This is a genomic window from Bacillus sp. AFS002410 (genome assembly GCF_002556365.1).
In the GTDB taxonomy this organism is placed as follows: Bacteria; Bacillota; Bacilli; order Bacillales; family Bacillaceae_G; genus Gottfriedia.
This window is the reverse complement of the sequence record NZ_NUEU01000007.1, coordinates 230686-288356: the sequence shown is the minus strand read 5'-3', so window position 1 is coordinate 288356 and position 57671 is coordinate 230686. Positions and strand designations below refer to the sequence as shown.

Genomic DNA, 57671 nt, shown 5'->3' with positions numbered 1-57671 from the left:
TGAACTATTTAATTAGTACGATTAATGATGGTGAAGGAAGCTTTAAAAATGTCTATATCGGGACAATCTATTCGCTTGCTCCGTATTTAGTGTTTAGTATTCCAGTTACACTACTATCAAGAATGATAACAATAAATGAATCTTTCCTTTTTACATTTACAACTCAAATTATGATTTGTTGGTCACTTTTAATCTTGTTTATCATGATCAAAGAAATCCATAATTTTACAATAGGAGAAACAATAAAAAATATCCTACTCACATTATTTAGTTGTGTTATTACAATTGTTGTTCTATTTGTTCTTTATATTTTATTAAATCAAGTGATCGATTTCGTTTATTCAGTAATCCAGGAGGTAATGATTCGTGTATAAGAAAATTATACTGTGTGGTTCATTGTTACTGTTATCAATACAACCAAATGCATATGCCGAAAAAGATAATGACCAAAATAAATCTGCCAACGAAAATACGCAGAAGTTTACCTCCAATCAGTTTACACAAATGGAAGTACATAAAAATAATATTAAAAGTTTAAATGGTTCATTAACTGGTTTTGAAAAGATAGCGGAAAATGAAAAACTAGCATTATATGTGAATAGTGAATCTTTAGCGATTAAAGTTAAGAATAAATCGAACGGTTATGTATGGAGTTCTACACTCGATCACATGGAAAATTACAAGTTAAATAGTACTTGGAAGCAATTCGTAGAATCTGCCATAACGATTGAATACTTAAACATGCAAGGCAAGCTAAGAAAAGAAAGTATTACAACGAATTCTGCAAATATAAACCTTAAAAAGAAAGCAGACGGGTTTGATGCAAATATATCTTTTAGACAAGCAAAAATAAAAATGAAACTTTCAGTACAGTTAACTGAGAATGATATTGTAGTTACTATACCTGAAACAAATATTATCGAAATGGGTAAAGTGAAAATTGTTTCAGCAAATGTTTATCCTTTTTTGGGAGCTTCAAAAGAAGATGACATTCCTGGTTATATGTTTATACCAGATGGATCCGGAGCGTTAATACGATATGAAAAGAGCGGCGTAAAAATGGAGTCACCTTATAGTGCAACTATATACGGTGAAGACAAAGGAATCACTTCAACGATTCCATCTGAAGATACAAATGAAAGTTATAAAGCAAGCATACCGGTATTTGGAGTTGTTCATGGAGATAATCAAAATGCTCTACTCGGAATTATCGAAAAAGGAGATAACTATGCGAGAATTGATGCGTATAAAGCAGGTCTATCTACTGAGTTTAATTGGGTTACTTCCCATTTCACATACCGTTATGCTTATAAACAACCGACTAGTAAAAATCAAAAAAGTGGTAAAGCAATGGATTTAATCCAAAAGAAGCGGAACAAATTCGATATTAAATTACATTATAAAATACTAGTTTATAAAAATGCTAATTATGTAGGAATGGCTAAAAGTTATCAATCTTACCTAATAAAAACAGGGATTTTAAAAGACAAGTCATCTAATCATCCAATGCTACGCTTAGAATTTTTGGGTGGTGAGAAAAAAGAAGGATTATTTTGGGATTCAGTTGTATCAATGACTCCAATTAGCAAGCTTCCAAAATACGTAAATGAGCTAGAGAAAAAGGGAGTAGATGATTTTTTTATCGTCTATAAAGGCTGGAATAAAAACGGACTGACTGGTACATTTCCAAAAAAGTTTCCATTTGAACGAAAACTTGGTAGTAAAGGCGAAGTAAAAGATACTGTTAAAGAGCTAAAGAAAAAGGATATACCTTTATACTTTTATACAGATTACACGAAAGCATATGAAGGCTCATCAAGTCTGTTTGGTGGTAGTAATATAGCTAAACAAGTAAATACAAAAGCAATCATGGGCGTCGAGAATGGATATAACTACTATTATTTACATCCTGAAAAATCGATTGACTATGCAAAAAAAGATAAAAAGAAATACAAGAAATATGAGATGGAAAACTTGGCTGTTGATGGGGTAGGAAACGAACTATATTCAGCGTTTAATGATCGACACACATCAACAAGAGAAAAAAGTAAAAAATCGATAAAAAAGGTCCTTAATGTTCTAAATAGTGGTGATGTAGATAAGACGGCACTTTATGAACCAAATGCTTATGCATGGGGTATGACAGATAAATATTTGGATATTCCAATGGGCTCATCAAACTACTTGTACGTTTCAGATACAGTTCCATTTTTGCAAATCGCATTAAAAGGATATGTTGACTACTATGCTCCGTTTTCTAATTTTTGGTCAAATCAAGAAGAAGAGCTTTTGAAATTAATCGATTATGGTGCATATCCATCTTTTTACTTAACTGAAAAAAAATCGTATTTACTTTCTGAAACACCTTCACGAGATTTATATACTTCAGAATTTAAAGCTTGGAAAAAAGAAGTTATTAAACAATATGATGTTATTCAAAAAAGTTTGAAGCTAGTAAAAGACGATTCAATTGTAAGTAGAGATGTTTTGAGTGAAGGTGTCGTAAAAGTTACTTATTCAAATAATATAAGTTTTATCATTAATTATACAAATACTCCTTATAAAAATGGTGGCCTTACAGTTGCAGCAAAGGATTTTGCTGTAATGAAGGGGGAATTTAGCAATGAATAACATTTTCTCAAAATTTAACAACAAAAAGACAGTAGGCTACGTCTTTATTTTGCCATGGGTGATTGGATTTGCTGTTTTTACAGCCTATCCAATTTTCTATTCACTCTATTTAAGTTTCTTTCATGTCATTATTACAACTGATGGTATTCAAACAAAATTTGCTAAATGGTCAAACTACCAGGATGCATTTACAACTGACGTAGAGTTTTTAAAGCAAATAGGGGATTTTGCAGCACATGTTGTTGTGTCAGTTCCAATCATAGTAATTATAGCTTTAATAATCGCGATTCTATTAAATCAACAGATTAAATTTCGGGGATTCTTTCGAACAATCTTTTTCTTGCCAGTTATTATTAGTAGTGGTCCTGTATTGACTAAGTTAACAGAGCAAGGAGTAACAGCAATTCCTGAAATAAAACAATATGCTTTTTATAAAATAGCTGCTGCAAATCCTAATTTTTTTAGTAATTTATTTTTATACATTATGGATAATATGGTTTTGTTATTGTGGTTTACCGGCGTTCAAATTTTAATTTTTATAGCAGCCCTCCAAAAAGTTGATACGCAAATATATGAAGCTGCAAAAATTGATGGTGCATCAACATGGGAAATCTTTTGGAAAATTACGTTGCCAACTTTATTTCCTATGATTCTAGTAAATATTATCTATACGACCGTTATGTATTCTATTTCCACAATGAATCCGATTATAGACCTTATTAAGAAAAACATGTTTAAAATTGAAACTGGATTTGGATATGCTTCAGCACTTTCTTGGGTTTATTTCGTGATCATCACTATTATTCTATTAATTATGGTATGGACTGTGGTTTTACTTGAAAGAAAAAAATAATATAGGGGGGAGTAAAGTGAGTCAACGACTTAAAAAGGACATTGCACCGAAAGTAAGAAGAATCTTACTAGGCATGCAGGGGAATGATGGATTACTTGTAAAAATTCTAATGTATGCTTTGTTGATCGGAATAGGTTTTGTATTCTTATACCCTATATTATATATGCTTTCGTATAGCTTTAAGGATATTAATGATCTACTAAATTCGCTAGTGAACTGGATCCCAACAAAGTTGTATACAGATAACTATAAGCGAGCATTAGATGTATTAGATTATTGGCCAATATTACTACAAACTATCTATGTAACTGTATTGCCGTCAATTTTACAAGCATTTGTTGCTTCAATAATCGGTTATGGATTTGCTAGATTTCAATTTAAAGGTAAAAATATTTTATTTATTTTAGTTCTTGCAACTTTTGTAATTCCGCCACAGGTTACCGTCATACCAAGATATATTTTGTTTAATAAAATTCATATTTTAGATAGTATTTCTGCCTATGTATTACCAGCAATATTTGGTCAAGGTTTAAATAGCGCGATTTTTATTTTGATTTTTTATCAAATATTTAGATCGATTCCTACATCATTAGAAGAAGCTGCTCAACTTGATGGAGCGGGACATTTCAAGATTTTCTTTAAGATTGCTGTACCAATGGCATCCGCTGGCTATATTATTTCGTTTTTATTTTCACTTGTATGGTATTGGAACGAAACTTACTTAGCATCAATCTATTTCGGTGAAAATTTATCAACTTTACCACTTCAGCTACAAAAGTTCGTAGCGACTTACAGCAAATTATTCCCTGCTCAAGGTGGAGCAAGTGGCACAAGTATTAATGAAGGAATTGAATTAGCAGGTACATTGCTTACTATAATTCCTTTACTAGTTATCTACTTTATTACACAAAGATGGTTTGTTGAAAGTGTTGATCGCTCAGGTATAACAGGTGAATAAGAATTTAAACAGCTTAATTGGATTTAACACTATTTTAGTGTTTTAATAAAAAATCAGATTTAGAGGTGTAGAAAATGGATAAAAGAATTTTAGACTTGGAAGCTAAAGGATGTTTTGATTTTTTCTGGAACGAAGCTAATACTGATAAAAACAGTCCAGGATATGGTTTAGTTCGTGATAACACAGCTGAATCAAATAGAGATATGGCTAGCATCGCCTCCGTTGGTTTTGGGCTAAGTGCCATCATTATCGGGATTGAAAAGAAGTGGATTTCATACGAAGAAGGGTATGAAAGAACGTTAGGTACATTAAATACATTTTTAAATAACGTAGAGGAATCTGAAGGATTTTTCTTTCACTTCCTTCATATGGAAACGGCAAAAAAGTTTGAAGCATTTTATGATTGTGCATCAATTATTGATACATCTCTTTTTCTGAATGGTGCAGTAACATCTGCAGAATACTTTGGTGGAGAAATTAAAATTGTTTTTGAATTAATCTTTAAACGTGTCAATTGGCAAAAGTATTACGATCAAGAACATAATATGTATTTTATGGGGTATCATCCTGAAACAGGTGGATTTGGTCACTGGGATATGTATGCGGAGCAGTTAATGCAATACATATTTGGAGTTGCTTCTCCGACTCACCCAGTTCCAAAGGAAATCTACAAAGGATTTAGAAGAGATTTAGTAAAATATGGTGAGAATGAATTTTATCATTCACCTGGAGGAGCGTTATTTACACATCAATATTCACATGCTTGGTTTAATTTTGAAAATATTGTTGATGAAGATGGGATCAATTGGTTTGATAACTCTGTAAAAGCATCTTTAGCGGCAAAACAATATTGTAATGATAATGCCCAAGGTTTTAAAACCTTTGCAGACAGTGAACATGCATGGGGATTAACGGCATGTGATGGTCCACACGGATATAAAGCATATGGAGCTGGACCATTTCATCCAAACTGTGACGAATTTATGAATGATGGTACGATTGCACCTGCAGCCGCTGCTGGATCTATTGTCTTTACACCTAAAGAATCAATTAATGCTTTAAATTATTTCTATGAAAATGTACCTGAATTATGGAGTAAATATGGTTTTCTAGATTCATATAATCGCGATGTCGCTTCAAATTGGGTGTCGGACAGAGTAATTGGTATTGATAAAGGTGCAACATTACTAATGATTGAAAACTATGAAACCGGATTAATTTGGGATTTATACTTAAAAAACGAATACATAAAAAAAGGATCAAAAATGTTGGGCTGGAAAAATAGCAAATTAGTTACTTCATAATAACTAAATAGACAAGCTAAAGTGAATTAAAAGGTGGGCAAAAGAAGTCAAAAATACTTCTGTGCTCACCTTTTGTGAGTAAAAATAACCCATTCAAAGGATAGGTAAAAAGAATGAAAAAAAAGTAGGAAAAGTTTACTTAATTTTGATAATATTAATTTAAGCATTATAATTTAAACAATATTTAAATGAATCGTAATAAACGAAACAATAAAGACGAAATTTGCTTTTTGGTATCAATAGAATGGAGGATATGGGATGGCAGGAATAAAAGATATTGCCAAAGAAGCTGGAGTTTCCATTTCAACAGTATCATATGCGTTAAATGGTAGCCCAAAGGTAACTGAAGAAACACGAAGCAGAATTTTAAAGATTGCAAATAGATTAGGATATGTTCCAAATGCAGCTGCAAGAATGTTAAAGGTTAAAGAAACAAAAATTATTGGGGTATTTTTAGCTGATTATGGTGGATATTTTTACGGGCCATTATTAAGAGGAATGAGACAAGCATTAAACGATAAAGGCTATGAATTAATAGCATGTTCTGGCGTACAATCACATCGATTATTACTTGAAAAAGTAATAGATGGTGGAATTATATTAGATCAGGCGTTTTCAGATAAAGAGCTTTTAGATTATGCAGAAAAAAATTATAAAATGGTCGTGATGGATCGAGAATTACAACACAAAAATATTAAAGGTGTCTTAATAAATAATAAAAGTGGTGCACAATTAGCTATAAAAGAACTTCTTAAAAACGATGTAAAAAAAGTATATGCATTAACAGGTCCAGAAGGTTCATACGATTCAACAAAACGTATGGAAGGTGTAAGAGAAGAATTATCTAACTATCAAGATATTGAGTTTATTGAAATCGCTGGAAATTTCATGAAGGATTCTGGTGAACAAGCAGCGAAACAAATTTTTACAAATTATAACGAGCCAAGTGCAATCTTTTGTTTAAATGATGAGATGGCAGTAGGAATCTATAACTATCTTCAAGATACAGATTACCAAGTAGGCAAAGATGTATTTATCGTAGGATTTGATAATATTGAATTAGCGCAATATGTATCACCAAGATTAAGTACCATATCATATTCAACTTTTGACTGGGGTTCATTAGCCGCTACAAATTTATTGAAGTTAATTTCTAATGAAGTAGTTGAGAATGAGATAATTGAGGTTTCATTGACTGTTGGTGGATCTTCGTAAATATTAAAATTAGAGTTTTAAGTATCTTTTTAATAAAAGAGGTATTTAAGCTCTTTTTTTATTTTTCTTTTTAATAGAAAATTAATTTTGATATTCCATTAAAGTAGCAGCAATATGTCATTTTAGTTTAAAAAGAAAGTATAAAATATTAATCAATTGATTATCATTTTTAGTTCTCCTTATTCTATGTGTGAGGGACATACATTAGATTGTTTACTCAATTATTTTAAGCTTGGACTGTAATTGTTATTAAAATAAGATTTGTTTGGTAAAAGGAGAGCATTATGAAAAAAATGAAACCGATTACAATATTCATGAGCATGATCTTTATTCTATCTGCGATTCCAACCTTTAACATTGTGCGTGAAACAGTCATTGGGAATCAGATGGAAAAACGATATCAAATAAATGATGTTTATCCGCTTGAAGAAAATGGGAAAGCAATAAATCCCACAATTACTGTCCAAGGAAACAAAATATCATTTAAGGAAGATAATACTGGGAAAACCGAACCATTAAGCGATTCGGATATTATTAGTGACATCAAACGAAAAGAAGTGGTAAAATTGCATCTTTTTGTAAATGGGCATGAAATCACGAAACCAGATGCAATCAATGTTGATACATACCGAAATAAAGAATCAGAAGAGGTGCGATACAATTCCTGGATTGGCATTATGACGGTCAAAGATCGAGAGACGAAAACGAATAGCATCAAAATCGTCCAACGCTTGTCAAAAGATGAGGTACTAGATGGTGACCGAAAATGGAAAATTATCACGATTGATCAGCATCAGCAGATTAAAGAAGAAACATTTGAAGCGAATGATCGCGGGGAATCCTCTTATAATGTAGAAATGATCAATAATTCAGGTACGAGTTTGATGGGCATGGGGTATCATTCGGATATTTTAGAAGGTTGGCCGTCGATATTTTTTCCAATAGTTTTTCCGTTTGGATCACTTTTAGTCTCCACGATTGCACTAGTCATTATCTTTTTTAGAAGGAATGTAAAAGGAGAGGAGACCAGTATTACATAAGAACTATGAAATCATAAGGTTCGTTCCATTGCGGGAGTATTTCAACAAATGAATTTCATTTGGGCATCTCATCAATTGCGATCGGTAGCTAACAAAAGCATGGCAAAATTATGTCGATAGGATATTTTAAAGGTGGGTATTTTCATGTTTGGATATATAATATTTTACGGTATTCCTGCAATTTTCATTTTAAGTGGGGTTAATCTTTTTAGAAAAGCAGAAAAAATAGAAAAGAAAAATAAAAAATTATACTTTTTTTTCATTAGTTTAGCGATAAATGTATTCGCCATTCCTTTGTCCCTATTTATTGGTGGGATGGCAACAGATGCACCTGATAGTACTATTTTAGACTTTTGCAAAGGTTTTTTAGTTGTACAGGGAATTCCGTTGCTCTTACTAGTGATTTCGATCGTCTTATATTTATTAAATAAAAAAGAAATAAAAACTGTTAGTTAGGATGACAATGAACAAAAAAATCGGCTAAATAGTCGATTTTTTTTATGGAGCAAAACATTAGTTAAATAAAAATATAATAAAATTCTAGATTAAAAGGTAAAATTACCCCAAATTACAGAAAATAAAATTTTTGCTAAAATTAACTGCACCAATGAAATGTCATCATCTAATTTGTCATTTATATAACTTTCATATTTTTGGTTCTAATTTATATTTCATGATATTGGGGGGAGTGTTCTTGGAGAAAATTCTATATCAATACCATTATGAATTTTTATGGTTGTTACCTTGTTTCGTAACGTTAATATTTGGTTTGTGTTCTTTCTTTTTCTGGAAAATTAATCTGAAAATGCATCCAGGCTGTGAGTTCAAAGGAAATCCAGGATTTAGGAGTTATAATTTTGCAAGGTTATTCGGTCGGATTGGTGGTACTTTCTGCCTATTAATGTTCATTTTTCTAACGATCAATCAAGTATATATTTTTTATCATGTGAAACATTTGATTGATACTAACAATGTTAAAGTTGTAGAGGGGTATGTTGAAAAATATCATCCAGATTCCGAATATAAGGGTGGGAATATGGAGAATTTTACTATAAATGGTGTTTATTTTGAATATTCAGAAGGTGTGATATCAGTTGGTGGATATAATAATGCTGCTTCACACGGTGGGGTGATTAGACATAATGGACAATATTTAAAGATTAAATACTATAAAGATCGTTTAGATAAAAACGAGATTGTTTATATTTCGCAACCTTCTCCTACCAAATAGCGTTTATAGAAAAAAATTTATGAAGTAATTAACAAAAAAGAATGAGAGATTAGTAGTACAACGAATGATATAATTAGTCTAATAGATATTCTGGAGTTAGTTATAAATGAGGTGTTCTCAACGCTAAAAGAGGAGAAATTTGTTAAGTTAGTTTGGAAAGAAAACAAAATAGAAGATGTTCTAATTGAATTATTTGAAGAAGCACCAAATGATGAAGAGATGGTTATGCTGAAAATTAATTTTGAACAACAGGAAAGAAGTTATATTGGCGATAGCTTTTTTGAGGCATTAGAAAATCTCAGACTGTATTTGGAAGAAAAGAGCATCCAAATTCTTTGCAATGGATCCGCTTTAAATGTATACCCATCTCCAATGACACGATCAATGGGGAGTGGACGTTTAGCATATAAATTAAGTTTTGGAAAACAAGCCTTATCTTGGGATTTAGTTGATATTTTTGATTGTGATGATACTTTAAAGTTTGTTACCATTCTTGAACAACGAAATTACTATAAGAACTGGCTTAAAAGCTTAAGATAGTCAATTAGATTAAATTTAAATTATTTAATGTTAGCAACTAATGCCCTAATGTTACAAATTAATAGTATTATTATTTTAGTGAATAAATTATATAAATGCGTATTAAATGGAAAAAAGAGAATGATAGAATTGTATTTTACATTTAAAGATGCTTTTCATCCTTCGTTTACATTAAAAATGATCACTTAACTAAGGGAAAGTGGTTTGTTTCAATATGTAATTCAGAGTTATCTTTTGTCATTATATTTTAAATTTTCTCTTCTTTTTCTCTTTTTTTCATAGTATGACAAATTTCTATAATTACATAACGGTATAATGAAATTAAACATAGATTTTAGCTTCTTTTCTATAAAATACTATTTCATCTTTTTACCTTTTTTAGAATGATTATTCTACCAATCTATTAAAAAAACAGAAATGAGGATTCTTCTTGAAAAAAATAATGAAATTTAGCGCAGTTTTTTCTTTAGCAGCAAGTATGCTAACACATACCCCAACTGACGCTGCAGTAAAGAATACTAGTAAACCAAAATTTTTGAATCAACATGCTCCACTGCCTTTCCTTACAAATAAAGAGCAAATTAGCGATTCTACATATGTTGTAAAATATAATAGCTTTGTTTCTAATTCGATACATGATCGTGCTGGAATGAGTGTTGTAAAGTCTTTTCCGTCTCTAGGGTATGATATCGTTAAATTAAAAAATGGTAAAAAATTATCAACTGCTCTTAGTGTTTATAATCAATACGGAACGATTAAATCAGTTTCTCCAAGTGTTCAATATAAATTAATGTCAAGTGTAGCAAATCCTAAAGAAGATGAGGCGTATCATTTAAGTCAGCTAAACATTTCAGCTGCACAAAAACTTGTTGCTAAAAAAGCAATTACTGTTGCTGTAATTGATCAAGGCGTAGATAGAAGTCATCCTGATTTGTCAGGTCAACTGCTTAGTTCATATAATGTAGTTGATCCAGCAACACAAGCTGTAAGAGACTTCCACGGAACCCATGTTGCGGGTATTATTGCTGCAAAAAAGGATAATAAAATAGGCGCATATGGTATTAATCCTAATGCTAAAATTCTTTCTGTAGATGTTTTTAATGGGAATGAATACACTTCAGACTATTCGATTTCAGAAGGGATTCTTTATGCTGTTTCTAAAGGTGCGAAAGTAATAAATATGAGCCTTGGTGGCACAATGTATAGTCAGTTACTTGATGATACAATTCAATATGCAATCAGCAAAGGCGTTGTTGTTGTTGCAGCTGCAGGAAATAGTGGCACAAATGAATATAGCTACCCAGCATCTTACGATGGAGTTATTTCCGTTGGTGCAACAGATAGTGAAAAACATCTTGCTTCATTTTCAACATACGGTCCTGGTGTGGATGTAGTTGCACCTGGAGAGTTCATTTATAGTACGATTTATGCTCCAGCGATTGGTAGTACATACTATTATTTAAGTGGTACATCAATGGCAACACCGATTGTATCGGGAATCGCATCACTATTAAAAACTAAGTATCCGAATCTTTCATCTTATGATATAGAACAAATTCTTGAAGAAACTGCCACTGATAAAGGATCATCTGGATATGATATATATTATGGTTATGGTCTTGTCGATCCAGTAAAAGCTTTAAAATATGATATGAAAAAACTAGTTTCATATAAAAAGCCATCTGCTTCAGCGATTATAGATGGTGCAGCTGCTGTTCAACTTTCTGAAAATGGAGAGGCTTCATATAAAGGAACAATTACAAAACCACATCAAATTAATCGATATAAATTAAAATTAAAGGCTGGAGAAGATGTAGGTCTTACGTTAAAAATGGCTAAAAATTATGATGATAAGCTTTCACTTCGGTTCTATGAAGGAACTAGTAAAGCATCTTCTAAGCCACTAATTATTGATGATGTACTTGCTGGAATTGCTGAAGGGACCATTTACACTGCTCCAAAGGATGGAACACTTGTCATTGAAGTTATGGATAAAAACTCAAGATATAGTTCAAAAGGTAGCTCTACTTTTAGTTTATCAATTAAAAAGAAACTAAACATTAATGAAGAAACAGGGTCAAAAAGCAATTCAATTGAAGTTACGTCCTTACCTTTTGATGCAACTAGTCTAAATGATGATTCATTCCTTCTATTTAATAAGGGAAAAACTGGAGCTAGATATATTTCATACAGACCAACTGAGGATGAAAAAATCTTATTATCAATGGGTTCAATTCCCGGACTAAATACTTCAATCACTGTATATACAAAAGATAAATGGGATGAATATATAAACACATCTAATGCAAAACAACCACTACCACTCGTTTCAATCGATCATAACGGGAAAAGTGAAGGAGAAAAAGGTGCGGTTACACTAAAGAAGGACACAGATTATATTATCGAACTATCAAGTGCTCCAATTACAGTCTTTTCATTACCTTTATACGATGAACAACCGGATGCTCCATATATTATTCCAGGCTCATTTGAAAAAGTAGCATTTAAGATGTCAAAACTAGACTTACCAGCTGATGAAGACGGATTGGTCAATACATTTAAGCAGATTGATTTATCAAACGGCTTAATAAATCAATTAGATGATTCAACACCAATTGATGATGTGACGACTGGAATGGATCCAGAGGATGTTCAACAAGTGCTAAAAAACGCAATTCCAATCACAGGATATGGAAAAAGGCCATTGGCTTATATGCAAGATAACAATGATGTAGATTGGTATAAGTACACTCCAAGTAAAAATGAGTTTATTCATTTAAATATTAATGGTAATAAAAATCAACAGTTTGATGCTCAAGCGTATGTTTACAATTCGAACTCAGGTGCTTTTGAATATGTAACAAAATCATTTAATTATTACACGACCTTCCAAGATCGTGATTATACAGATAAAAATAAAGATCTGTTTGCTTTACTTGATAGTAACAAAACGTATTATTTCCGTGTTTCATCAGTAGGTGGTGCATCAGATGAACCTTATCAATTAACATTTCAAGGTGGAGAAGGTATAGCAAAAGACAAATATGAACCGAATAATTCGTTCACTGCTGCTAAAACACTTAAAAGTTATGATGAGATACAATATGGTAATTTCTCAAGTTCTTCTGATGAAGACTATTTCTACTTTAAAAATACTAGTAAATCTACAGTTCTAAAAGGATTCGAATTTATGGCTTTACCAGTAGATCCAACCCAATCAGGGGGGATGTACTCAAGTCTATTTAATGACCTACCAGTAAACATTACAGTCTATGAAGATACAAATGGAAATAAAAAATTAGATGGAACAGAACGTGAGAAAGCAAGCTATTATCAAAATTACGGCGACATCACAAAGAGTTCATTCCAAGCTAAACCGAATCATGGATATTTCTTTGAAATAGCTAATTCTTATCCAGATATTGCAAATCTTCATGAATATATATTCCGTTTTTATTCACTGAACCGTACTGACGAAGATGCTAAAGCGAAATATACAAATGGTATTCCTTCAATCAGACTACCATTAAGATATATTGGTAAAAACACATATATCGGTTTAGGCTATTTAAACGCAAATGTCGCAAATGGTGATAAAGATTATTTTAAATTTGTAAATGATAAAGACCGATATGTTTCATACAACCTTGAAATGCCTATGTCTGGAATGAATGGTAAGATAACTTTCTACGACTCTAAAGGTAAAAATTTAGGCACATTCAACCGCTACACATATGACGATCCCGAAGTCGGCCAAATTAGGCTGAAAAAAGGAACCTACTATATACGCGTAGAAGAAGCTAATGGTATTTCTGACTATGATCAGTATCAATTAACAATTACGAAAAATTGATGTTTTATGAAAAGAGAAGGAATTGATTTGTTCCTTCTCTTTTTTGTGCTTTTTTGATGATTTGCTAGTTCTCTTTTTCTTTTACTGGGTGGTAGTAAGGAAATCTATTATTTAAAAAATGGGCAGGTTAGTTTCATAAGAATTTGGAATTTTGTGGTAAAATATTTTTAATAGTAGATTTGAGGGAGAACCGGCGTCAGCACTAAACAAATATCCTTCTTTATACAGAAGGATATTTGTTTTTCTTGTTCAACTATCACATCTATTTGATGAACAACTCGATCGTCTATATGGTCGATATTTTTTAGAAATGTATAAGTCGTTTAGTAAGTTCATTAATCAAGTATATCGCTGAATAAATTATTAAAGAGCAGATTAATTATTATTACTAAGTTAAACTATAATAAAATTCTATAATGAAATGGGGTCATTAAATGAATCAGAGAATAAACGAATACAATCAACCTGTTGGTGAAGAGTTAACCAATTGGGAGAAAAGAAAACTTCCAACTGATATGTGTTATGTCGGAAAGTATACGATTGTCAAAAGATTATCGATTACTCACATGAAAGAGCTCTATAACGTTTATAAAAATTCCAGCCCAAGTAATTGGACATATTTATCCGACGAATCACCTCAAAATTACGAGACTTTTGAACAAACATTACTAAAAAAAATAGAAAGTAACATAAACATCTTTTATGTCGTAATAAATAAAGAGACAAACAAACCACTGGGAATCTTTAGTTTAATGAGGATCGATCAGGAAAATGGGGTAATCGAAGTAGGAAATGTTAATTTTTCCGATGCGCTAAAAAGAACAAGAATGTCTACCGAAGCACATCAATTATTAGCTAAGTATGTATTTGATGAATTAAAGTACCGACGCTATGAATGGAAATGTGATTCTCTTAACGCTCCATCAATTCAAACAGCAAAACGTTTAGGCTTTACGTATGAAGGTACTTTTAGAAATGCTATTATTTATAAAAACCGTTCACGAAACACTAGCTGGTTCTCAATGCTTATAGAAGAATGGCCAAAACATAATGAGGCATTAACTCAATGGTTGGCAGAGGAAAACTTTGATGACAAGGGAGTACAGCTTCAGAGATTAGAAGAATTTAAAAAATAAGAATAAAATTGATTGAACTATATTTTTTCAACAAGCTTACGAGTAGTTTTTCCGTTTTCTTATTGAATTAACAGAAAAGATGCATTTGTCAGGTTCTAGAGTTTGTCTAAGAAGAAAATAAATATGATATAATTGAGAACTAGTTGTAAATGAATAGGTAAAACTTGCGTAATTAATTCAAGTTTAATGATTCACTTTCATTAAAAATATTGAATGTTGGCAGCGGGATTTTTAGTAAGAGGAATAGGAAGGATCTAAATAATTATGACAATCGTAAGCTTTTTAATAATTGCTTGGATTTTAAGCTGGTTTAAATTTGAACAAATATTTGTTCAAGCTATTAAAGAACTTTTCAATAAAGAAATTACAAAAGCAAGCTATTATTTTATATTTTTTTGCATTGGGGCAATAGGTGACATCGTTTTACTAATAAATGGCACTTTTAATGATAATCTTTGACACCTTCATAAAGGGCTATTTTTTTATATTTTTTTAGTATGGTAGATGGATAGAGAGAAAGAACATACTTCAAAAAGAGTTGCCATTATACCATTGCTTTAGAGGTAAGATAGCGAATTGAATTTAGATTTAAACCCAATTGAACTTTCAATCAATTAGGGCTCTTTTTTTTAATAAAAGCGTTTAACCTCGTGTCTCGGTGATTAAGTAGGTAAATTATAATGGATGAAAAAAATTTCTGCTTGTTCTCTAGCAAGCAAAAATTTTTTCACCCTTATGTAGTTTATCTACCATTTGTAATTTGAGCCAAAGTAAGTAGCTTTCATTTCTCATAATTCTAATTTATTTTTGGAACTAAATATTTGATAATTAATTATTGAGCAAAGCGAAAATTAATAAAACCATCATTAAGAATATCTTAATAGCATTCATTGGTTAACATAAAAAGTAAGTTTTCTTTATATATGTTTAATAATTAACTTGTATAATTAATGGTTAATTTTAAGTAATTTAACTAACATTTATATAATTCTAGAAAGATCCAGGGCTAATAATAAACCATAAATTAAGTTTGTAAGACAAAATTGCATAATTCATCCAAAAAAGTTCAAGAACTTAAATGTTTTTGAACTTTTTTTGTGTTTACATAAACATTCAAAAACTATTCTACCTTAAGGATATGAATATAGTTTTATCTTACTTTTGTATTACATATTTGTTTTACTTTTTGAATGAAATTACTCAAACGTAAAAGTGAAAAATATTGTTATTTAAGTGAATGGTCCCGATTATCATTACGGATTACTTAACACAATGATTTCGAGAATTTTAGTTTAATATAAAATTCATATTTAATTTACATAGTGAAAATATAATTGTCCGTGTAATACTTTGCATCTTCAAATTGAAAAAGTGAAATCAAGATTCTAAAGAGTAATATTTGAATTCACTAGAAGAAGTAGTCGTAAGGCAATGTAAGGATCATTTAAAAAAAGGAGGTACATTATTTTATTGATATATAAATAATTTCATAGTTTATTAATTGTTGTAATCTGTTTTTTCATTGAATTTATTTAGCATTCGGATTGCGAGAGGGAGATTTTTTATGGTTACTAAAACGAGGTTTTATAAATTATTACTTTCATTTATTTTAATCATTTCATACATACTCGGAAATTTTGTTGGCTATCTACCAGTAAATGCAGCTACTAATGGATATAGTCAGATTGAAGCAGAGAACTTTAGTTCCAAGTCAGGTTCATTTCTTAAAGTTGAATCATGTCCAGATGGCGGACAAAGCGTTGGAGGAACTAATGATAACCAGTATTTAGAATACACAAATATGGATTTTGGCAGCGGTAACAATGGCGCTACAAATTTCAGTGCAAGAATCGCAGTAAAGGGATCGAATGCAGGTGGGGATATTGAAATATGGATTGATGGTCCTAATAGTACAAATGGAAACAAAGTAGGGACACTTTCAACTACTGCTACTGCACCAGATAACTGGAATGTTTATAAAACAATGACAACCGAAATTACTCAGGTTACTGGAGTTCATAAAGTATATCTTGTATTAAAAGTTAATCCTGGAAAAACATATGTAGCCAATATAAATTGGTTTCAATTCTCGAAATCGTTGAACAGCATCACTCTTACTAAACTACCAACGAAAACTACTTACCGAATTGGTGAAAGTCTTGATCTCGCAGGTATGGCAGTCACTGGAAATTACATTGACGGTACAACCCGTGTAGAGGAAATTAGAGAATCTGATGTGAGCGGCTTTAATAGTTCTTCGCCAACACAAAACCAAACTTTAACGGTGACAGTACGTGGTAAGAAAGCCACTTTTGTAGTAGAAATTAAGCCCAAAATTCTAGTAAATATTATTGCACCTAAATCGATAACAGGTGTGGGAAACGGGACAGCACCAAATATGGTTGCCTTAGGCTTGACTAGTAATATAGTTCTAGTAACGGATGGCGGAAATGTAAATGCACCAGTGAAATGGAATATTGAATCTTCAGGTTATGACCCATTCATAAAATCTGAGCAGAGTGTTACGATAACAGGAATAGCCATTCCTCCTGTAGAAGTTACAAATCCAAATAATGTAGCCTTAACTACACAAATCAATGTAACAGTACTTGCTTCGAATACACCAGAGAAGGATACTAGCTATAAATTCAGTTTTATGGCAATATCTGATACACATTCTAATGCAAAAGGTGATACGAATGATATTATCTTAAATGAGGCAATGCAAGATGCGGTAAATGATAATGTGAAATCAGTGAGTGTGGTGGGAGATCTTACTGATAGTGGAACGGATACCCAATATGATACTTTTATGACAACTATGAATAAATATCCCCAGTTAGACCGCAACTATGTATTTGGGAACCATGATGTAAGATGGATGACTGGATTTGAAACTGCAAAAAATCGATTTCTATCTCATACTAGCATGCCAGCAGTATACTTTGATAAGTGGATCAGTGGATATCATTTTATCTATTTAGCAACTGAGACAGATGATAAGGACAGTGCCTATCTTTCGGAAACACAACTTAACTGGTTAAAATTAAAATTGGCCGAGAGCGCAGATAAATCTAAACCAATCTTTTTATTCATTCATCAGCCATTGGGGAATACAGTGTCAATGTCAAAGTCGGAGGACGGCTATCAAAGTGATGAGGTACAGGATCAAAAGTTTAAGGATATTGTCGGTGAATTTCCTCAAACCGTGTTAGTAACAGGCCATCTGCATGATGATATAAGATTGCCTGGAACTCTATATAATAAACAGTATTTTTCAATGATAAGAGATGGAGCAATAAAATATAACCCTTCGTATACAAAAGAGCCTGGTGCGCAAGGTTTAATTTTTGATATTTATGCCGATCGGGTAGTAATTAATGGAAGAGACTTTGCAACAAAAAGTACGATCGCAACTTGGACTATAAATAATTATACACATGATGCACTTCTTGCAGACAAACAAGCACCTACTGCACCAGAAAATGTTACCACAAATTTAGTAACAGACAAGATGGGAATTCTATCGTGGGATGCATCATCAGATAATTTCAAGGGTAATGTTGGGGTTACTGGTTATGAAATATATAACGGTGATACTTTGATTGGCTCTACAACAGGGAGAACTAACTTTAAAGTAACTGGATTGAACCCTAAAACTACCTACCAGTTCTCAGTTAAAGCAAAGGATGCAGCGGGTAATATTTCAGAGGAAAGTAGGGCTCTTAAGGTTACAACTTTAGCATTTGATCCAGCTCCAATCAATTTGACTTTGAACAAAACAGCTACTGCAAATGGAAGTTTAATAGGGTATGAACCTTCAAAAGCAGTAGATGGTTCCACTGATATTGGTAGAAAGTGGTCTTCAGATACGGCTGGGGACAAATGGTTGATGGTTGATCTTGGACAAAACTATGAAGTTAGCAGATGGATTGTGAAGCATTCTGGAGAAGGTGGAGAGAGCCTATCACTAAATACAAAAAATTATAAGCTTCAGGGTAGTTTAGATGGGACTATTTGGTCGGATCTTGACTTAGTTTCAGGCAACGTTTCAAATAGTACGGACAGGTATTTTAATAAAACAAAAGTCAGGTATGTAAGACTATATATTGCGACACCACAAAACTATAATGAGACTGGGACTGCAAATATTTATGAGTTTGAAGTATATGGGCGAAGCATCGATATTGAGCCACCTTTCACTACTGCACTAACAGATGGTTTTATCGGTAATGAGGGATGGAATAAGCAGAATGTGAATATAAAGTTCAGTGCAATGGACAATTCAACTGGTACTGGAGTCGATCATATCGAGACTAGAATAGACGATGGGGAATGGGTAAAACAAAGCGAATTAACTTTGACATCTGAAGGTGTACACACTATCGATTATCGTGCTATTGATAATGTAGGAAATGTGGAATCTTCGAAACAACTTACTATTAAAATCGATAAGACTGGACCAACAATTTCAGGGGTTGTTCCAGTGAATGGAAGTGTTTATGAAAATGACAGCGAAATGACACCTGAGTTTACATTAGCAGACAACTTTTCAGGTGTTGATCACAATAAAACGATGGTAACACTTGATATGAATCCATATAAAATTGGTGCATCAATTCCATTATATACGTTACCACTTGGCAGTCATTCCATAGTCATAAACTCAGTTGATAAAGCTGGTAATTTTGAGACCAAAACAATCCAGTTTAAAACGGTCGTAAGCAATGAATCTTTAAATGGATTAGTTAGACAGTTTGTTGATACTAAATGGATTGACAATGCTGGAATATCAAATAGCCTTCAAGTAAAAATAGCACAAAACAATTTGAAAAGTTTTATAAACGAAGTTAATGCACAAAGGGGTAAACACATTACAAATGAGGCCGCAGAGTATTTACTACGAGACGCTCAATATTTGTTAACGCAACATTAATTTGTTTAAAAGATAGAGTGATTTAATTGTTTAGACACAACAATTCAATCACTCGAATTCTCAAAATCTTAATTGTGACATGTTCTAAAAAACCTCATTTTAATAACATGAGGTTTTTTAAAATTGAAATTGTAATTGAAGAATAGAAAGAATAAGGCAAAACCTAATTTTCTCTAATTTTTTATTTTTAAATCTTTATTGTTTTTTTAGTTGTATCTCAATTCTTTTTGCCAAGTCAGATGATACCTTATTTATATACTCCAGAACTTTATTTCTAATATCATCGGATACGACAATTAAATCACTAACTAAATTTTCAACAAGATGCTCTTTTTCGATAGGAGTTAACATCATATAGAAATCACTAGCCTGCACGAAATCATCATACTTTGTTATGGAAGCTCTTTCTAGTTGTCCTTGAACAAATATTCCATCACCACTTGTAATTTGATTAGCCGGAGTCCAGTCTTGCTGTTGATTAATTGGTACTTTACGAAATTCTGGACCAATTCTTCTTCTATGAGAATCAGTATAAATATTAGCTCGACCTTGCAGTATTTTATCAAAAGATAATTCTACACCGTCAAGTAAATTTGAAGGGGAGAAAGCGACTTTTTCTACTTGTTCCATATAATTATCAGGATTAGTAGTTAATACCATTTTCCCTACTGGTATAAAAGGATATTCTTTCTCATCCCATAATTTTGTATCGTCTAATGGATCATAAGAAAGATGCACTCCATCTGCAGGATCCATGAGCTGAACGTATAAGCCATATTCTACTGATTTACCACTTGTAATAGTATCATATAGATCTTTACCAGCATAATCAGGGTTTTCAACAGCAAGTCTATTTGCTTCCTCGCGATCAATGTATTGTACACCTTCCAATGGATACCAAAGGTATTTAACATACTTTCTAATACCTTGAGCATTTCTCCAAACATATGTACTAACACTATGTCCTAGAATGTGACGAAGACTTTTTACTGTACCTGCGTCAGAGTAGAGTCGTAAAACAAAATGAATTGACTCGGGTGTTCTTGAAACGAAGCTCCAAAATCGATTAGGGTCAATTAAGTTATTTTGGGGTGAAGGTGAGAGTGATTTAATAAATTCTGGGAAACGCATCGCATCACGAACAGAAAAGATAGGGATATGATTACATAAAAGGTCAAAAATACCTTCTTCTGTATAAAATTTTGTAGCGAAACCACGTACATTCCTGGAAGTATCAGGTGTTCCTTTCGTACCGACAGCTAATGAAAAACGAACCATAACTGGTACCTTGTGACCAGGATTTTGTAAAAAGTTTAGTTTTGTGTATTCGGACATTGAATGGATCGTTTGAAAATAACCAAATGCACCAAATCCTTTCACATGGAGCGGTCTTTCTAATATTTTCTCTTGAATTAACTCTTGTAAGGATTCATGAAGTACACTATCTTGCTCCAGAACAGGACCACTAGAGCCAACTGTTTGTGAATGAAGTTTAGCTGACTGATCATTAGTCCATTCGGAGTGGACTCTGTCTAACTTTTTTCTTTCATAATAGTCTTCTTTTGATAAAGCTCGCCGCTGTTTTGATTCGTTCTCATTCATATTAATGGCCTCCAAAATTCAATTGTATCAATTAATACTAAATATGATTTTTAAGCCATGAATATGTTTTATATTCAATTTTCATAATGTGTCTAGGTGGGCTATTTTCTTTACTAATAAAATCAAGTACTGCTACTTATGTAAGTAATTCAGATAGAAATAATCTGTTCATTTCATCTATTAAATATAACAATGTGTGCAATGGAGCTAGTTCAATAAGAAAATAAAAGCCAGCATTTTTTTAGCTTAAAAATTAACAATTAAATCAACCAATGATAAATGAATATTCATGAGAAATTTCACATACCGTAATTAACTTTTAAAAAATTAAAAAACTTAGTAATTAATACTCAAGATTCTACGATAAAGCTTTTTTATAGAAAGCAAAAATCTTTATTAAATAAAGATTTTGATCAATTTTTGAAAAAGAACATTAGCAAACAATTGAATATGTAAAACCTAAACTTTTACATATTCAAAGGAATTCAAATTCATTTTGTAGAAGTATTCTATTATATAAAACTTACCAAAGGACTGAGAGCACTTGAATACATTATTGTTAACAGGTTTTGAACCTTTTTTGAACTTTTCAATTAATCCTACAGAAGAAATAGTGAAAGAATTAGATGGTCAAGTCATTGGATCATTTAAAATAATCGGTAAAGTTTTACCTGTTGATTTTAAAAATGCAGGTAATGAGTTACTTAATTTATTCGATACTTATAATCCATCCGCAGTGGTTTCACTAGGACTGGCCGGAGGAAGATCTAAAATAACGCCTGAGCGAATTGCTATAAATTGCAATGATGGTGCTGCAGATAATAAAGGGAATAAATTTGTTGGCGCAAAAATTGATTTGGAAGGTCCTGATGGATTATTTTCAACACTTCCAATTCAGAAAATTGTTGATGTATTAAATGAACACCATTTACCTGCAGAAATTTCAAATTCTGCCGGGGCTTATTTGTGTAATAACGTTATGTATCAAATGCTAAATGAACTTCAGAAATTAAGAAAACAAATTCCAAGTGGATTTATTCACATTCCTGCTTCACATGAGCTTGCGGTCATCGACCAAAAGCTGCCAAGTTGGTCACAGAGAGATTTGACGGATGCAATTAAGCTTGCAATAGAAGTAATAAGTCATAATGACTAAACCAAAATTGACTATTTTTCCAGTAGGATGCTCTGGAATTGTATGTTATCTAGGTGATTCGATTTCAAATGAAATAAATAATTTAGTCCATACTTTTTCAGGTTATCTAAATAGTCATATAAAAACTAAAATATCAGGTGTATTACCATCCTATCATTCAATTACGATTTACTATGATTCTCTTAATTTTTCTTTTTCAGAAATAAAAAATGAAATTGAGTTCCTTTTTAAAAACTTCAATGATTCTCCGCAAAATAAAGAACGGACAATCTATGAAGTTCCTGTATGTTTTCATTCTGCTTTTGGCACAGAACTCCAAAAAGTTGCAGAGCAAAATAATCTAACAACTGATCACGTAATTCGTCTTTATTTAGAAGAAATATATCCAATCTATATGATTGGTTTTATCCCGGGGTTTCCATATTTAGGTGGATTAAATCCTGCTCTAGCAACTCCAAGATTGATCAAACCAAAAAACGTATTGAAAGGTTCAGTTGGCATTGCTGGAAATCAAACTGGAATTTATCCATTTGAATCTCCAGGTGGTTGGAATATTATTGGCCGTACTCCGATTGAAGTGTTTTCAACGAAAAATAATGGTTCAGAAAATTTTAAAGCTGGGGATATGATAAAATTTTTTGAGATTACTGATGAAGAGTTTAGTCAAATTGAACAAATGGTAGAAAAGGACAACTATTCGATTAAAAAGGAAGTGCATTATTTTGATTCAAATTGATTTAAACTGTGATTTGGGCGAAAGCTTTGGAAATTACAAAATAAATGATGAGCAAATTATGCCGCATATTACATCAGCTAATATTGCGTGTGGGCTTCATGCAGGTGATCCTTTCGTTATATATGAAACAGTAAAAATAGCCAAGCAATATAATTTAGCAATCGGTGCGCATCCAGGTTTTCCAGATTTACTCGGATTTGGTAGACGAGAAATGAAGTTTACTGAAGACGAAATATATAAAATAGTACTATATCAGATAGGAGCACTTTATTCAGTTTGCAAAGTAAATCAAATTGAACTCAGTCATTTAAAACCGCATGGGGCACTTTATAATATGGCTGCTACAAATTTAAATCTAGCTTTAGCAATTACGAAAGCAATGAAGGAATTTGATCCTTCATTAGTCTTATACGGATTAGCAAATAGTAAATTAATTGAAGCAGCAGTTGAAATGAATATTCCTTTTGCCTCAGAAGTATTTGCCGATCGAACTTATACTGATGAAGGTTTATTAGTACCTCGTAATCAAGCAAACTCAGTTCATCATAATACTAGAGATGCGATTGATCAAGCTCTTCAAATTGTAACAAGCAAAACTGTCACTACAATTTCTGGAAAGGTTATTCCAATTCAAGCAGATACAATTTGTATCCATAGTGATTCTGACATCTCGATTAAATTAGCATTGGAATTACAAACTGTATTTAATGACAATCAAATTATAGTTAAACCAATAGGAGCGTAGTGTCCTTTGAAAGAGCTATTTGAAGTTTTAAATAGAGGTGTGTCGATTTCGATTCAAGATATGGGGAGGGAAAAATATAGACATCTTGGTATTCCCGTATCTGGCGCTATGGACCAGTTAGCATTTCAAATTGGAAATCTATTATTAGGAAATAAGTTTAATGCTGCGAGTATTGAAATTGCATTTGGAGGTACTGTTCTAAAAGCATTAAATCAAATTTCAATAGTGATTACTGGTGGGAATTTAAAGCCCAGTTTAAACGGTAAAGCGGTTGAAATGTATAAAGTTATAGACTTAGAAAAAGATGATATTCTAGTTTTTAACGGTGCAGTTCATGGTGTTTATTCATACATATCAGTACCGGGGGGAATTAAAAGTGAATTTCATTTTGAAAGTCAGTCAACATATGCACCTGCTTCCCTTGGATTAATAATAAAAAAAGGTACATTAATTTATGGCTCAAGTACTACATACAAGCTGATGAAACGTGGACTTCAGCATAGGTTTATTCTAAAATATCCTAAGCATAATTCGATTAAATTTATTAGAAGTAGTCATTTTGACAAAATACCAAATCATATAAAATTTGAAATTTTATCTAAACCTCTTACAATCGACACATTTAATAAAATGGGCATGTATTTAAGTACGAATAAGACTAATTTAGAACCTTTTAATTCAAATATCCTATCGGAAGGAACTACTTTTGGAACGATTCAAGTATTGCCAACTGGACAACCAATAATCCTTCTAGCAGACTCACAAACTACTGGTGGCTATGCAACATTAGGTACCGTAATCGTTTCAGACCTTTGGAAACTTGTACAAATGCAAAAAGGAAATACAATTCAATTAGTACCGATTAAACTAGATGAGGCGAGAATTTTAAATAAAAAGCATCATTTATTTTTAAAATGTTTGCAAAGTGAATGTAGAAATAAGGAGGTATAGTAATGGAAGATTTACTTAGTAAATTATTTAATGCAGCAGAAAAAGGAGAAGTATCAGAGGTTTATGAAATATTACGGCATCATCAAGATTTAATTCATATGGAAAATGAGCATGGATTAACACTTCTTGGAATTGCGGCACACTATGGCCAGTTTGAAGTCGTGAAAACTTTAGTAAAAAATGGTGCGGAAATTAACGCAATTTCAAACTCTAAGCTATCATTTATACCGAAAAATACTGCTCTTCATGCAGCAATTGCAGGTGCCAAGTCGAAAGAAGTTATTGATTTTCTATTAATAAATGGAGCAGATCCTAATATTTGTGATAGTGAAGGACATACGCCATTACATATTGCAGCATTTGAAGGGAATACTGCTATTGCTGAGCTTTTGTTAAAAAACGGAGCTAAACTTTCACATAACAATTCTGGTAAAACGCCGATTGAAATTGCTGAAGAACGCGGCAATTTAGAATTTATTAAATTCATTAAAGAAGTGACGATTTAAGTACTAAAAAGTGTTGTGAATCTGTTCTCTCACAACACTTTTTGTTATGATAAAGAAAAAAGTCTAGAAAATGAGGAATAAGGATTGAGAATCAATGTATTTATAAGCGCTTCAGGATATTGTTCTAGAAGAGCGGCAGAACGATTAGTTGCTTCAGGAGAAGTGAAAATTAATGGATTAATTGCAGAAAAAAACAGTTTAGTTGAAGAAAATGATATTGTACAAGTAAATGATGAAGTAATTCGATTAACAAATGATAAAGACTATATTATTCTAAATAAACCTGTAGGGATTACTTGTACTGGCTTACGCACCGTGGAAGCGAATATTATCGATTTTGTAAATTATCCAAAGAGACTTTTTCCAATTGGAAGGCTAGATAAAGATTCTGAAGGACTCATCATTCTTACAAATGATGGACCGATTGCACATAAAATTTTACATAGTGAACATGGTCATGAAAAAGAGTATATTGTTACAGTGGATCATCCAATTGACGAGGATTTTATCAATGGTATGTCAAATGGTGTAATCATTGGAAATGTACTGACAAAAAAGTGTAAAGTTTCAAAGATAGATGATTTTACATTTCGAATTATTTTAACACAAGGATTAAATCGACAAATTCGAAAAATGGCAAAAAGCTTAGGTTATAAAGTCGTTAAATTGAGACGAATTCGTATTATGAATATTCATTTGGAAAATCTTGAAATAGGCAAATGGCGTGATTTATCTGATTCAGAGTTAGAACAATTAAAAGAACAATTGAAAGAGGAAGAAGAAAATGAAAATTTTAATTGATGCAGATGGCTGTCCAGTCGTTACAGAAACGATAAACATTGCAGCTGAATTTAAAATAAATGTCCTTTTATTATGTGATACTGCTCATATTATGCAAAGAGAAGGTGCTGAAACAATTGTCATCTCTCAAGGGGCGGACGCCGTTGACTTTGCATTAGTCAACCGAGTTTCTAAAGGAGATGTTATCATTACACAAGACTATGGTCTTGCTGCAATGGTCTTATCAAAACAGGCATATGTTTTAAATCAGAATGGCTTTCAATATACAAATGAAAATATCGATTCACTTCTACATACTAGATACGTTTCTAAGAAAATTCGAAATGCAGGTGGTAGGGTGAAAGGACCTAAAAAACGTCAAAAAGAAGATAATGCAAATTTTGAAAATGGGTTAAGAAGTCTACTTACATCAATTACTTTATAGTAAAATAGAGTTGTAATTAGAAAATATAAAAAGGAGGTTTACATGTTAACAGTTGCAAGAGAAAACTTAAAAAAGTATTTTGGGTATGAAAATTTTAGAGCGGGACAAGAACAAATTATTGAACGGGTTTTATCAGGCAAACATACAGCGGGTATTATGCCAACCGGTGGTGGAAAGTCGATTTGTTATCAAATTCCAGCGACTATTCTCCAAGGAGTTACCCTCGTCATTTCTCCTTTAATCTCATTAATGAAAGACCAGGTAGATGCATTGCATCAAGTAGGTATACCTTCCACATTTATTAATAGTTCTCTTTCTTATAATGAAGTAGATGAAAGAATGATGGATTTAAGCTATGGTGAGTATAAAATTTTATATGTTGCTCCAGAACGATTGGAATCAGAAAGTTTTATAAACCAGCTCAAAAAATTGCCAATTTTACTTGTAGCAGTAGATGAAGCTCACTGTATCTCTTCATGGGGACATGATTTTAGGCCAAGCTATTTACGCATAAAAAACTTAATTCAAGAGCTTCCTACAAAACCTACAATATTAGCTCTGACTGCAACCGCAACCCCTCAAGTTAAATCTGATATTTGTGCTCAGCTAGGTATAATAGAGGAAACCGCTATTATTACTGGATTTGAAAGAGAAAATTTGTCATTTAAAGTGATTAGAGGTCAAAATCGATTAGATTATATAAATAATTACATAAAACAAAATAAAAACGAATCTGGTATTATTTACGCTGCAACTAGAAAAGAAGTAGATAATATTACAATTAAGTTAAAGAATCTCGGTATTTCTGTTGGAAAATATCATGCAGGTTTAAGCGATGTTGAACGTTCAAAACAACAAGACGCATTTTTACAAGATAATATTAATGTGATGGTTGCTACAAATGCATTTGGAATGGGAATTGACAAAAGTAATGTACGATACGTAATCCATTACCAAATGCCCAAAAACATGGAAAGTTACTATCAAGAAGCAGGAAGAGCAGGGCGAGATGGCTTAGAAAGTGAATGCATATTACTTTTTAGTGCACAAGATGTACAAATTCAAAGATTTTTAATTGAGCAATCTACTTTTGATCCAAATAGACTAAAACAAGAAATTTCCAAGCTACAATCAATGAAAGATTACAGCTATTGCGAAACATGTTTACAAGCTTTTATTTTAAAATACTTTGGTGATGAAAGTGAACATTTTTGCGGGAAATGTAGTAATTGCATAGATCAACGTACTGCAATTGATATTACGATTGATGCTCAAATTGTTTTATCCTGTATCATTCGAATGGGAGAAAGATTCGGTAAAACGATGGTAGCTTCAGTTTTAACCGGTTCTACGAATAAAAAATTGCTAGATTTTAATTTTCATACATTAACGACCTACGGATTATTCAAAGGTCGAACGCTTAAAAGTGTTGGAGATTTAATCGATTATTTAACATCTGAACAATATATTGGTGTTACTAGTGGCAAATTTCCATTATTAACGGTTTCCAATAGCGGAAGAGAAGTTTTATTAAATAAAATAAATGTAATGAAAAAAGAAGACATCCAAGTAGTTGAAACAACTAATGTTGATAATGATTTATTTAATCAATTACGTAGTTTACGAAAAGAAATTGCTAGCGAACTTGGTGTACCACCGTTTGTTGTTTTTTCTGATAGTACATTACGAGATTTATGTAACTTATTACCTACTACTGAAGAGGAATTTCTACAAGCAAAAGGTGTCGGATTACAAAAACAACAAAAATTTGGTAAGCAATTTATAGAAGAAATCCAGAAATATAAGGAAGAAAATCAAATTGAAGAACAAATAGCGAAACCAAAAACTCAAAGTATAAAAAAAGTGCCTTCTCATACGATTTCATTTGAATCTTATCAAAATGGACTCACGATTTCTGAAATTGCAAAAGAGAGAGGGTTAAACACAACTACTGTTGAAAATCATATTCTACAAGGTGCAATGGAAGATGATCAATTTGATTGGGATGAAGTAGTTCCAGGTGATTTTGAAAACCAAATTAAGGAAGTAATTAAAACAGTTGGAAGCGAGAAGCTAAGACCAATTAAAGATGAATTGCCTGCTGAAATTAGTTATTTTATGATAAAAGCTGTGATTATGAAGTCTGCAACTGTATAAAATGTTTGTATTAATAAGAGCTTCCACAAAATTGGAAGCTCTTTTAATTTCTGATTATTTCTTTCCAGTTTTCACTTTTATTTGATTGCTTACTTTACTTTCATTATGAAGTCGATCTACCGCAGTTATTTCATATGTGTAGTCTTCATCTATATTTGCTGTTGTATCAAGATAAGTTGTTTTACCATTGTCTAATTTACGAACTGTCGTTAAAATGTTTCTTGGATCATCTGTACTGTCTTTATGTGTTCCATCAAATCGATAGACAACATAATAGGAAACATCTTTATCGTTCGGATGAGTATTTAAAGTAAGCTGAATTCCATCTTTTGTACGAACAGCATTTTCAAATTTTGGTTTCTTTGGTGCTTGGTCATCTAACCAAGGCATCGATGGGATTAATGCTTTTGTTTTATATACATCTTGGCTTAATCGATCTTTAATACCAAGTGGATTACGATTTAAGTCTTTAATTGAAAAATGCATACTACCTTTAATTTCAGGAATTGTGCGATTTAGGGCAATTTGATTTGGTAATTCATCCGGTTGTGCCCACGCTTCATTGTTAGCATTAATTTTGTAATCAGCTTGTCCAATATATAAATCAATATTTTTACCTTTTACTTCATTAGACCACCAATTTGCTAGAGTATCGTAAGCGGCGGCATCAAAACCGATATTCCAGTATATTTGAGGAGTTATATAATCTAAGTAATCTTTATTAATCCAATCTCTAGTATCTGCAAATAGATCATCGTAATTCGTTTGACCGGCAGTTGTATTTGAACCAGTAGGGTCTTTAGCGATATTTCTCCAAACTCCGAACGGACTAATACCAAATTTGACATAGGATTTTTCTTTTTTAATAGAATTGTGAAGTAGTTTTACGAATTGATCAACATTGTCACGACGCCAATCGTCTATATTAGCAAATTTTTCTTTACCATACTTTTCATATGAAGCCTGATCAGGAAATTCTTGCCCTGCAATACGATACGGATAAAAATAATCGTCCAAATGCACTGCATCGATATCATATTTTTTTACAACTTCCATAATTCCATCAATAATAAATTGACGAGCATCTGGATTACCTGGATCAAAATATAATTGCTTTCCATATGGGATTACCCAATCAGGATGCTTTCTTGCAGGATGATTTTCGGCTAAAGTATTTAAATCAGCTAAAGTAGCATCACCTGGTTCCGTACGTGGCATTGTAATACGATATGGATTAAACCATGCATGAAATTCAATATTACGTTTATGTGCTTCTTCAACCATAAATGCAAGTGGATCATAGCCTGGGTCTTTACCTTGCGTACCAGTTAAATATTTAGACCATGGACCGTAATTTGAAGGATAAAAGGCATCAGCTGTCGGCTTAATTTGAACAACCACTGAATTCATTCCCATCTTTTCTACGTCATCTAATAGTTTAATAAACTCCGATTTTTGTTGCATTTCAGACAATCCAGTTGCTGATGGCCAATCAATGTTTGTTACTGATGCTATCCATGCTGCTCGTAGTTCATGCTTAGGCGGGACTGAGTACTGTGAAGTAGTTTCTGCGTTAACATTTTGGATTTGTTGCAATAAGAGTGATGCGCCTACAGTAGCAGCAATCGCATATTTTCCAAGTTTTCTTTTCTTCATAAGTATTCCACCATACTTTCTATTAAAATAGTAGCGTTTACATAATATAAAACTACCAAAAATGGAAAGTAATGTCTATAAAAAATGAAACAAAATTTCAAAATAATCTTAAAAATCAAGAAATTAAATTTCGTTTTATTGAATTTTTAGTGAAAAGCCACTTTTAAAGATAATTTAATTATTTGCAGAATATAGATTGAATGGTCTTAAATTGTTAAAATAAATAATGTAAGTATATTTGTATTAATTAAAGGTCATATAAGGAATGAACATACATAATTAAATAAAATATTATGAGACAAGAGAGGATATGAATTTGAAAATAAGTCATTTAATTGCAAATAATATTAATAAATTAGATGCAATTTTACCTGAGAATCAGTCGTTAGGAATTGCAGGATTATCTGGTTCTGGTAAAACAACTTTTTGTCAAACAATTGGTGAGGAATCAAAGAAGAGATTGGTTTCATTATTACCTAAGGCAGAATATCAATATTTATTTCCAAACATAATGGAAACAAACTTTAGTGCGATTAATATGGAAGATATGCCATTAGTACTATTCCTAGGTAAATCATCTATTTCTACTAATCCACGTTCTACGCTTGGAACACATACTGGTGTTTTTAAAGACATTCGTGTAAGACTTGGAGAACTGTTTCATCAATCACCTGAGGTTTTTTCGTTTAACAATGAGTTAGGCTGGTGTCCTGATTGTAAAGGCCGTGGCATTACGAAAAATATTGAATGTAAAAAATGTAAAGGAAATCGTTTTAATCAAAAGGTTGAAGAATTTAAGATAGAGTTATTCGATAAACCACATTCTATTTCCGATATTAATAACTTAAGTGTTGAAACAATCTTATCTCTTGCAGATGAATTACATATTAGTGAAGCAAAACAACATTTACTTAAAAATATTATTAAAATGAATATTGGCTATTTATCATTAAATCGAATTACTGGTACTTTATCTGGTGGAGAATTAACGCGACTTTACTTAGGCGAATTTATGGCGACTAGTGAAAATACAATCATTATCATTGATGAAATTTCAGTCGGCCTTGATCATGAAACTTTAATTAGAATTTTAGATGAGATAAAAGAATTAGGAGTTAAAAACCAAATTTGGTTAATTGACCATTCCGATACAGTGCTAGATGCGACAGATGATCAAGTATTTTTCGGACCTGGAAGTGGTAAATATGGTGGGAAAATCGTAGAAGAATCTCCGCGACCAAAGCCAATTTATTGGGAACGAAATCAGGCTATGCCAAGTGAGTATTATGAATTTAAAGAACTACATTGTCGTAATATCCAAATTGCTGAAATTCAAATCCCTAAAAATAGACTGATAACATTTACAGGCGAGTCTGGATGCGGGAAATCAACTCTAGTAAATGAGTGTATGTCTAAAGATTTTTTAAAGCGATATCCAAAAGATAAGTTAGTTATGGTTGGACAAGATCGCAACCAATCAATTACGAGCCGATCAACAGTTGCTACATTTTTAGATATTAAAAGAAAATTAACAAAATATAGTGATGACATTGATGATATTTTCCAACGCTCAATTGAAGATATACTTCCGGAACTACCGAATGAAGACATCGCACATAAGCGATTAAGCCTACTAATCAAACTCGGTCTTGGCTATCTTACGCTAGAAAGAAAAACACAAACACTATCAACAGGCGAATTTCAATGTGTCCATTTAGTATCTGAATTATTTTCGAATTCAAGAAATCCGCATACGCTATTCATTTTCGATGAACCATCAAAAGGTTTATCACAAAATATTTTAAATCAATTCATCGATAGTGTTAGAGAAATTCTAAAAGACGATTCGATCTCCATTATGATGATTGAACATAATGCATACATGTTAGAAAGCTCGGATTATATTGTAGATTTTGGCAAAAGAAAGACTAGCCCTGTTGAACATTTGGATGTTGTCAGTCATAATGATCATTTTAATCATATAACAACAGATAAATCTGAGCGTCAAACGCATATTTCATCTGCTCTTAAAGTACAAAATGGAGTTCGCTATATACAAGAAAATCAGATAAATTATTTTAAAAATGCAGAAAACATCTATAAAGGTGGAATATTAAAAAGTCTTTCATCAATGGCAAGACTTATTTATGGAGAATATGAATCAGATGCGATTGTTCCAGTTATAGCAATCGATTTAGAAAGACATCTATACAGCCAATATACATTTTTGTATGAAATTGGTGGGCTAATAAATCAGATTGTAGCGTCACATCCGACTAACAAAGATACAAGAAGTTTTGACTTTTATAGTCAAGATAATCATTGTCCATCATGTTCTGGTCGTCGAGTAATTGAAAAATTTGATATCGATGTAGTAATCCAAAATAAAGATGTACCTTTTTGGGAAGGTTTATTACATCCAGATGTAATGGAAGTGTTAAAATATTACCAATATCCAAAATTACAATTCCTTTTTGATGAAATTAAAAATGAACTAGGTCAAGATATTAGTAAAAGTTACAATGAGATGAATGAAGCCGAAAAACATACTTTTTTATATGGATACTGGGATCAAACATTTTATGACAAAGCAGGAAAAACCCAAAGATTATGGGAAGGCTTTAACATTATCATTGGAAGATATATGTCAATTTCAAAATCATCTATTAAAGAAGATATGAAGACTTCAAAAGAACAAATCTTATGTCCAATTTGTAAAGGGACAGTATTAAAGCACCGCAAAAAATTAATGTTTGGTGAATTTGATATTCGAGAGATTATAAATCAACCAGTAGATCAAGTAATCAAAACAGTTGGCCAACTGCCAGTCTTAGAAAAAATAAAATCAATCGTTGGTGGAGAAACTGCCTTAACTGTAGAAATTTCATTACTTTCTCGAGAGCAACAAGTTGCCTTAAAAATGCTAGAAATAAAACAAGCAAGTTTTGTGGGGTATGAAGTAGTATTACAAAATGCATTACCATTTTGGGATCGCATTAAAACAAATATTGAAGAAATAAGCAGCAAAAATTTAGTAACGCTAACTGATTTTAAAGACATCTATGAAACTAGAGAAGAAATTATAGACAAGTATTTCACAAATGGTAAATTCAAAAAACTAACATATGTTTATGAAGCATTTGGCTATAAAAAAATCGTTACACTAATTAATAAAGTAAAAGCAAGCAATCCTTGTCCGTTCTGTAAAGGGAAGAAAGTAATTTCTGAAGATAATCTTCATGACGGAGTATATAAATTAACAATACCTTGTGTTAGCTGTTTAGCAAGTGGAATCAATGAAAGTGGACGTCAACAACTAGTTGAAGGAGTAGAGGTTGAAACGTGGCTTACTGGTAAAGTAAGTGATGTTGTTCCTGAAAACCAATTAACAGAGGAAGTTAAAGATATTCCAATATTTAATCGAATTCGAGAACTTAATAAACGAGATATGATGGCAGTTTATCAATGTTTGATTCAAAATAATTAACAAAAAAAAAGCTCATTTTCAAAGTGAATTTGAAATGAGTTTTTTATTATGTTTTCGAGTAAATAAGTATGTCAATATAACAGTTAATATTGTTGGAAAACGTTCAAAGAATATTGTTCACATTTTATTCATGGTAATAAAACAGAATATTTAGTATGATGAACTTGTAGCAATTAACGAATTTTCTAAAATATCTATGAAAAACAACAAGATTGTAACTATATCAGAAAAATAATATTTTTGAAAGTAGGAGATATGGATGAATCATTTAAATTTAGGTAGGAACTTAAAAATATCAGCGGGATTATCGGTATTTGTAGTTTTTTTGATGACATATCTTTTAAATTAAAAAAGTATGGAAGAATTTGATCTAAAACTCGTTTGTGAAAATTACAGATGAGTTTTTTTTATAGTAGATTATTATTTGTAGAAAGAATTAATTTGTTTTATTTTATATAATTGCAGAAGACCTCAATTTAAAACCTCATACAGTTATTACCAGTTCAAAAAAACCAAATAGATCAATATAATAGTATTGTATACAAAATGAATACGAATGAAGACGTATTAGTTAAGGGTCATTCATTACATATTTAATTGGAGGTGTTTGTAGATATTTCAATTAAAATGCGATTGTTGCATTGATATACTTATATTTTAAGAAAATGTATTGAGGGGAAGGACTAGATTGAAGAAGAAATTAAGATCAGTGTTTACTGGAATATTATCATTAGGTTTAATAGTAAGTATTGGAACAACAACAACAGAGGCTAGTACGTCACAAGAAAGTTACAAGAATAAATACAACGCTCCAAAAGGAATGGTTGTTAAGTGGTACAAAACTGGTTGGTATACTGCAAATATAAAAGGAAAAACCGTGTTTATTAAAGCTTCAGATGTAAAGAAATATACGTCTACAACATCTAAATGGGTAAAAAAAGAGAATAGTATCAGTAAATCATATTATAAAATAGATACTAATAAGAAATATAATTATAATGGTTACTATGTGGAAACAGAATCTAGTCCAAACATATTTACAGAGTATACGATTATGGCAAATGCATTAATATATAAAAGCAAAAAAGACAATGATTTCTTATTTGCTCAAGATTCGAAAGGGAATAATGTAAAAGCAAAGACTATTCACAGTATCAATACTATTTTAACTTTGTCTTATGACGATATAAATAAAGACAAGATAAATAATGATATAGATAAAGATGGAATTCCTAATATCAAAGATAGTGATATGGATGGCGATGGAATTTATAATTTTGGAAATTACGATTCTGATTATACTGAAGAATACGATATAGATGGAAATGGAATTGATGATACTACCGAATATGGCAGTAACGGTTTTCCTCTTGTAGTAACATCTCCTTGGGCAGAAAATGAATATGATAATGGTCTAGGTTTTAGTGTTGCAAAATACGTGGACTATGATAAACAAAATTATACAACTACTACGTACAAGACAGTTAGAAGCGCAAAAACTTATACAAAGATTTATGTTAAACCAGTTCCAAAAAATGGAATAACTTTAGCAGAATACAACAAAGTTAAACCAGGAATGACATATGCACAAGTTAAAGCTATAATTGGAGAAGATGGAACTTTAGATTATGAGTATGGCTATGATGGGTATACTGACCAGGAATACTCTTGGGAGCAAAAAGGTAATTACATGGGATTTGCGAATTTATCGTTCGAAAATAATGTTCTTATAAGCAAATCGCAATACGGACTTAAATAACCAATTTCATAAATAAAATTTTTGGGGGACTTACTGGTATTGAGTAAGTCTTTTTTATTTAAATATACGTTCCATGAAATAGGAACGTAATCTTTTACAACCCATAAGCGAAGATAGATTTCAACACATATACTATTGTCCACAATTGATGAATTGCTTTAGAGCTGAAAAGAGTTTTTATCTTAAATAATCGTAAAATCTGAAATATCATTATCATTTCAATCGTAAAAAACAGAACATACATTCTGGTAATTTGAATAGAATTATGGTAAAATTAGGTAGAGTAGAGTTGTGGTGGGTACCTTTCTTCGGTAAGAAGGGAGGTGATATGGTGACTGGTTATGAGATTGCAAATTTAATTATTCAATGTGTTGGAATAACTGCAACTGTAATCTTTAGCATAATCGGTATTATCATTTCTATGAGCAAAAAAAAATAACCACCCTACCCCTCGACTGGTTGTGGTGATTATTTCTTCACTAGGATCCGAGGAAAGCAACTTTACAATTACTACTCGGAAGGGATGTGTTCGCAGCACATCCCTTTTTATTATATTCTATATATTTTTATTATAGTCTTTTTAGTATTATTTGACAATGAAGATACAGTTCTTTTGCAGTGTGAATATTTAATTTGCTATTTTTTCATTCGAATTTTGCGATACTTTTTTCGGAGAATTCAGTAGTAAAATTAAAGCAATACCTAAAAATGTTAGAAAAATTCCAATTACTTGTGTTGTTGTTGGCTTAAATCCAGTAATTACTGTATCTAACACAATCGCAACCGCAGGATCTAAGAATGTTAATACTGCAATCATATTAGAAGGTAAAAATCGAATATTACCAAAAAATAATGCATATATGATGCCAGTATGTACAAATCCGATTATTAATATAAAACTCCAGTTTTCAAGATGTAAATGTTGAAACGAGCCAAACTTAACAAAAGGAATTAATAGTAGAAAGCCTAATGTTGTTTGTAGCAATGTAGTAAAGTACGAGCTTGTTTGAGTGATTCCTTTATTTACAATCATTAAGAATCCATAAAAAATTGCAGCGAGAAAGGCCCAAATAACTCCTGAAGAAAGTAGTTTATCAATTGAAAAATCAGAAGTAAGTCCCGATAAAAGAATTGATCCGATAAAACTACTTAAAACACCTAGTAAAGGCACTAATGTTATTCTTTCCTTATAAATTAAGCTTCCTAATAAAAATAAAATAACAGGGGCCAGGTAATAAATTGAAATTGAGATTGTAACAGATAAAATTTCAAATGACTTAAATAGAAATACCCAATTTAACACTAATAAGATACCGCTAAACAATGAAAGAGTTATATCTTTTTTATTAAATATTTCTCTTTTAGATAATCCTGAAAAATACCATACCGCGATTAAAAATATACTCGCAAAAACACATCTTATGAACACTAAATCAATGGCTTCTAGTCCTGTTTTAGGTGCAACGAAGCCCACTGTTCCGAATGTAGCCATTGCGATCATTATACTAATGGTTGCCTTTTTATTTCCTGCCATTTTCCCCAATACGCTTCACATCCATTTCAATTGTAAATTAAATATTCTGTCAAATAAGTATATACTAATCTATATTATTATATCAATCTTAGAAATCAGGTGTAATTTAGAAAAAAGGTGGAAGTAGGACTTATTAATTAATATTATTTTTTTTCGAAATATTTCAAGTCTAATTATTCTTTAAATTCACACCTAAAATATTGGGCAAATGTTTAAATTTCATTTATACTATAAAATGTAGTTTCAAAGAATTTGAAGAAGTTTGTCAAAAAACTACATTTATTATTTGACAATGTGAGGGGAAAATAAATGAATATCGTTGTAGTCAATGGTACACCAAGAGCTAATGGGAGAACTAGATTCTTAGCAAAACAAATTGCAGAATCTTATAATTATTCAGTTATAGATTTAGCTGTTGAACAAGTTCCTCTTTATAATGGAGAGCTTGCACAAAAAGAATTAGATTCAGTTAAATCAATTAAAGAGGCATTAGTAAAAGCAGATGGGATCATTATGTGTACACCAGAGTACAATAATGCGATGAGCGGGGCTTTAAAAAACTTAGTAGAGCTATTAGGTTCTGAGCCATTTAAGAAAAAGCCAATTTCATTATTAGCAGTAGCTGGTGGAGGAAAAGGCGGCATCAACGCTTTAAATAACATGAGAACAGTAGTGCGTGGAGTGTATGGAAATGCTTTACCAAAACAATTAATTTTAGATCCTGTTGATTTCGAAAATGATACAATCGTAAAACCTGAAGCTTTTGCTAAAGTAGCTGATGTAATTGATGAATTAAAAGAATATGTACAAAAAGAAATTTTATATAAAGAATTCTTAGAATCAAATTGTGTTTCTAAGTAAATGATTAATGGTCCTAATTGATAGTTGATTAGGACCATTAAAAATAGCTTAACAATTATGTCAAGCTATAAATGATTTATCATTAACTTTTCTAATAGGGAAATTAACTTTGTATCTTACAGCAATTATTCTAATAGCTGTTGTAATTAGAAAACAAATATACAAAGATTGAAGCTTCGTAAATTCGCCATGTGTAAATAAAATTGATACCGAACCAATTATGGCTGCAATTGCATAAATTTCTTTTTGGAATACAAATGGAATTTCTCTAGCGAATACATCACGCATAATTCCACCACCGATTCCAGTGATTAATCCCATTGAAATAATTAAAAAAGAACCTTTTAATCCATGATCAATTGCTGAGTATGAGCCAACAGCAGTAAAAACACCAAGACCAATTGCATCAGTAATAATTAAAGTTGATTGGAATTGCTTTGTATGTTGATAAAATAACCATGTTACAATTGAAACAACTGCACTTACGATAAAGTATTGAGGTTTTGCAAAAGCATTCGGTACAGTTTGACCTAAAATAATATCACGAATTAATCCACCGCCCAATGCTGTACATGCAGCTAAAAAAACAACACCAAATAAGTCTAACTTCTTTTGAATACCAACCAAAGTACCTGAAATGCTTGCAGCGATAATTCCTGCATAAACAAAAACCTCAATCAAAATCATTCGTTCTATCCCCTTAATTCCATTTTCTAAGATTCATTTTAGCAACAGGAAAGCCCTATTACAATATTAAAATAATTTTGTAAACGCTTCATTTAAAAAATATTTTTCTACAGCGAAAATTTACAGTTTTTTACATAATTTTCACTAAATTCTCAGGACTGGAGATGGTAAATTTGCCAAACAAATTTGATTTACAAAAATATAAAAATATGGCTAAAGATATTCAAATAGTTATGGAAAAATATAAAATTGTCGGTTGTCAGGCAGCGGCTGTATTAAAAGAACAGCTTATTTGGGCAGATGCTTTTGGTTATCGAAATTTAGAAACAAAGGATCCAGTTACGGAAAATACGATGTTTCGTATTGCTTCAATTTCCAAACTTTTTACTGCAACAGCAATTATGCAATTATTTGAAAGGAATTTACTAAAATTAGATGAAGATATTAGTCTCTATCTAGGCTTCGAAGTAAGAAATCCAAATTTCCCAAATGAAGCTATTACAATCAGACAAATCTTAACCCATACATCATCTCTCAACTCAGACGAACTATCCAACAGCATTTATGCAAAGTTTATTAGAGAAGGTCATTCAAATTTTTCATTACAACTTAAAGATTTGCTTGTTGAAAATGGTAAATATTTTATGAAAGAAATTTGGGGTGACTGGAAACCTGGAAGTCAATTTGTGTATTCGAATATTGGAGCAATTATTTGTGGGGCAATTATTGAAAAAATCTCGAAGTTACGATTTGATCAATATATTCAACAAAAAATCTTTGACCCTTTAGAAATGAAGAATGTCGCTTTTTCCTATTCAAATATTAATCGTAACCATGAACTCGCAAATCTTTATGAACATAATAATGATATGCAAAACTATAAAGTAACAATTGAAGATGTTAAACAAAGTGAATATCCAGAAAAACATTGGGATGATTATAAAATAGGAAATCACGGAGGCTTATTTGAACCACAAGGTGGACTAAGGACAACTGCAATTGAATTAAGTAAGTTTTTAAGAGCACATATGTTAAATGGAACGCTAAACGGAAAACAAATTCTAGAACCAAAAACGTCTAAATTAATGAAATCAATTCAATGGTCAAGAGAAGAAGAAAATCATTTTTTTAGTAAATTGGGTCTTGGTTTTCATATTACTCACGACTTCCTTCCTGAATACAATGAAATGATTGGACATTCAGGTGAAGCATACGGTTTAATCAGCAATCTATATTGGCATGAAGAAAAACAATTTGGCATCATCTTTATTTTAAACGGAAGCCAATTCGAACTAACACAAAATACAAGATTCGATGTAGAAAAAGAATTAGCCGAGGTAATATATAAACAAGCAATCGAAAATAATAATGACTAAACAAAAAGGATCTATTTTTTAATAGGTCCTTTTTCATTTTCAAATGATCTTTCGTTTTTTTCATCATTTTTTCATAAAACTTTTGTATAATGATTTCCGAACTAAAAAATGGAGGAAATTTAAATGAACTACTCAATATTTAAACTCATCAATGGATTAGCTGGTAATTGGCCGATTTTAGATAACTTCATGATCTTTTTATCTAAATCTGCCATTCTAATTCTAATCGCACTTTTATGTTATTTATGGTTTCAAAAAGGAAATGTACGTAAATATACTGCATTTTATATTGTTTTAACTCTTATATTAGCACTTGGTTGTAACTTTATTATCCATCAATTTTATTATCACGCTCGACCGTTTGTTAATCATCACGTGAATAAACTAATTACACATTCCTCTGATTCATCTTTTGTAAGTGATCACGGGACACTAGTATTTTCTACTGCAATTATATTGTTACTTAGAAAAAATAGTTTAGCTAAATATGTACTTGTATGGGCGATATTGGTTGGAATTTCACGAATCTATGTAGGAGTACACTATCCATTTGATATTATTGGAGCATTTATTTTAGCTGCAATATCAGCAATAATCGTACTAAAAACAACGTCACTTACAGAACCATTAATGAAAATATTATTGAGATTTTACGAAATAATAATTAAAAAATTACCTTTAAATCTAAGAAAAAAATTAATCTCTAATGACTAAAGAACTAAATAGAGGAGATCTAAATTGAAGATTTTATTTGCAGAGGACGACCAAAAATTAGGGAAATTGACGACTCATTTATTAAAAACACAAACGCCATTTCAAATCGAATGGACAACTAACGGTAAACAAGCATTGGAATTAGCCATTCACTATAATTTTGATTTACTTATTTTAGACTGGATGTTACCTGAAATTAGTGGGTTAGAAATATGCAAAAGGCTAAGGAACAAAGGGTTTAAAGGGCCGATATTAATGTTAACAGCAAGAGATAGTATTAATAATCGAGTTGAAGGATTAGAAGCTGGTGCGGATGACTATTTGATTAAACCATTCGATTTTAGTGAACTTGCCGCAAGAATTAAAGTGCTTAACCGACGAAATTTTGCGCCACTTCAAGAAGAACTAATTTCGATTGAAGACTTAACTTATAATCGGACAAACTTTAGTTTAAATAGAGGAAATGAACAAATCATTTTAACCCAAAGGGAGTTACAATTATTTGATTTATTAGTGAAAAATAGAGGAATCGTGCTAACTAGAGAAATAATATTTGAAAGGGTTTGGGGGATTGAATCAGAAGTTACAAGCAATGCAGTTGATGCTTATGTAAAAAACCTTAGAAAAAAAATTGATCCACCAAATCAGAAAACTTATATAAAGAGTGTTAGAGGTGTTGGATATACAATCGAAAAATGAAACATCATTATTTCATCAAATCAGCAAGCGATTAACATTTTTTAATCTTAGAATTTTAATGATTTTCATTATATTATTTAATATTTCAGTTGGAGTTGTTTTGTCTTTTTATATTTATTTAGACCAAAAGAGTGATCTAATTGCAGTTTTAAAAGCAGAAGTAAAAGAAGTAAAAATGAATGCTTCATCTCTTACTACTGATAATAATACTACCCCTAGAAAACATAATCGTAAAAAAGTTTATTTTAATTATTTTCTAAATAAAAATAATGAATATGAAATCTATGATGAAACGACACCTGGGTATACAAAAGATATTGAAAAAGTTTTAAATAAAATCAACCCAAATCAAAATAAGGCAGTAATAAAACGAATTGCCCCTCACGATAAAGAAGAATTAAATTTAATGATTGTTTCGGAGAAAATATTTGATTCATCAAATCATTACATTGGAACAATTTATAGTGGTAAAGATTTGTCGTCGGTTGTTTATTTAATAAAACAGTTTATTAGTATCTCATTTCTACTTTCAATAATCTTCTGTTTTATGGCGTATTACTTTGGCAAAAAAATTACAAGTCAGGCAATGGAACCGATTATTAAATCTTATAAAGAACAGCAAGAGTTTGTAGAAAACGCATCGCATGAACTAAGAACACCGTTATCTGTATTACAAGCAGGTATTGATGTACTAAATACTGAACAAGACCGCCTATCTGATTTTGGAAAAGAGACATTATCCGATTTAAAAAAGGAATTGAGTGATACACGTAATCTCGTTCATCAATTACTTTTTCTAGCAAGACTCGATAACAAACAAATCGCCAAAGCAAATATTGAAGAATTTAGGATTGATACCTTTACTGAACAAATACAAAAGTCGTGGCAATACAAAGCAACTGAGAAAAAACAACATATTCACATGATGAATGAAGAACAATTTATCGTTAAGGCGAATCAAGAAAGTTTTAAGCAGTTGATTAGTATCTTTGTTGATAATGCACTGAAATACTCATCTGAACAAAGTATGATTTCACTAAATTACTATGTAATGATCGAGAAAAAAGCAAAATACTTCTTTTTTGAAATAATTGATAATGGAATTGGGATTGCTCCTGAATTACAAGAGAAAATTTTTAATCGTTTTTTTCGTATAGAGGAACATAGGTCAAGGGAAGAGGGAAACACTGGGCTCGGATTATCAATCGCAAAATCGATTATTGATTCTTTTAATGGGGAAATTATTGTGAATAGCGAACTTGGAATAGGGAGTACTTTTACGATTAAAATTCCTATTTCAAAATTATTCCTAGTTATTAAAAATAGATAAGCTTTAAAAAGAAATTTGGGAGGATTTACATGGAGATTGTTAAAAATTTTATTGATCTAATCTTGCATTTAGATCAGCATTTATTATCATTTGTTCAACATTATGGATCATTAACATATATCATTTTGCTTGTAATTATTTTATTGGAAACTGGGCTTGTTGTAACACCGTTTTTACCAGGAGACTCATTAATTTTTACAGCAGGTGCACTATCAGCTTTACATTTATTAAATTTTTATGTGTTATTTATTCTTTTAATAATCGCAGCAACCTTAGGTGATTCATTGAATTATTTAATTGGTAACAAACTCGGAAGAAAATTAATTAAAAGTCAAAAAATAAATTCAAAATACATTCGTGAAACAGAAGATTTTTATAAGAAAAAAGGTCCTAAGTTTATTGTATTAGCAAGGTTTATTCCTATTATTAGAACATTTGCGCCGTTTGTTGCAGGGATTGGTGAGATGAAATATTCCAAATTTATACCGTACAATATTTTCGGTGCAACCATTTGGGTTGGTTTAATGGTGTCATTAGGTTACTTTTTTGGTAATATTCCAGTTATTAAAAATCATTTTGGTTTGTTAACGATTGGAATAATTTTTGTTTCAATCATACCAATAATAGTAGATTTATTTAAGAAATTTAGTAAGGAAAGTAAATTAAAACAAAATTTATAAATTCATCTAATTTTTATACTATTTTCATTAAATTTTCACTTTTATTTTGTACATTTAGTATAAAAAAGTAGCGGAAATAGTATAAGTTGGTTTTTCCTTGAAAGCCTACTAAAAATAGATCATTTATTTTCTATTTTTTCTGCTCAAATTGAAAGGAATTAAGCAAAATGATTAGTAATTGGATAAAAAATAAATCTGAGAGAAAATTAATTTATATAGCATTAGTAATTGCAGTAATTATTTTTTTTCTAGCTACATCGAAAACTATTCACCGAACTGACTTATCGATGAATATTGGACAACATATACAACATGGTTTACATGAAAAGGATCCATTAAAATTTTATGCAAAAGATAAAGGATCGCTTGGAAGGCTAGGAGTATTTGCTGCATTTATTCTATTTCCTTTATATTTTTTAATCAGATTAAAGAAACTAAAGGACTATAAAGAATTAAAGAGATTTTTAAGTAAATTACTGAAATGGTGCAAATTAGTCCATGTACCAATCGCGCTAATAACTTTTGCTTTAGTCACAGTACATTCTGTTATTATGACGTTCTTTGAATGGAAAACTGATGCTGTTTATGTTTCTGGTGTAATAACATATTTGCTATTACTACCATTAGGTATTTTTGGATTTTTACGATATAAACGTAAGGATAAAAACTGGCATTACTATTTATCATTTGCTGTAGTAATCTCAATGTTAATTCATACATTCATTTAAATATATTGTCTTTTTGCGAGAGGTTGGTCATTATGGGAGTGCAGCCTAAAATACTTGTGGTTACATCGAGTTTTGGAAACGGGCATAAGCAAGTATCAAATGCCTTAAAAAGTGAATTTGAACAAGTTAACTTTAAGGATGTTACAATTATAGATATATACAAAGAAGCATATCCAACAATAAATGTTTTCGCTAAAAGTATCCATTTACAATTATTCCAACATGCTCAAACAATTTATAAATGGTTCTTTTATGGGACAGAAAAATTATTTAGCACAGTTATATTTGACAGGTTATTGGAATTATGTGGGAGGAAAATAAAAAGTATTCTCCAAAACGAGATGCCAGATATTATTATAACTACATTTCCTGTTGGATCAGTTGCGAAATGGAAAAAGTATTCTTCCCATCCATGTAAATTATTTACAGTTGTTACCGATTATTATATTCACCGATCATGGATTCATAATGAAATTGATCGCTACTATATTGCAACAGAAGGATTAATTCAGCAAATGGTGAATTTAGGCGTATCTATATCAAAAATATTTGTAAGTGGTATTCCACTTCGACAAGAATTTAAAGAAGTGGATGTTTTAAACGAACAATCAAGTATATCTAAGTCTAATCACCAAATTTTAATTGTTGCTGGGGCAGTTGGAATATTAAAAGATGTTGAAAAAATGGCCAAGCAGTTATTGATTGATACAAAACATAATCTTACAGTTGTTTGTGGCTATAATCGAATTCTTTATAATAAATTAATTAATTTGAAAGAAGTATATGAAGAGCGGTTACAAGTATTTGGTTATGTAAACGATATTCGTAATTTATATAGAAAATCTGACTTGTTAATTACTAAGCCTGGTGGAATCACATTATCGGAAAGCATAGCTTGTAGTTTACCGACAATCCTATACAAACCAACACCTGGTCAAGAGAAAGAGAATTCACGAATTTTCGAAAATGCAGGAGCCTCTGTAACAGTAAAATCAATTCAAGAATTAACATTTTATATTAATCAAATTCTTTTTAAAGCAAATTGTTTGGAACAGATGAAATATTCATTAACGACATTAAATAAAGGATTTAGCTCACAGTTAATTGTTAATGATATTTTCAGTTCAATTTCCAAAAATTTTAATAAAAGGCTGTCCTAAAAGTCCTGTAAAATGACTTCTAGGTCGGTCTTTTTTTTGTTTAAAAAATATGCAAGTAAAGTTTTAAATGATTAGATGTGAGAATATGGGGATTTTCGGATTATTTATACATTAAGAAAAGAGAGTGCAAATGAACTCTCTTTTTAAACTATTCATTAATTAGAACAAACTCATACTGATTTTCAAAACATTGTAAAATATAGCTTTCTAAAGCTTTGATTGTGTAGCTAGGTGCGTACTCATCTGCACCAACTGTATCCCCATTATCATGTAATAACACAATTGAGCCTGCTTTAGTTTGTTTTACTAAACGGTTTAATATGCCTTGACTTCCATGTTTACTGCTCCAATCATTTGCCATGACAGACCATAAAATAAGTCGGTATTTCCTTTGGAATAAAAGCGGAAGTGAAACAAGTCCCCAAGGCGGTCGATAATAAATTGGATCATAATTAGTTAAATTCTTTATAATATCAGCAGTCTTATCTATTTGATTTTTTAAGGAATTCGGACTTAGAAACCAATTACAGTTATGTTTATAATTGTGAATAGCAAGTAAGTGTCCCTCTTCGTGTATTCTTTTAATAATTGCAGGATGCTTTTCTGCTTCGGAACCTAATACAAAAAAAGTTGCCTTTATTGAATGGGACCTTAATAAATCAAGAAGTAAAGACGTATAAACCGGGTGTGGACCATCGTCAAAAGTTAAAGCGATTTGTTTTTTTCGGTTTGAAACTTGATTAATTGAAAATAAATTGAATAGCCTTGTTAACAAACTCGGAATTGGACCATAAAAAAGAAATAGTACTAATAGTAAACTTCCGATTGTAATGAAAAATCTAACCATAAATTCTCCTTAATACTCTTTAAATGAAATAACAATATAGTATTATTATAGTCCAAATTGTTATTTGTTGGTATTTAGAAGACGAGAATATTATGATGAAATATGATTGGCTTTATTTGAATGATAAATTTTAATAATGGGTAGGTGATAATATGAACAAAATTATTTCAATTCAAGGTGGAATGGCTGTTGGGAAAACAACATTAGCGAAAACATTAGAAAAACAATTCCAAGGCATTGAAGTATTATACGAAAATCCATATCCAATTGTTAATAAAAGGAATACTTTGAAACTTGATTTACATACATTAGAAGGGTTTATTGAAAACCAAAAATTGTTTATTGAGGCAGAAATTAAGCGCTTTGAACAATTAAATAATGAACTTGTCATTTTAGATCGAGGTCCAGAGGATATCGAATTCTACACACTGTATTTTCCAATCGCAAACGGTTACATATGGGATATTGAAAATCGTTTAAAAGATGAACTTGGTGAACTGAGGAAATGCAGATCAGATTTAATTTTCTACTTAGATGCTGAGTTAGAAACACTACAATTTAGAAAACAAAATGATTTATCAAAAAGAAGAAATTCATTTAGTCAAAATATGGAGCTATATTTGTATGAAAAAGATTGGTATAAGCAGTTTAATACTAAATTTATTAATGTAAATAAGAAGTCTCCTGTCGAGGTAGAAAAACTTTTCTTACAAATTTTAACAGAAAATGCTATTCTTAATAATGAATGACATACAAAATTCAATATTTTATAAAGGGATTATATTCGTGTACACGAATTATTACTTTATACGTAGAAAAAATTTTATGAGGTGATATTTATGATGGTAGTTACAACTGAAAACATTGAAGGCTACAAAGTAGTAGAAGTGAAAGGTCCTGTATTTGGTGTAATCGTTCGAAGTCGCGGATTAGGTGGAGACATTTTAGCTGGTCTAAAAAGTCTTGTTGGTGGAGAAATCAAACAATACACTGCAATGCTTGAAGATGCACGAAAAGAAGCGATGGATCGAATGACTAAAAATGCTAGTGAAATGGATGCAAATGCAATAATTATGATGCGCTTCGATTCTGGAGAAATTGGGCAAAACATGAGTGAAATTGTTGCTTATGGAACTGCAGTTGTAGTTGAGAGAGTATAGTGAAATTTCTATTCGGTTTTTATGGAATTCAGATTTTAATCGTTCTTATTTGTTTACTACTTGGCTATTTTGTATATGATAAACGTTTTAATCGAAACCATGGAAATCAAATCCCACAAGGATTTCAGCGAACGAACGAGGTTAATATTGACCCGGTGACTGGTGAAAAAACTAGAGTTTATTTTAATCCAGATAACGGTGAACGATTTTATAAAAAAGAAAAGTAGAATGAGGTGGTCCCGAGTTTTGGGGCTACCTTTTTTTATTTGGATCATTTAAAAAGACTAGTTATAAAATTAGTCATAAAAATAGTGCAGTACAAATAAGGCTGAGGGACGTACAATTTAATTTTTGAAAGTCGCTAATTAGGGGGCAAGAAATGTATTAAAAAAACTTATTGCAAATAAGAATGTAAAATGTGCAAATAAAAGTCTGAAGGCTGCAAATAATAGCTCAGACACTGCAATTAAAGGATAAACTGCAAATTAAAAATAGTAAAACTGCAATTAAAATTAGTGAAAATGCAATTAAAATAGTCAAAAGTGCAATTAAAATTGGTGAAAATGCAAATAAAATCCCTGTAATCCCTAATTAGAAAAGTTAATACCCATGGCGGTAGGGGTATTTATTCATGTTATTCATCATTAATAATAGACAATCACTGAGTTTGCTTAAATTCTATCCAAATCGGCAAGAAAATAGAAGAAAACTGTTAAATTTCAAACAAATAGGAATCTAAAATCAGCTTCACTCCTTTCAGATACCCCATCTTTGCTTCAAGTTTTAAAGTGTTATATCAAAATTTATTTGAAAAAAGGCGAAAGCAAAAAAAAGACCACATTATGGTCTTTTTCATTTTGCTAAATAATCTGAACAGTCATCACCCCTGAAAGGTATGACAAACCCATGAATATGCAGACTAAAGTCTTGAAACCGAGTGTTTAGATTGTTCATTTCAAACATCTTACTTTATTGAAGAATTAATCAATTCAAGCATATCACCAAAATCAAAAGTCGATTTCGTTTTAACAGTCTCAGCAAACTGAGATACAAGTTTCAACGTTTCAATACTTTCAACAGGATGATGCCCCGCAGCGCTTTCAGCAGAAAGCATGACGGCATTCGTTCCGTCCATTACTGCTTGAAAAACATCAGTTACTTCAGCTCTTGTCGGTAATGAGTGAACGACCATTGACTGGAGCATTTGTGTTGCTGTGATTACATAAGTATTAGTGGAATTGCATTCATGAATCATTGCTCTTTGTAAAAGTGGAATCCATTGGTAAGGAAGTTCGACTCCTAAATCACCGCGAGCAATCATAATTGCATCTGTTTCTTTATTAATCTCTTTAAAGTTTTTTATTGCTTCAATTGTTTCTATTTTTGCGACTAATTGTGGAATTTTTCCATTTTTCGATTTGATAAAATTCCTAATTTCATTTAAATGTGATGCACGTCTGATAAATGAACAAGCAATAAAATCTAAGTTTTCTTGTAAGATGAATTCGATATCTTTTTGATCTTTCTCGGTTATAGCTGGTAAGCTTGTATTTACACCTGGTAGGTTAACACCTTTATGGGAAGATATTTCACCGCCAACTTTAACTGAAGTGACAACTTTATGATTATTTACTTCTTCAACAATGAGTTCTACTTCACCGTCATTTATTAAGATACGATTGCCCGGCTTCACATCGTTTATTATGCCTTTATAATCAACACTTGCTTGATTACGATTACCTGTACTTTCATCAATAACGAGTGTAAAAGTTTGATTAGGTTCAAGAATGATTTTGTCGCCTTCTATAGTACCTAATCGAATTTTTGGGCCTTGGAGGTCTCCTAAAATTTTAATGTTTTTTCCAGTCTGTAAATTTATTGTTTTTATTTGTTCGATAACACTATAATGACTTTCGTGTGTTCCATGAGAAAAATTTAGTCTTGCGATTGTCATTCCGTGTTCTATTAATTCAGACAGTATTTTTTTATCAAAACTAGCCGGTCCAATCGTACATATTCGATCAATTGTCATTTAAACGCCTCCATTTACTGGAATTATTATACCCAAGATATAGGCTAAGAATTTAAATCAATAAATTAGATATTTTACGAAATTAAGTTAAAGGTAAATGATTCATTTTCTAAAATTCAAAACTTGAAAAAATATGATATCTACTAAAATTTGACATTTTTCTACGAATAAAAGAGGAATTTATGGTGCAGGTAAAGAATTATACTAATTGATTAAAATCTAGTTTGAGGTGAATGAATCGAATGTCGATTAACCGTGAAAAATTAAGAGTCGTAATAGGAGCTGGAGGATATAACAATAATCCAACTTGGATTCAAACTCAAGAAGAAGAACTTAATTTATTAGAAAAGTCTACTTGGGAAAGAAAATTTGAAAAAAATACACTTTCAGCTATTTTAGCCGAACATGTTTGGGAGCATCTTACATATGAAGAAGGCATAAAAGCAGCTGAAATTTGTTATGAATATTTACAGCCATCAGGTTATATTCGTTGTGCTGTACCAGATGGTTTTTTTCAAGATGAAACCTATCAAAATATTGTAAAGGTAGGCGGCCCTGGGCCAAAAGATCATCCAGCAGCTAGCCATAAAATTGTATATAATTATAAAACGCTTATTACTATGTTTGAAACAGCGGGCTTTGAAGTGACATTATTAGAATACTGTGATGAAGATGGAACGTTTCATTTTAATGAATGGGATGGGAAGGATGGTATTATTTTTCGTTCAAAACAATATGATCCTAGAAACCATGGAGAAAAAGTACTGTTTCCTTCAATAATAGTTGATGCAGTAAAGCGATCGTTTTAATCACAAATAAAGAACTGAGGCTAGTCTTCAGTTCTTTTTGACATGTAAAATTAATAAATCATAATGTCTCTAATTGCTTTTGTTATCCGGTCAATTTGACCTTGAAACATCATAGAGGGTATAAAAAGTGATTCTTCAGGATGATTTATGACTAGGTATGCACTATATGAAGCTGTTTCTTTATAACGATATTGCAGATTAACTCGCGTAATATGTTGTGCTGGAATCGTTCGTTTGAATCCCCAATGTTCATATGTAACCTCATTTTCATTGATCCTAATCACCATACTTCGAATATATCCGACGTAAGCTAAAAACATTAATCCTAATAAAGAAATGATACAATAAGACTTAAGTGTACTTGGAAACCCATGTTTTTGAACGTAAAAGATGAACGAAGACAAGCAAATTGAAAACATGATGACTACTAGAAAATTGGAGAGCCTACCACTACTACGAAATTCCACTTTTAAAACACCTCTTTCATATTAATATAGCTTAGACAAAAACTAATCGAACTAACGATGAGATGTAATCTTTTAGACTAATTAGTATTAAGAAGAATCAATATGGATATGAAAGCTCAAAGTAAAATAATAAGGAAAGATTTGATTGGAAACAACTATGAAAAGGTTTTGAAAATGAAGGTATTAAAATATGATAACGTACTTTCGGATTTATTTAAAAGTTGTATTTTAGCTATTATAAACTGAATTTTCTGTTAAATCAATTATAAATTAGATCACGCAAATTTTAATCTACGTTGGAACTAAGTGCTATTTTTGAATCAAATGATTAACTTTTCAGCAAACTAAATGTTATCTTTGACTTTAAAAGGAGATCGATATGATTAAACTTGTATTAATCAGACACGGGCAAAGTTTATGGAATGTTGAAAATCGATTTACAGGATGGACTGATATTGACTTAACCAAAAGTGGACTTTCTGAAGCTAGGGAAGCTGGAATTATTTTAAGAAAAAATGGGTTTGCTTTTGATATTGCTTATACATCAGTCCTTAAACGAGCAATTCGTACATTATGGATTATTTTAAATGAAATTGATATGATGTGGATTCCTGTGCATAAGACATGGAGATTAAATGAACGTCATTATGGCGCACTTCAAGGACTGAATAAAACAGAAACAGCGAAGAAGTACGGAGATGAACAGGTTAACATTTGGAGAAGATCGATGAATATTAGGCCGCCAGCTCTAGAGCCAGATGACCCAAGGTACGAGATTAATGAGCCTCGTTATAAAGACTTATTAGAAGGCGAATACCCTCTGACGGAAAGTCTAGAGGATACTGAAATAAGAGTGTTAAAATATTGGAATGAAGAAATTGCACCTGCATTAAAATCAGGTAAGAAGGTTATTATATCCGCGCATGGTAATACGTTAAGAGGAATTGTTCAATATTTAGATGAAATCTCAGCAGATGGGATCGCTTCACTTAATATTCCTACTAGCATTCCATTAGTTTATGAATTAAATAATGACTTAAAGCCGATTCGACACTACTATTTAAGTGTAGATGGGGAAGTCCCAGCTGATGTCATACCAAAACATATTCCAAGCGAATTACTTGATCAATTGGATGATGAAAATACTCATTTGACGATTCAAGATGATTAAGCGGATGAAAAAAAGGATGGAAAAGCCATAATGCTTTTCCATCCTTTTTTTATGCTTCAGAAAGTTTTAATTTTTTAACTTGGAGTTGTACTAATCGGAAAGTTAAAGTAATTGCTGAAACAGCCAATCCACTTATTAAACCTAGCCAATATCCTTTTGCACCAAGACTCGTTTGAGATAGAAAATAACCGATTGGTAAAGCGATCACCCAATAAGCCAAAATCATCATCACTAATGTCACATTAACATCTTTATAACCTCTTAATGCACCTTGTATTGGTGCAGCAACTGCATCAAATAGTTGGAACAAAATAGCAAAAATTAAAAATCCACCAGCTAAATATTGTACAGATGAATCATTTGTGTACCAACCTGCAACATCATAGCGGAATAAGTAGATGATTACTCCAAAAACTGAAGCGATCAACACAGCCATCAATAAACCAATTTTGCTGTATTCCTTCGCACTTTGAAAATCTTTTGCGCCAACTTCAAAGCCGACTACAATTGTTAAAGCCATTGAAATACTTAATGGAACCATATAAAGCATACTTGCAAAATTCATAGCAACTGTATGCGCAGCGATTGTTTTCGTATCAAATTCACTTAATAATAAAGTAACGACTGAAAAAACACTTACTTCAAAAAAGATACTAAGTCCAATTGGCACACCTAATTTTAAAATACTTTTCCAAGTAGTAAATGAAATTGGTGGTAGCTTTTTTAAAATATTATATGACTTAAAAGGCTTTTTAGTTTTAATAATGTAAAAACCAATTCCAAAAATAATCCAATAAGTGATAGCTGATGCAACACCAGCTCCAACTCCTCCTAAATGAGGAAGACCAGCTCTACCAAATATAAGGAAAAAATTTAAAATAACATTAACCGGTACTGAAATAATTGTTATGATCATCGTTGTTCTTGTTTTTCCTAATCCATCAATAAACTGACGAATTACCGTATATAAAAATAAAGGTAAAATTCCAAATGATAAAGCGTATAAGAAATGAAGTGCTACTCGATGAACTTTTGGATCAAGATTCATTTGATTTAAGATTGGATGAATCGTAAAGATCCCGATAATAATAATAACAATTGCAATAATACCAGCTAAATAAAGTGCTTGTGTGATAAGCGGAGTTATTTTTTCTTCTTCTTTTGCACCTTTTAAATTGGCAACCATGGTTGTAATAGCAACCAAAATGCCTGTTAAACCAGTACTGATTGGTGTCCAAACACTTACGCCAATCGCAACACCTGCTAAATCTCCTGGACTACTATTCCCAGACATAATCGTATCAAAAAATGACATTGAAAATAATGTCACTTGTGTGATTAAAATCGGAAGCAATAATTTAAAAAAATGTGATATTTTCCCCGTTTTTGTAGTATTCATTTTACGACCTCCTAAACAAACACTTTTACAATTGTATCATGTTTTGGTTTAATAGCTATAATGAAATTATTCGGATAAATATTATTTATAGAAAGTTGGTCTTAAATTGGGTAATCAAGTCGTTATAATTACAGGCGCAGGAAGTGGATTAGGAGCGTCATTAGCTAAAAAGTATTCAGAAAATGGAGCACATATTTGTTTATTAGGAAGAACTGAAAATAAACTAAGAGAAGTTGGAAAACAATTACCAAACAATTATTCAATCCATACGATAGATGTTTCTAAATATGATGATGTAAAACGAGTATTCGATACTATTGTTCAAACATACGGTAATGTTGATTTATTATTTAATAATGCAGGTGTTGGCATTTTTGAGCTTGCAGATGAATTGAATGAAGAAGCAGTACATAATATGATTGACATTAATTTAAAAGGTACAATTTTTTGTTCACAAGAAGTACTTAAACAAATGAAAAAACAAAATAGTGGAACGATTGTTAATATCGTTTCAACTGCGGGGTTAATTGGTAAAGCTACTGAATCAGTTTATTGTGCAAGTAAATTTGGTGTTAAAGGATTTACGGAAAGTTTAGTAGTTGAATTAACAGGAACACCTATATCAGTATTTGCAGCATATATGGGTGGAATGAACACTGATTTTTGGGCTGGTATTTTTGATGAAGACAAAACTTCAAAAATGATGAATCCAGACGATATTGCCGAAATTATTATTGATAATATAAAACCGCGTAAAAATATATCAATTCCTGAAATTATCATTAAAAATGTAAAATAAGTATTAGCTCAGTCATCTTTTACACAAACTAAACTTGAAAATTAAATGACAAGTGAGGTCTTAAAGATGAGTAAATCTAATAAGAAGAAATCAACTGAGCCGAATCAACATAATTTTGATGCAATGTTACTTGAGGATATGAATACGGCAGATGATATACCAATTGATTGGTTACCAAAAAATGAACCAATTACTGATACGATGTCATACAAAAACTCTGATGAGTGACTTAAGCTATTTTTTGTTTTCGAAGCATTTTAAATGCTTTGTTTAAACAATTAGCGCAATAAATTCGCATGAATAAATAGCTGAAAAGAACAGTTTTAGAGACTTTGTCCACAAACTGTAAAGAATAGCCATTTTGGCTATTTTTTTTTATTTTGATATGGTATTATTATTGAAGCGTTTTATATTAAAACCATTTCTTGGTATTAAAAATACATATAAAAATATTGAAAAACGAGATATAAGTTAGGAGAATCATGATGGAAAAAGTACTAGTTTTTGGTCACAAGAATCCAGATACAGATACAATTTGCTCTGCGATTGCATATGCAGAATTAAAAAAAGCTATAGGAGTAGACGCTGAAGCGATTCGTTTAGGAGAAGTAAGTGCAGAAACTCAATTTGCACTAGATACTTTTAAAACAGATGCTCCTCGTTTAGTGGAAAAAGTAGCAGTTGAAACGAAAAGCGTAATTTTAGTTGACCATAACGAGCGTCAACAAAGTGCTGATGATATTGAACAAGTACGTGTACTTGAAGTAATCGATCACCACCGAATTGCAAATTTTGAAACAAGCGATCCTTTATACTATCGTTGTGAGCCAGTTGGATGTACTGCTACAATTTTAAATAAATTATATAAAGAAAATAATGTTGAAATTAAAAAGGAAGTTGCTGGTCTAATGCTTTCAGCAATTATTTCTGACACATTATTATTTAAATCACCAACATGTACTGAACAAGATATCGTTGCTGCAAAGGAACTTGCTGAAATTGCAGGTGTAAATGCAGATGAATATGGTTTAGATATGTTAAAAGCAGGTGCAAATTTAGCTGATAAATCAATTGAATCATTAGTTTCCCTTGATGCTAAAGAGTTCCAAATGGGCAGCTTTAAAGTTGAAATTGCTCAAGTAAATGCAGTTGATACAAATGATGTACTTTCACGTCAAGCTGAATTAGAAAACGTACTAGATGGGATCGTTTCAAATAAAGGTTTAGACTTATTCTTATTTGTCGTAACTGATATTTTAACAAATGATTCAGTTGCTGTTGTAAAAGGTACTGCTACTAATGCAGTAGAAAAAGCATACAATGTAACTTTAGAAAACAATACTGCATTATTAAAAGGTGTTGTTTCTCGCAAAAAACAAATCGTTCCAGTATTAACTGAAACATTTAATACACTTTAATTTAGTAAAAAAAACAGCAAAGTCTTGCATGGCTTTGTTGTTTTTTTATAGATAACTGGTAAATGGGGGAGTTAAAATGGAAAATTTGAAATATCCAATTGGTAGATTTAACATTCCAGCAAGCTACACAACTAAACAAAGAGAAGAATTTATAAAAGTGTTAAAAGATGCTCCATTTAAATTTAAGGAAGCAATAACAACTCTAAATGAAGAACAATTAAATACACCTTATCGTGAAGGTGGATGGACACCAAAACAAGTTATTAATCATGTTGCAGATAGCCACATGAATAGCCTGATCAGAGTAAAATTAGCTTTAACTGAAGAAAACCCAACAATCAAAGGGTATGATGAAAATGCCTGGATTACATTAAGCGATTCAAATTATGATTTTCAAAGTTCCTTAAAAATTATTGAAGGAATCCACGAAAGATATGTCGTTTTACTCGAATCATTAACAGATGAACAGTTTAAAAGCACATGTTTTCACCCTGAACTGAACCAAAAAATAAGTATTGATTTTCTTATAGCCTTATATGCTTGGCATAGTCAGCATCATTTAGCTCATATTTATTTAGTAAAAAATAATAAATAATTTTTAAGGTGTGATCCTAATCAAATTACTATTTATATGCAGTAAAAATCAATGGAGAAGTCCTACAGCTGAAAAAATCTTTCACTTATATGATGGACATCATGCAAGATCAGCTGGTACAGAATCAGTAGCTAGAGTTAAGGTGACTGAAGGACATATCGGTTGGGCAGATATCATTTTTGTAATGGAGAAAAAGCATTTAAGAAGAATTCGTGAAAAATTCGGTATTTTGCTTAATCATAAAACGGTTGTAAATCTAGATATCGCGGATGATTATCAGTATATGGATGAAGAATTAATTGAAATTCTTCAAAATAGAGTTTTAGAGCAATTCGAAAAATAAATATTGGTAAAATCATTTAGAGTATAAAGAAACCCGCTTAAATTTTTGAGCGGGTTTTAGTACTTTAGACTTAATTATTAAATTTATTTATTTTGGAAAATTATGTAAATACTCACGAAATTCATAAATCTCAAAAAAACATAAAATAGTATTGTGTCAAGGTCCTTGATTTACACATAAACATAAAACTAGAAGTAAATTGAGGGATATGGTGTGAGTATGTACTACAAATTATTAAAGCAATATATAAAAAATTCAAATTTAAGTTTGGCTGAAATTGCAAATGAATTAAATAAAATGGGCTTTTCAAAAGACAAGAGCTATTTAAGTAAATTGCAAAATGCGAAACTAACTCCACCTGAAGAAAAGTTAACAAGAGCGATTGCAAAAGTAACAGGTGGTAATGCTGAAGAGCTAATTTGGTGTGCTTATATTGTTAATGCACCTGATGGATTGAAAGTTCCATTAAAAAGTATTTCAGAAGAAGTTTTTAATCTCGCAAAGAATGAAAAAAATAGTAATTTAAAATTTGATGTAGTTTATAAAGAAAATAAACTTGATGAACGATCAAAATTATTTGCTGATTTTATCAGATTGACTAGATTAAAAAATAACTTATCAATTAAATGCCTTGCAACAAAAGCGAACGTGTCACATTCATATATTTCACAAATTGAAAATGGAAAAAAAGGAATTCCATCATCGGAAATTATCCAAAGGCTAGCAGATCCTCTTGGTGTTCCTGTTATTCAATTGTTTCAAATAGCTGGCTATTTTCCAATCGAAAAAGATGATTGGATTGAAGGTACTACCATTATACGTACTGCGAATAAGATGTTAAATTCCGAAGAAAAAGAAAAACTCCTAAGATTAATAGAAGCATTTCTTACTTTAGCTGCTTTGGATTATTTCTAAAAGGTAGTAAAGAAAGTTGAGATAAAAAAGCAGTATATAGTAAATTATCTATATACTGCTTTTTATTGAGGTTATAGATAAATCAAAAATATTATTAGCCTATGATTAATCCTTTTAATAAATATAAAGCAATACACCAAATGATGATCGCAGAAATTTTATTAATGATAATCATGAATTTACCTGATTGATCGATTTTCCCGACAGTTCGACCTGCTATTGCAAGGGATATAAACCAGATCCACGAAACGGCTATACAAGTAATCGCAA

Annotated in this window: 52 protein-coding genes (2 of these 52 only partly in view); 43 read left to right on the top strand and 9 right to left on the bottom strand. The window is 31.2% G+C overall.

Annotation, left to right across the window (positions count from 1 at the left end; translation table 11 throughout):
- The 14 genes from CN692_RS07095 to CN692_RS07030 form a co-directional block, all read left to right on the top strand.
- On the top strand, window positions 1–374 hold the 3' end of the coding sequence (locus tag CN692_RS07095; protein ID WP_098118453.1) for a YIP1 family protein. The gene continues 1651 nt to the left of window position 1, outside the view; only the last 374 of its 2025 coding nucleotides appear in the window; its start codon lies off the left edge, out of view; the stop codon is at window positions 372–374.
- On the top strand, window positions 367–2631 hold the full coding sequence (locus tag CN692_RS07090; protein WP_098118452.1) for a DUF5696 domain-containing protein: 2265 nt from the start codon (window positions 367–369) through the stop codon (window positions 2629–2631). The genes CN692_RS07095 and CN692_RS07090 overlap by 8 nt, the downstream gene beginning before the upstream one ends.
- Complete coding sequence (locus CN692_RS07085) at window positions 2624–3484, top strand: carbohydrate ABC transporter permease (RefSeq protein WP_098118451.1); 861 nt, start codon at window positions 2624–2626, stop codon at window positions 3482–3484. The genes CN692_RS07090 and CN692_RS07085 overlap by 8 nt, the downstream gene beginning before the upstream one ends.
- Before the next feature lie 16 nt (window positions 3485–3500).
- The gene (locus tag CN692_RS07080; RefSeq protein WP_257143980.1) at window positions 3501–4442 is read left to right on the top strand and encodes a carbohydrate ABC transporter permease; all 942 of its coding nucleotides are present in this window, start codon (window positions 3501–3503) and stop codon (window positions 4440–4442) included.
- A gap of 74 nt (window positions 4443–4516) precedes the next feature.
- Window positions 4517–5746: a glucoamylase family protein gene (locus tag CN692_RS07075; protein ID WP_098118450.1), complete on the top strand. Its 1230-nt coding sequence runs from the start codon at window positions 4517–4519 to the stop codon at window positions 5744–5746.
- 258 nt (window positions 5747–6004) lie between these two features.
- Window positions 6005–6961 carry a LacI family DNA-binding transcriptional regulator gene (locus tag CN692_RS07070; protein WP_098118449.1) on the top strand — a complete coding sequence of 319 codons (957 nt, stop codon included), beginning with the start codon at window positions 6005–6007 and terminating at the stop codon, window positions 6959–6961.
- A gap of 284 nt (window positions 6962–7245) precedes the next feature.
- The gene (locus CN692_RS07065) at window positions 7246–8001 is read left to right on the top strand and encodes a hypothetical protein (protein ID WP_098118448.1); all 756 of its coding nucleotides are present in this window, start codon (window positions 7246–7248) and stop codon (window positions 7999–8001) included.
- 144 nt (window positions 8002–8145) lie between these two features.
- Entirely contained in the window at window positions 8146–8457 is a 312-nt protein-coding gene (locus CN692_RS07060) for a hypothetical protein (protein ID WP_098118447.1), read from the top strand.
- A gap of 238 nt (window positions 8458–8695) precedes the next feature.
- Window positions 8696–9232, top strand: a complete 537-nt coding sequence (locus CN692_RS07055) for a hypothetical protein (RefSeq protein ID WP_098118446.1) — start codon at window positions 8696–8698, stop codon at window positions 9230–9232.
- 111 nt (window positions 9233–9343) lie between these two features.
- Entirely contained in the window at window positions 9344–9772 is a 429-nt protein-coding gene (locus tag CN692_RS25820; RefSeq protein ID WP_142317370.1) for a hypothetical protein, read from the top strand.
- Between the two features lie 430 nt (window positions 9773–10202).
- Window positions 10203–13625 carry a S8 family peptidase gene (locus CN692_RS07045; RefSeq protein WP_098118445.1) on the top strand — a complete coding sequence of 1141 codons (3423 nt, stop codon included), beginning with the start codon at window positions 10203–10205 and terminating at the stop codon, window positions 13623–13625.
- A gap of 434 nt (window positions 13626–14059) precedes the next feature.
- Window positions 14060–14761 carry a GNAT family N-acetyltransferase gene (locus CN692_RS07040; RefSeq protein WP_098118444.1) on the top strand — a complete coding sequence of 234 codons (702 nt, stop codon included), beginning with the start codon at window positions 14060–14062 and terminating at the stop codon, window positions 14759–14761.
- 264 nt (window positions 14762–15025) lie between these two features.
- Window positions 15026–15220: a hypothetical protein gene (locus CN692_RS07035; RefSeq protein WP_098118443.1), complete on the top strand. Its 195-nt coding sequence runs from the start codon at window positions 15026–15028 to the stop codon at window positions 15218–15220.
- 1105 nt (window positions 15221–16325) lie between these two features.
- A complete protein-coding gene (locus CN692_RS07030; RefSeq protein ID WP_098118442.1) occupies window positions 16326–19697 on the top strand; it encodes a carbohydrate-binding protein in 3372 nt (1123 codons plus the stop codon).
- 195 nt (window positions 19698–19892) lie between these two features.
- Here CN692_RS07030 and CN692_RS07025 read toward each other — a convergent pair whose 3' ends face one another.
- Window positions 19893–21299 carry a catalase gene (locus tag CN692_RS07025; protein ID WP_098118441.1) on the bottom strand — a complete coding sequence of 469 codons (1407 nt, stop codon included), beginning with the start codon at window positions 21297–21299 and terminating at the stop codon, window positions 19893–19895.
- A gap of 544 nt (window positions 21300–21843) precedes the next feature.
- Here CN692_RS07025 and CN692_RS07020 point away from each other — a divergent pair.
- The 8 genes from CN692_RS07020 (at window position 21844) to recQ (ending at window position 28775) form a co-directional block, all read left to right on the top strand.
- Window positions 21844–22455 (top strand): pyroglutamyl-peptidase I, encoded by a 612-nt coding sequence (locus CN692_RS07020; protein ID WP_098118440.1) that lies wholly within the window; start codon window positions 21844–21846, stop codon window positions 22453–22455.
- Complete coding sequence (gene pxpB / locus CN692_RS07015; RefSeq protein WP_098118439.1) at window positions 22448–23191, top strand: 5-oxoprolinase subunit PxpB; 744 nt, start codon at window positions 22448–22450, stop codon at window positions 23189–23191. Before CN692_RS07020 ends, pxpB begins: the two co-directional genes overlap by 8 nt.
- Complete coding sequence (locus tag CN692_RS07010) at window positions 23178–23936, top strand: 5-oxoprolinase subunit PxpA (RefSeq protein WP_098118438.1); 759 nt, start codon at window positions 23178–23180, stop codon at window positions 23934–23936. The genes pxpB and CN692_RS07010 overlap by 14 nt, the downstream gene beginning before the upstream one ends.
- 6 nt (window positions 23937–23942) lie before the next feature.
- Entirely contained in the window at window positions 23943–24887 is a 945-nt protein-coding gene (locus CN692_RS07005) for a biotin-dependent carboxyltransferase family protein (RefSeq protein ID WP_098118437.1), read from the top strand.
- A gap of 2 nt (window positions 24888–24889) precedes the next feature.
- The gene (locus CN692_RS07000; RefSeq protein WP_098118436.1) at window positions 24890–25393 is read left to right on the top strand and encodes an ankyrin repeat domain-containing protein; all 504 of its coding nucleotides are present in this window, start codon (window positions 24890–24892) and stop codon (window positions 25391–25393) included.
- Window positions 25394–25477: 84 nt separating this feature from the next.
- Window positions 25478–26194: a pseudouridine synthase gene (locus CN692_RS06995; protein ID WP_098118435.1), complete on the top strand. Its 717-nt coding sequence runs from the start codon at window positions 25478–25480 to the stop codon at window positions 26192–26194.
- Window positions 26178–26618, top strand: a complete 441-nt coding sequence (locus CN692_RS06990; protein ID WP_098118434.1) for a YaiI/YqxD family protein — start codon at window positions 26178–26180, stop codon at window positions 26616–26618. The genes CN692_RS06995 and CN692_RS06990 overlap by 17 nt, the downstream gene beginning before the upstream one ends.
- Window positions 26619–26660: 42 nt before the next feature.
- Complete coding sequence (gene recQ / locus CN692_RS06985; protein ID WP_098118433.1) at window positions 26661–28775, top strand: DNA helicase RecQ; 2115 nt, start codon at window positions 26661–26663, stop codon at window positions 28773–28775.
- Between the two features lie 54 nt (window positions 28776–28829).
- On the opposite strand, the gene CN692_RS06980 is transcribed toward recQ, so the two are convergent.
- Window positions 28830–30431 (bottom strand): glycoside hydrolase family 10 protein, encoded by a 1602-nt coding sequence (locus tag CN692_RS06980; protein WP_098118432.1) that lies wholly within the window; start codon window positions 30429–30431, stop codon window positions 28830–28832.
- Window positions 30432–30747: 316 nt separating this feature from the next.
- Between CN692_RS06980 and CN692_RS06975 the strand changes: the two genes are divergently transcribed.
- The gene (locus CN692_RS06975) at window positions 30748–33918 is read left to right on the top strand and encodes an ATP-binding cassette domain-containing protein (protein ID WP_098118431.1); all 3171 of its coding nucleotides are present in this window, start codon (window positions 30748–30750) and stop codon (window positions 33916–33918) included.
- Window positions 33919–34606: 688 nt separating this feature from the next.
- A complete protein-coding gene (locus CN692_RS06970) occupies window positions 34607–35677 on the top strand; it encodes a hypothetical protein (protein WP_098118430.1) in 1071 nt (356 codons plus the stop codon).
- 628 nt (window positions 35678–36305) lie between these two features.
- Here the strand turns inward: CN692_RS06970 and CN692_RS06965 are convergent.
- Window positions 36306–37211, bottom strand: a complete 906-nt coding sequence (locus CN692_RS06965) for a DMT family transporter (protein WP_098118505.1) — start codon at window positions 37209–37211, stop codon at window positions 36306–36308.
- Between the two features lie 309 nt (window positions 37212–37520).
- On the opposite strand from CN692_RS06965, the gene CN692_RS06960 reads away from it, so the two are divergent.
- Complete coding sequence (locus CN692_RS06960; RefSeq protein ID WP_098118429.1) at window positions 37521–38072, top strand: NADPH-dependent FMN reductase; 552 nt, start codon at window positions 37521–37523, stop codon at window positions 38070–38072.
- Between the two features lie 60 nt (window positions 38073–38132).
- Here CN692_RS06960 and CN692_RS06955 read toward each other — a convergent pair whose 3' ends face one another.
- Complete coding sequence (locus CN692_RS06955; RefSeq protein ID WP_098118428.1) at window positions 38133–38759, bottom strand: trimeric intracellular cation channel family protein; 627 nt, start codon at window positions 38757–38759, stop codon at window positions 38133–38135.
- Window positions 38760–38932: 173 nt separating this feature from the next.
- On the opposite strand from CN692_RS06955, the gene CN692_RS06950 reads away from it, so the two are divergent.
- The 7 genes from CN692_RS06950 to CN692_RS06920 all read left to right on the top strand — a co-directional run bounded on the left by CN692_RS06950 (window position 38933) and on the right by CN692_RS06920 (window position 45446).
- Window positions 38933–40135 carry a serine hydrolase domain-containing protein gene (locus CN692_RS06950; RefSeq protein ID WP_179874386.1) on the top strand — a complete coding sequence of 401 codons (1203 nt, stop codon included), beginning with the start codon at window positions 38933–38935 and terminating at the stop codon, window positions 40133–40135.
- 123 nt (window positions 40136–40258) lie between these two features.
- On the top strand, window positions 40259–40849 hold the full coding sequence (locus CN692_RS06945) for an undecaprenyl-diphosphatase (RefSeq protein ID WP_098118426.1): 591 nt from the start codon (window positions 40259–40261) through the stop codon (window positions 40847–40849).
- Between the two features lie 24 nt (window positions 40850–40873).
- On the top strand, window positions 40874–41548 hold the full coding sequence (locus CN692_RS06940; RefSeq protein WP_098118425.1) for a response regulator transcription factor: 675 nt from the start codon (window positions 40874–40876) through the stop codon (window positions 41546–41548).
- On the top strand, window positions 41523–42878 hold the full coding sequence (locus CN692_RS06935; RefSeq protein WP_142317504.1) for a sensor histidine kinase: 1356 nt from the start codon (window positions 41523–41525) through the stop codon (window positions 42876–42878). The genes CN692_RS06940 and CN692_RS06935 overlap by 26 nt, the downstream gene beginning before the upstream one ends.
- 29 nt (window positions 42879–42907) lie before the next feature.
- On the top strand, window positions 42908–43558 hold the full coding sequence (locus CN692_RS06930; RefSeq protein WP_098118423.1) for a VTT domain-containing protein: 651 nt from the start codon (window positions 42908–42910) through the stop codon (window positions 43556–43558).
- A gap of 167 nt (window positions 43559–43725) precedes the next feature.
- Window positions 43726–44286, top strand: a complete 561-nt coding sequence (locus tag CN692_RS06925; RefSeq protein WP_098118422.1) for a hypothetical protein — start codon at window positions 43726–43728, stop codon at window positions 44284–44286.
- Window positions 44287–44318: 32 nt separating this feature from the next.
- Window positions 44319–45446 carry an MGDG synthase family glycosyltransferase gene (locus CN692_RS06920; protein WP_098118421.1) on the top strand — a complete coding sequence of 376 codons (1128 nt, stop codon included), beginning with the start codon at window positions 44319–44321 and terminating at the stop codon, window positions 45444–45446.
- A gap of 148 nt (window positions 45447–45594) precedes the next feature.
- Here CN692_RS06920 and CN692_RS06915 read toward each other — a convergent pair whose 3' ends face one another.
- A complete protein-coding gene (locus CN692_RS06915; protein WP_098118420.1) occupies window positions 45595–46293 on the bottom strand; it encodes a polysaccharide deacetylase family protein in 699 nt (232 codons plus the stop codon).
- A 152-nt stretch (window positions 46294–46445) separates the two neighbouring features.
- Here CN692_RS06915 and CN692_RS06910 point away from each other — a divergent pair, with 152 nt between their 5' ends.
- The 3 genes from CN692_RS06910 to CN692_RS06900 all read left to right on the top strand — a co-directional run bounded on the left by CN692_RS06910 (window position 46446) and on the right by CN692_RS06900 (window position 47680).
- A complete protein-coding gene (locus tag CN692_RS06910) occupies window positions 46446–47042 on the top strand; it encodes an AAA family ATPase (RefSeq protein WP_098118419.1) in 597 nt (198 codons plus the stop codon).
- A gap of 90 nt (window positions 47043–47132) precedes the next feature.
- Complete coding sequence (locus CN692_RS06905) at window positions 47133–47453, top strand: YbjQ family protein (protein ID WP_098118418.1); 321 nt, start codon at window positions 47133–47135, stop codon at window positions 47451–47453.
- Window positions 47453–47680, top strand: coding sequence for a hypothetical protein (locus CN692_RS06900; RefSeq protein ID WP_098118417.1), 228 nt, complete (start codon window positions 47453–47455; stop codon window positions 47678–47680). The genes CN692_RS06905 and CN692_RS06900 overlap by 1 nt, the downstream gene beginning before the upstream one ends.
- Window positions 47681–48417: 737 nt before the next feature.
- Here the strand turns inward: CN692_RS06900 and CN692_RS06895 are convergent.
- Window positions 48418–49485: a pyruvate kinase gene (locus tag CN692_RS06895; protein WP_098118416.1), complete on the bottom strand. Its 1068-nt coding sequence runs from the start codon at window positions 49483–49485 to the stop codon at window positions 48418–48420.
- A gap of 242 nt (window positions 49486–49727) precedes the next feature.
- Between CN692_RS06895 and CN692_RS06890 the strand changes: the two genes are divergently transcribed.
- A complete protein-coding gene (locus CN692_RS06890; RefSeq protein ID WP_098118415.1) occupies window positions 49728–50294 on the top strand; it encodes a class I SAM-dependent methyltransferase in 567 nt (188 codons plus the stop codon).
- A gap of 50 nt (window positions 50295–50344) precedes the next feature.
- Here CN692_RS06890 and CN692_RS06885 read toward each other — a convergent pair whose 3' ends face one another.
- A complete protein-coding gene (locus CN692_RS06885) occupies window positions 50345–50761 on the bottom strand; it encodes a hypothetical protein (RefSeq protein WP_098118414.1) in 417 nt (138 codons plus the stop codon).
- A 379-nt stretch (window positions 50762–51140) separates the two neighbouring features.
- On the opposite strand from CN692_RS06885, the gene gpmA reads away from it, so the two are divergent.
- Window positions 51141–51932, top strand: coding sequence for a 2,3-diphosphoglycerate-dependent phosphoglycerate mutase (gpmA, locus tag CN692_RS06880; RefSeq protein WP_098118413.1), 792 nt, complete (start codon window positions 51141–51143; stop codon window positions 51930–51932).
- A gap of 49 nt (window positions 51933–51981) precedes the next feature.
- On the opposite strand, the gene CN692_RS06875 is transcribed toward gpmA, so the two are convergent.
- Window positions 51982–53331, bottom strand: a complete 1350-nt coding sequence (locus tag CN692_RS06875) for an MATE family efflux transporter (protein ID WP_098118412.1) — start codon at window positions 53329–53331, stop codon at window positions 51982–51984.
- A 106-nt stretch (window positions 53332–53437) separates the two neighbouring features.
- On the opposite strand from CN692_RS06875, the gene CN692_RS06870 reads away from it, so the two are divergent.
- The 6 genes from CN692_RS06870 (at window position 53438) to CN692_RS06850 (ending at window position 57401) form a co-directional block, all read left to right on the top strand.
- On the top strand, window positions 53438–54130 hold the full coding sequence (locus CN692_RS06870) for an SDR family oxidoreductase (RefSeq protein ID WP_098118411.1): 693 nt from the start codon (window positions 53438–53440) through the stop codon (window positions 54128–54130).
- A gap of 66 nt (window positions 54131–54196) precedes the next feature.
- The gene (locus CN692_RS26075; protein ID WP_179874385.1) at window positions 54197–54358 is read left to right on the top strand and encodes a hypothetical protein; all 162 of its coding nucleotides are present in this window, start codon (window positions 54197–54199) and stop codon (window positions 54356–54358) included.
- Window positions 54359–54615: 257 nt separating this feature from the next.
- Window positions 54616–55548, top strand: a complete 933-nt coding sequence (locus CN692_RS06865) for a manganese-dependent inorganic pyrophosphatase (RefSeq protein ID WP_098118410.1) — start codon at window positions 54616–54618, stop codon at window positions 55546–55548.
- Window positions 55549–55624: 76 nt separating this feature from the next.
- On the top strand, window positions 55625–56143 hold the full coding sequence (locus tag CN692_RS06860) for a YfiT family bacillithiol transferase (RefSeq protein WP_098118409.1): 519 nt from the start codon (window positions 55625–55627) through the stop codon (window positions 56141–56143).
- 19 nt (window positions 56144–56162) lie between these two features.
- Complete coding sequence (locus CN692_RS06855) at window positions 56163–56486, top strand: low molecular weight protein tyrosine phosphatase family protein (RefSeq protein ID WP_179874387.1); 324 nt, start codon at window positions 56163–56165, stop codon at window positions 56484–56486.
- A gap of 219 nt (window positions 56487–56705) precedes the next feature.
- Window positions 56706–57401: a helix-turn-helix domain-containing protein gene (locus tag CN692_RS06850; RefSeq protein WP_098118407.1), complete on the top strand. Its 696-nt coding sequence runs from the start codon at window positions 56706–56708 to the stop codon at window positions 57399–57401.
- A gap of 94 nt (window positions 57402–57495) precedes the next feature.
- Here the strand turns inward: CN692_RS06850 and CN692_RS06845 are convergent, their stop codons facing one another.
- On the bottom strand, window positions 57496–57671 hold the 3' end of the coding sequence (locus CN692_RS06845; protein WP_098118406.1) for a LysE/ArgO family amino acid transporter. It continues 439 nt past the right edge of the window; the window shows 176 of its 615 coding nt (coding positions 440–615); its start codon lies off the right edge, out of view; the stop codon is at window positions 57496–57498.

Bases quoted from the DNA above. Each gene is read 5' to 3' on its own strand.
- CN692_RS06960 (WP_098118429.1), top strand. From the start codon at position 37,521: ATGAATATCGTTGTAGTCAATGGTACACCAAGAGCTAATGGGAGAACT.
- CN692_RS07065 (WP_098118448.1), top strand. From the start codon at position 7,246: ATGAAAAAAATGAAACCGATTACAATATTCATGAGCATGATCTTTATT.
- CN692_RS06965 (WP_098118505.1), bottom strand. From the start codon at position 37,211: ATGGCAGGAAATAAAAAGGCAACCATTAGTATAATGATCGCAATGGCT.
- CN692_RS06895 (WP_098118416.1), bottom strand. From the start codon at position 49,485: ATGACAATTGATCGAATATGTACGATTGGACCGGCTAGTTTTGATAAA.
- CN692_RS06910 (WP_098118419.1), top strand. From the start codon at position 46,446: ATGAACAAAATTATTTCAATTCAAGGTGGAATGGCTGTTGGGAAAACA.
- CN692_RS07040 (WP_098118444.1), top strand. From the start codon at position 14,060: ATGAATCAGAGAATAAACGAATACAATCAACCTGTTGGTGAAGAGTTA.
- CN692_RS06925 (WP_098118422.1), top strand. From the start codon at position 43,726: ATGATTAGTAATTGGATAAAAAATAAATCTGAGAGAAAATTAATTTAT.
- CN692_RS07060 (WP_098118447.1), top strand. From the start codon at position 8,146: ATGTTTGGATATATAATATTTTACGGTATTCCTGCAATTTTCATTTTA.
- recQ (WP_098118433.1), top strand. From the start codon at position 26,661: ATGTTAACAGTTGCAAGAGAAAACTTAAAAAAGTATTTTGGGTATGAA.
- CN692_RS26075 (WP_179874385.1), top strand. From the start codon at position 54,197: ATGAGTAAATCTAATAAGAAGAAATCAACTGAGCCGAATCAACATAAT.
- CN692_RS07075 (WP_098118450.1), top strand. From the start codon at position 4,517: ATGGATAAAAGAATTTTAGACTTGGAAGCTAAAGGATGTTTTGATTTT.
- CN692_RS06890 (WP_098118415.1), top strand. From the start codon at position 49,728: ATGTCGATTAACCGTGAAAAATTAAGAGTCGTAATAGGAGCTGGAGGA.
- pxpB (WP_098118439.1), top strand. From the start codon at position 22,448: ATGACTAAACCAAAATTGACTATTTTTCCAGTAGGATGCTCTGGAATT.
- CN692_RS07085 (WP_098118451.1), top strand. From the start codon at position 2,624: ATGAATAACATTTTCTCAAAATTTAACAACAAAAAGACAGTAGGCTAC.
- CN692_RS07070 (WP_098118449.1), top strand. From the start codon at position 6,005: ATGGCAGGAATAAAAGATATTGCCAAAGAAGCTGGAGTTTCCATTTCA.
- CN692_RS06915 (WP_098118420.1), bottom strand. From the start codon at position 46,293: ATGGTTAGATTTTTCATTACAATCGGAAGTTTACTATTAGTACTATTT.
- CN692_RS07025 (WP_098118441.1), bottom strand. From the start codon at position 21,299: ATGAATGAGAACGAATCAAAACAGCGGCGAGCTTTATCAAAAGAAGAC.
- CN692_RS06945 (WP_098118426.1), top strand. From the start codon at position 40,259: ATGAACTACTCAATATTTAAACTCATCAATGGATTAGCTGGTAATTGG.
- CN692_RS06930 (WP_098118423.1), top strand. From the start codon at position 42,908: ATGGAGATTGTTAAAAATTTTATTGATCTAATCTTGCATTTAGATCAG.
- CN692_RS06990 (WP_098118434.1), top strand. From the start codon at position 26,178: ATGAAAATTTTAATTGATGCAGATGGCTGTCCAGTCGTTACAGAAACG.
- CN692_RS07000 (WP_098118436.1), top strand. From the start codon at position 24,890: ATGGAAGATTTACTTAGTAAATTATTTAATGCAGCAGAAAAAGGAGAA.
- CN692_RS06980 (WP_098118432.1), bottom strand. From the start codon at position 30,431: ATGAAGAAAAGAAAACTTGGAAAATATGCGATTGCTGCTACTGTAGGC.
- CN692_RS06955 (WP_098118428.1), bottom strand. From the start codon at position 38,759: ATGATTTTGATTGAGGTTTTTGTTTATGCAGGAATTATCGCTGCAAGC.
- CN692_RS06865 (WP_098118410.1), top strand. From the start codon at position 54,616: ATGGAAAAAGTACTAGTTTTTGGTCACAAGAATCCAGATACAGATACA.
- CN692_RS06860 (WP_098118409.1), top strand. From the start codon at position 55,625: ATGGAAAATTTGAAATATCCAATTGGTAGATTTAACATTCCAGCAAGC.
- CN692_RS06875 (WP_098118412.1), bottom strand. From the start codon at position 53,331: ATGAATACTACAAAAACGGGGAAAATATCACATTTTTTTAAATTATTG.
- gpmA (WP_098118413.1), top strand. From the start codon at position 51,141: ATGATTAAACTTGTATTAATCAGACACGGGCAAAGTTTATGGAATGTT.
- CN692_RS07035 (WP_098118443.1), top strand. From the start codon at position 15,026: ATGACAATCGTAAGCTTTTTAATAATTGCTTGGATTTTAAGCTGGTTT.
- CN692_RS06850 (WP_098118407.1), top strand. From the start codon at position 56,706: ATGTACTACAAATTATTAAAGCAATATATAAAAAATTCAAATTTAAGT.
- CN692_RS06920 (WP_098118421.1), top strand. From the start codon at position 44,319: ATGGGAGTGCAGCCTAAAATACTTGTGGTTACATCGAGTTTTGGAAAC.
- CN692_RS06905 (WP_098118418.1), top strand. From the start codon at position 47,133: ATGATGGTAGTTACAACTGAAAACATTGAAGGCTACAAAGTAGTAGAA.
- CN692_RS07030 (WP_098118442.1), top strand. From the start codon at position 16,326: ATGGTTACTAAAACGAGGTTTTATAAATTATTACTTTCATTTATTTTA.